At 64.2% G+C, this 56,367-nt stretch carries 53 protein-coding genes and 1 riboswitch (1 of these 54 only partly in view); of the genes, 25 read left to right on the top strand and 28 right to left on the bottom strand.

What is annotated here, in order from left to right:
* From AC3WJM_RS05085 to AC3WJM_RS05075, 3 genes are all read right to left on the bottom strand, one after another.
* Positions 1 to 2,832 carry the 5' portion of an ATP-dependent helicase gene (locus AC3WJM_RS05085; protein WP_492271302.1) on the bottom strand. The gene continues 699 nt to the left of window position 1, outside the view, so 2,832 of the gene's 3,531 nt are visible here — the first part of the coding sequence; its start codon is at positions 2,830 to 2,832; its stop codon lies beyond the left edge, outside the window.
* Positions 2,829 to 6,092 carry an ATP-dependent helicase gene (locus AC3WJM_RS05080; RefSeq protein WP_492271311.1) on the bottom strand — a complete coding sequence of 1,088 codons (3,264 nt, stop codon included), beginning with the start codon at positions 6,090 to 6,092 and terminating at the stop codon, positions 2,829 to 2,831. Before AC3WJM_RS05080 ends, AC3WJM_RS05085 begins: the two co-directional genes overlap by 4 nt.
* Positions 6,093 to 6,190: 98 nt before the next feature.
* Positions 6,191 to 6,607 carry an MGMT family protein gene (locus AC3WJM_RS05075; RefSeq protein ID WP_306964314.1) on the bottom strand — a complete coding sequence of 139 codons (417 nt, stop codon included), beginning with the start codon at positions 6,605 to 6,607 and terminating at the stop codon, positions 6,191 to 6,193.
* A gap of 88 nt (positions 6,608 to 6,695) precedes the next feature.
* Here AC3WJM_RS05075 and AC3WJM_RS05070 point away from each other — a divergent pair, with 88 nt between their 5' ends.
* From AC3WJM_RS05070 to AC3WJM_RS05055, 4 genes are all read left to right on the top strand, one after another.
* On the top strand, positions 6,696 to 7,406 hold the full coding sequence (locus AC3WJM_RS05070) for a 3'-5' exonuclease (RefSeq protein WP_059387510.1): 711 nt from the start codon (positions 6,696 to 6,698) through the stop codon (positions 7,404 to 7,406).
* A gap of 356 nt (positions 7,407 to 7,762) precedes the next feature.
* Positions 7,763 to 8,716 (top strand): ABC transporter substrate-binding protein, encoded by a 954-nt coding sequence (locus AC3WJM_RS05065; RefSeq protein WP_284751584.1) that lies wholly within the window; start codon positions 7,763 to 7,765, stop codon positions 8,714 to 8,716.
* 12 nt (positions 8,717 to 8,728) lie between these two features.
* Entirely contained in the window at positions 8,729 to 9,502 is a 774-nt protein-coding gene (locus AC3WJM_RS05060; protein WP_059387509.1) for an amino acid ABC transporter permease, read from the top strand.
* On the top strand, positions 9,499 to 10,236 hold the full coding sequence (locus AC3WJM_RS05055) for an amino acid ABC transporter ATP-binding protein (protein ID WP_306964309.1): 738 nt from the start codon (positions 9,499 to 9,501) through the stop codon (positions 10,234 to 10,236). The genes AC3WJM_RS05060 and AC3WJM_RS05055 overlap by 4 nt, the downstream gene beginning before the upstream one ends.
* Positions 10,237 to 10,323: 87 nt before the next feature.
* Here AC3WJM_RS05055 and AC3WJM_RS05050 read toward each other — a convergent pair whose 3' ends face one another.
* From AC3WJM_RS05050 to hemE, 10 genes are all read right to left on the bottom strand, one after another.
* Entirely contained in the window at positions 10,324 to 11,634 is a 1,311-nt protein-coding gene (locus tag AC3WJM_RS05050; RefSeq protein ID WP_492271301.1) for a glycoside hydrolase family 3 N-terminal domain-containing protein, read from the bottom strand.
* Positions 11,635 to 11,700: 66 nt separating this feature from the next.
* Positions 11,701 to 13,020 carry a glutamate-1-semialdehyde 2,1-aminomutase gene (gene hemL, locus AC3WJM_RS05045; protein WP_492271300.1) on the bottom strand — a complete coding sequence of 440 codons (1,320 nt, stop codon included), beginning with the start codon at positions 13,018 to 13,020 and terminating at the stop codon, positions 11,701 to 11,703.
* Positions 13,021 to 13,072: 52 nt separating this feature from the next.
* The gene (locus AC3WJM_RS05040; RefSeq protein ID WP_059387508.1) at positions 13,073 to 14,149 is read right to left on the bottom strand and encodes an LLM class flavin-dependent oxidoreductase; all 1,077 of its coding nucleotides are present in this window, start codon (positions 14,147 to 14,149) and stop codon (positions 13,073 to 13,075) included.
* Positions 14,149 to 15,129, bottom strand: coding sequence for a porphobilinogen synthase (gene hemB / locus AC3WJM_RS05035; RefSeq protein ID WP_284751590.1), 981 nt, complete (start codon positions 15,127 to 15,129; stop codon positions 14,149 to 14,151). Before hemB ends, AC3WJM_RS05040 begins: the two co-directional genes overlap by 1 nt.
* Complete coding sequence (locus AC3WJM_RS05030; RefSeq protein WP_492271299.1) at positions 15,126 to 16,016, bottom strand: uroporphyrinogen-III synthase; 891 nt, start codon at positions 16,014 to 16,016, stop codon at positions 15,126 to 15,128. Before AC3WJM_RS05030 ends, hemB begins: the two co-directional genes overlap by 4 nt.
* 19 nt (positions 16,017 to 16,035) lie before the next feature.
* A complete protein-coding gene (gene hemC, locus AC3WJM_RS05025) occupies positions 16,036 to 17,022 on the bottom strand; it encodes a hydroxymethylbilane synthase (protein ID WP_492271298.1) in 987 nt (328 codons plus the stop codon).
* Positions 17,019 to 18,194, bottom strand: coding sequence for a ferrochelatase (locus AC3WJM_RS05020; protein ID WP_284991564.1), 1,176 nt, complete (start codon positions 18,192 to 18,194; stop codon positions 17,019 to 17,021). Before AC3WJM_RS05020 ends, hemC begins: the two co-directional genes overlap by 4 nt.
* A gap of 65 nt (positions 18,195 to 18,259) precedes the next feature.
* The gene (gene hemQ / locus AC3WJM_RS05015) at positions 18,260 to 18,961 is read right to left on the bottom strand and encodes a hydrogen peroxide-dependent heme synthase (RefSeq protein ID WP_492271297.1); all 702 of its coding nucleotides are present in this window, start codon (positions 18,959 to 18,961) and stop codon (positions 18,260 to 18,262) included.
* Between the two features lie 72 nt (positions 18,962 to 19,033).
* Positions 19,034 to 20,548, bottom strand: coding sequence for a protoporphyrinogen oxidase (gene hemG, locus AC3WJM_RS05010; protein WP_492271296.1), 1,515 nt, complete (start codon positions 20,546 to 20,548; stop codon positions 19,034 to 19,036).
* 5 nt (positions 20,549 to 20,553) lie between these two features.
* Positions 20,554 to 21,681: a uroporphyrinogen decarboxylase gene (hemE, locus tag AC3WJM_RS05005; RefSeq protein WP_332601960.1), complete on the bottom strand. Its 1,128-nt coding sequence runs from the start codon at positions 21,679 to 21,681 to the stop codon at positions 20,554 to 20,556.
* A 148-nt stretch (positions 21,682 to 21,829) separates the two neighbouring features.
* Between hemE and AC3WJM_RS05000 the strand changes: the two genes are divergently transcribed.
* Positions 21,830 to 23,155: a glutamyl-tRNA reductase gene (locus AC3WJM_RS05000; protein WP_307055300.1), complete on the top strand. Its 1,326-nt coding sequence runs from the start codon at positions 21,830 to 21,832 to the stop codon at positions 23,153 to 23,155.
* A gap of 16 nt (positions 23,156 to 23,171) precedes the next feature.
* On the opposite strand, the gene AC3WJM_RS04995 is transcribed toward AC3WJM_RS05000, so the two are convergent.
* Positions 23,172 to 24,158 (bottom strand): SDR family NAD(P)-dependent oxidoreductase, encoded by a 987-nt coding sequence (locus AC3WJM_RS04995; protein WP_284991481.1) that lies wholly within the window; start codon positions 24,156 to 24,158, stop codon positions 23,172 to 23,174.
* A gap of 34 nt (positions 24,159 to 24,192) precedes the next feature.
* Positions 24,193 to 25,392 carry a molybdopterin-synthase adenylyltransferase MoeB gene (gene moeB, locus AC3WJM_RS04990; RefSeq protein WP_284991478.1) on the bottom strand — a complete coding sequence of 400 codons (1,200 nt, stop codon included), beginning with the start codon at positions 25,390 to 25,392 and terminating at the stop codon, positions 24,193 to 24,195.
* 104 nt (positions 25,393 to 25,496) lie between these two features.
* Here moeB and AC3WJM_RS04985 point away from each other — a divergent pair, with 104 nt between their 5' ends.
* Genes AC3WJM_RS04985 through AC3WJM_RS04975 form a run of 3 tightly spaced genes read left to right on the top strand, consistent with a single transcriptional unit; the run spans position 25,497 to position 26,749 of the window.
* Positions 25,497 to 26,135 (top strand): TetR/AcrR family transcriptional regulator, encoded by a 639-nt coding sequence (locus AC3WJM_RS04985; protein WP_306964333.1) that lies wholly within the window; start codon positions 25,497 to 25,499, stop codon positions 26,133 to 26,135.
* 50 nt (positions 26,136 to 26,185) lie between these two features.
* A complete protein-coding gene (locus tag AC3WJM_RS04980) occupies positions 26,186 to 26,410 on the top strand; it encodes a DUF3107 domain-containing protein (RefSeq protein ID WP_059387503.1) in 225 nt (74 codons plus the stop codon).
* Between the two features lie 36 nt (positions 26,411 to 26,446).
* The gene (locus AC3WJM_RS04975; RefSeq protein WP_306964293.1) at positions 26,447 to 26,749 is read left to right on the top strand and encodes a hypothetical protein; all 303 of its coding nucleotides are present in this window, start codon (positions 26,447 to 26,449) and stop codon (positions 26,747 to 26,749) included.
* A 31-nt stretch (positions 26,750 to 26,780) separates the two neighbouring features.
* On the opposite strand, the gene AC3WJM_RS04970 is transcribed toward AC3WJM_RS04975, so the two are convergent.
* The 4 genes from AC3WJM_RS04970 to thiO form a co-directional block, all read right to left on the bottom strand.
* Complete coding sequence (locus AC3WJM_RS04970; protein WP_492271295.1) at positions 26,781 to 27,113, bottom strand: 4a-hydroxytetrahydrobiopterin dehydratase; 333 nt, start codon at positions 27,111 to 27,113, stop codon at positions 26,781 to 26,783.
* A 62-nt stretch (positions 27,114 to 27,175) separates the two neighbouring features.
* Positions 27,176 to 27,982 (bottom strand): thiazole synthase, encoded by an 807-nt coding sequence (locus AC3WJM_RS04965; protein WP_284991470.1) that lies wholly within the window; start codon positions 27,980 to 27,982, stop codon positions 27,176 to 27,178.
* A gap of 3 nt (positions 27,983 to 27,985) precedes the next feature.
* Positions 27,986 to 28,222 carry a sulfur carrier protein ThiS gene (thiS, locus tag AC3WJM_RS04960; protein WP_269992862.1) on the bottom strand — a complete coding sequence of 79 codons (237 nt, stop codon included), beginning with the start codon at positions 28,220 to 28,222 and terminating at the stop codon, positions 27,986 to 27,988.
* The gene (thiO, locus tag AC3WJM_RS04955) at positions 28,219 to 29,523 is read right to left on the bottom strand and encodes a glycine oxidase ThiO (protein WP_492271294.1); all 1,305 of its coding nucleotides are present in this window, start codon (positions 29,521 to 29,523) and stop codon (positions 28,219 to 28,221) included. Before thiO ends, thiS begins: the two co-directional genes overlap by 4 nt.
* A riboswitch (TPP riboswitch) is annotated at positions 29,515 to 29,634 on the bottom strand. (Overlaps the previous gene by 9 nt.)
* A gap of 26 nt (positions 29,635 to 29,660) precedes the next feature.
* Between thiO and thiE the strand changes: the two genes are divergently transcribed.
* From thiE to AC3WJM_RS04935, 4 genes are all read left to right on the top strand, one after another.
* A complete protein-coding gene (gene thiE / locus AC3WJM_RS04950) occupies positions 29,661 to 30,350 on the top strand; it encodes a thiamine phosphate synthase (protein WP_492271293.1) in 690 nt (229 codons plus the stop codon).
* A 37-nt stretch (positions 30,351 to 30,387) separates the two neighbouring features.
* Positions 30,388 to 31,902, top strand: coding sequence for an RNB domain-containing ribonuclease (locus tag AC3WJM_RS04945; RefSeq protein ID WP_492271292.1), 1,515 nt, complete (start codon positions 30,388 to 30,390; stop codon positions 31,900 to 31,902).
* A gap of 288 nt (positions 31,903 to 32,190) precedes the next feature.
* On the top strand, positions 32,191 to 33,885 hold the full coding sequence (locus tag AC3WJM_RS04940; RefSeq protein ID WP_307055287.1) for a DEAD/DEAH box helicase: 1,695 nt from the start codon (positions 32,191 to 32,193) through the stop codon (positions 33,883 to 33,885).
* Positions 33,886 to 33,893: 8 nt separating this feature from the next.
* A complete protein-coding gene (locus AC3WJM_RS04935; RefSeq protein ID WP_284991457.1) occupies positions 33,894 to 34,757 on the top strand; it encodes a DNA-methyltransferase in 864 nt (287 codons plus the stop codon).
* On the opposite strand, the gene AC3WJM_RS04930 is transcribed toward AC3WJM_RS04935, so the two are convergent.
* Complete coding sequence (locus AC3WJM_RS04930; protein ID WP_306964279.1) at positions 34,754 to 35,599, bottom strand: PHP domain-containing protein; 846 nt, start codon at positions 35,597 to 35,599, stop codon at positions 34,754 to 34,756. The genes AC3WJM_RS04935 and AC3WJM_RS04930 overlap by 4 nt on opposite strands.
* Before the next feature lie 80 nt (positions 35,600 to 35,679).
* Here AC3WJM_RS04930 and AC3WJM_RS04925 point away from each other — a divergent pair, with 80 nt between their 5' ends.
* The 5 genes from AC3WJM_RS04925 (at position 35,680) to AC3WJM_RS04905 (ending at position 42,995) form a co-directional block, all read left to right on the top strand.
* A complete protein-coding gene (locus AC3WJM_RS04925) occupies positions 35,680 to 37,263 on the top strand; it encodes an aminopeptidase P family protein (protein WP_492271291.1) in 1,584 nt (527 codons plus the stop codon).
* Between the two features lie 468 nt (positions 37,264 to 37,731).
* The gene (locus tag AC3WJM_RS04920; protein WP_059387498.1) at positions 37,732 to 38,670 is read left to right on the top strand and encodes a lysophospholipid acyltransferase family protein; all 939 of its coding nucleotides are present in this window, start codon (positions 37,732 to 37,734) and stop codon (positions 38,668 to 38,670) included.
* The gene (locus AC3WJM_RS04915) at positions 38,667 to 39,449 is read left to right on the top strand and encodes an ABC transporter ATP-binding protein (protein ID WP_059387497.1); all 783 of its coding nucleotides are present in this window, start codon (positions 38,667 to 38,669) and stop codon (positions 39,447 to 39,449) included. The genes AC3WJM_RS04920 and AC3WJM_RS04915 overlap by 4 nt, the downstream gene beginning before the upstream one ends.
* Positions 39,406 to 41,889 carry an FtsX-like permease family protein gene (locus AC3WJM_RS04910; RefSeq protein ID WP_492271290.1) on the top strand — a complete coding sequence of 828 codons (2,484 nt, stop codon included), beginning with the start codon at positions 39,406 to 39,408 and terminating at the stop codon, positions 41,887 to 41,889. Before AC3WJM_RS04915 ends, AC3WJM_RS04910 begins: the two co-directional genes overlap by 44 nt.
* A 101-nt stretch (positions 41,890 to 41,990) precedes the next feature.
* A complete protein-coding gene (locus AC3WJM_RS04905; RefSeq protein WP_172465471.1) occupies positions 41,991 to 42,995 on the top strand; it encodes a HesA/MoeB/ThiF family protein in 1,005 nt (334 codons plus the stop codon).
* Here the strand turns inward: AC3WJM_RS04905 and AC3WJM_RS04900 are convergent, their stop codons facing one another.
* A complete protein-coding gene (locus tag AC3WJM_RS04900; RefSeq protein WP_492271289.1) occupies positions 42,996 to 43,823 on the bottom strand; it encodes a YflT domain-containing protein in 828 nt (275 codons plus the stop codon).
* Positions 43,824 to 43,899: 76 nt separating this feature from the next.
* On the opposite strand from AC3WJM_RS04900, the gene AC3WJM_RS04895 reads away from it, so the two are divergent.
* Genes AC3WJM_RS04895 through AC3WJM_RS04885 form a run of 3 tightly spaced genes read left to right on the top strand, consistent with a single transcriptional unit; the run spans position 43,900 to position 47,016 of the window.
* Entirely contained in the window at positions 43,900 to 45,183 is a 1,284-nt protein-coding gene (locus AC3WJM_RS04895; protein WP_236812034.1) for a magnesium transporter MgtE N-terminal domain-containing protein, read from the top strand.
* A gap of 49 nt (positions 45,184 to 45,232) precedes the next feature.
* Positions 45,233 to 45,877, top strand: coding sequence for a DUF1003 domain-containing protein (locus AC3WJM_RS04890; protein ID WP_307055270.1), 645 nt, complete (start codon positions 45,233 to 45,235; stop codon positions 45,875 to 45,877).
* Between the two features lie 11 nt (positions 45,878 to 45,888).
* Positions 45,889 to 47,016, top strand: coding sequence for an Mrp/NBP35 family ATP-binding protein (locus AC3WJM_RS04885; protein ID WP_492259777.1), 1,128 nt, complete (start codon positions 45,889 to 45,891; stop codon positions 47,014 to 47,016).
* A gap of 5 nt (positions 47,017 to 47,021) precedes the next feature.
* Here the strand turns inward: AC3WJM_RS04885 and AC3WJM_RS04880 are convergent, their stop codons facing one another.
* The 3 genes from AC3WJM_RS04880 to sigE are packed head-to-tail and all read right to left on the bottom strand — an operon-like array spanning position 47,022 to position 48,999.
* Positions 47,022 to 47,405, bottom strand: a complete 384-nt coding sequence (locus AC3WJM_RS04880; protein ID WP_059387493.1) for a twin-arginine translocase TatA/TatE family subunit — start codon at positions 47,403 to 47,405, stop codon at positions 47,022 to 47,024.
* Positions 47,406 to 47,436: 31 nt separating this feature from the next.
* A complete protein-coding gene (locus AC3WJM_RS04875; RefSeq protein WP_492271288.1) occupies positions 47,437 to 48,318 on the bottom strand; it encodes a hypothetical protein in 882 nt (293 codons plus the stop codon).
* 36 nt (positions 48,319 to 48,354) lie between these two features.
* Positions 48,355 to 48,999, bottom strand: a complete 645-nt coding sequence (gene sigE, locus AC3WJM_RS04870) for an RNA polymerase sigma factor SigE (RefSeq protein ID WP_059387491.1) — start codon at positions 48,997 to 48,999, stop codon at positions 48,355 to 48,357.
* A gap of 258 nt (positions 49,000 to 49,257) precedes the next feature.
* On the opposite strand from sigE, the gene AC3WJM_RS04865 reads away from it, so the two are divergent.
* The gene (locus AC3WJM_RS04865; protein ID WP_059387489.1) at positions 49,258 to 49,890 is read left to right on the top strand and encodes an O-methyltransferase; all 633 of its coding nucleotides are present in this window, start codon (positions 49,258 to 49,260) and stop codon (positions 49,888 to 49,890) included.
* Between the two features lie 76 nt (positions 49,891 to 49,966).
* Here AC3WJM_RS04865 and AC3WJM_RS04860 read toward each other — a convergent pair whose 3' ends face one another.
* The 4 genes from AC3WJM_RS04860 to AC3WJM_RS04845 all read right to left on the bottom strand — a co-directional run bounded on the left by AC3WJM_RS04860 (position 49,967) and on the right by AC3WJM_RS04845 (position 52,819).
* The gene (locus tag AC3WJM_RS04860; protein ID WP_009357720.1) at positions 49,967 to 50,134 is read right to left on the bottom strand and encodes a DUF3117 domain-containing protein; all 168 of its coding nucleotides are present in this window, start codon (positions 50,132 to 50,134) and stop codon (positions 49,967 to 49,969) included.
* 231 nt (positions 50,135 to 50,365) lie between these two features.
* On the bottom strand, positions 50,366 to 51,535 hold the full coding sequence (locus AC3WJM_RS04855; protein WP_492271310.1) for a hypothetical protein: 1,170 nt from the start codon (positions 51,533 to 51,535) through the stop codon (positions 50,366 to 50,368).
* A gap of 110 nt (positions 51,536 to 51,645) precedes the next feature.
* Positions 51,646 to 51,981: a DivIVA domain-containing protein gene (locus AC3WJM_RS04850; RefSeq protein WP_059387488.1), complete on the bottom strand. Its 336-nt coding sequence runs from the start codon at positions 51,979 to 51,981 to the stop codon at positions 51,646 to 51,648.
* A gap of 37 nt (positions 51,982 to 52,018) precedes the next feature.
* Positions 52,019 to 52,819 (bottom strand): LOG family protein, encoded by an 801-nt coding sequence (locus tag AC3WJM_RS04845; protein WP_059387487.1) that lies wholly within the window; start codon positions 52,817 to 52,819, stop codon positions 52,019 to 52,021.
* Between the two features lie 234 nt (positions 52,820 to 53,053).
* Here AC3WJM_RS04845 and AC3WJM_RS04840 point away from each other — a divergent pair, with 234 nt between their 5' ends.
* The 4 genes from AC3WJM_RS04840 (at position 53,054) to AC3WJM_RS04825 (ending at position 56,320) form a co-directional block, all read left to right on the top strand.
* Positions 53,054 to 53,809 carry an amino acid ABC transporter ATP-binding protein gene (locus tag AC3WJM_RS04840; protein WP_059387486.1) on the top strand — a complete coding sequence of 252 codons (756 nt, stop codon included), beginning with the start codon at positions 53,054 to 53,056 and terminating at the stop codon, positions 53,807 to 53,809.
* A 50-nt stretch (positions 53,810 to 53,859) separates the two neighbouring features.
* Positions 53,860 to 54,759 (top strand): glutamate ABC transporter substrate-binding protein, encoded by a 900-nt coding sequence (locus tag AC3WJM_RS04835; protein WP_059387485.1) that lies wholly within the window; start codon positions 53,860 to 53,862, stop codon positions 54,757 to 54,759.
* Positions 54,760 to 54,821: 62 nt separating this feature from the next.
* Positions 54,822 to 55,469: an amino acid ABC transporter permease gene (locus AC3WJM_RS04830; protein ID WP_059387484.1), complete on the top strand. Its 648-nt coding sequence runs from the start codon at positions 54,822 to 54,824 to the stop codon at positions 55,467 to 55,469.
* Positions 55,466 to 56,320, top strand: a complete 855-nt coding sequence (locus AC3WJM_RS04825; protein WP_059387483.1) for an amino acid ABC transporter permease — start codon at positions 55,466 to 55,468, stop codon at positions 56,318 to 56,320. The genes AC3WJM_RS04830 and AC3WJM_RS04825 overlap by 4 nt, the downstream gene beginning before the upstream one ends.
* Positions 56,321 to 56,367: the final 47 nt, after the last annotated feature.

Here is a 56,367-nt window from a genome sequence, read left to right as displayed (position 1 = left end):
CGAGGCATCCATGACAAGCGGCGAATCCGCCCGTAATCCTTCGACTGCGTCCCTGACCCGGATTGCCGCCGCCTCCATGGCAGCCCGCCGGCCCGGGACCAAGCGGAGCCGTTCCCCCGTGCGGGGGTCACTCGGGCCCTCAAGCGGATCGTAGGGGAAGACCGCCACCTCCGTTCCGACTGTCAAAGGGCTCTCCGTGGGCAGCGCGTCTTCGCTCAGGGACTGGGGATGAATGGCAGCGGCCGTTGCCCGGCCGGTCTCGCCTCCTGCCCCACCGGCAAGGCAGGCCAGCTCGGCAAGGAAAGGTGACGTCTCCGCAATGCCTGCCCGGGAACCATTCCACGCGGCGCTCGATGCCCACAGGACGAACTTTGCACGGGTATAGGCAACGTAGGCGAGTCGCCGCTCTTCGGCCTCACCGTGGTGCTGGACTTCCGATTTGAAGTCCTTTTCGGCGTCCAGCCAGCCCTTTTGGTCCGGCTGGTCCAGATCCCATTGAGGGAGGTCCGCCCGGTCGCCACGCAGGGGCCATGGCAAGGCAGCGGTACCGCTGCTCCACCGGGAGTCCCTGTTGCTCGGGAAGGCCCCGGCGTTGAGGCCGGGGACAAAGACAACGTCCCATTCCAAGCCTTTGGACGCGTGGACTGTCAGCAACTGCACTGCCTCGTGGTTCACCTCTGCGTCGGCCATGTCCAATCCACCTTCTTCTGATGCGGCCGCTTCAAGCCACCCCAGGAAGGCCAGGAGATCAACCCGCTGCGAAGTCTGCAGGAAACCCGCCGCGGCATCATGGAATGCGTCCAGGTTCCGGCGGGCCTGGTGGATGCTCGTCCCGGGCTTGGCAGCGACCTCAATGTCCAGCAGCATGGCACGTTCCACCTCGCCGATCAGCGTGCTCAGATCGTCTCCGATGAACCCCCGCAGGTTCCGAAGCTCCGCAGACAGCCGGCCAAGACGGTCCAAGGCCGCCGGGCTGAGGGAGCGTCCGTGACCGGAAGTCCACCCTGGGCGGGGCAGGAAGTCCAGCGCCTCCACAAGGCTGGCCGCATCAGTAATGTCGCTCTCCACGACTGTCTCCATCGGGCTTTCGTCCGCGTTGGAGGCATCGTCTGCAGTGCCGCCGTCTCCCGAGCCGCCGTGTGATCGCCGCCTGGCAAGGAACTGGGACCAGTCGCGGAAGGCCATCAGATCAGCAGTTCCGATCCGCCACCGGGCGCCTGCCAGCAAACGCATCAGGGCATCGGAACGGCCGGGATCTGCGAGGACCCGGAGCGCAGCCACGAGATCGACTACTTCAGGGGTGTCGAGGAGCCCTCCGAGGCCGACTATTTCGTACGGGATACCCTGGACCTCGAATTCACGCCGCAAGCACTCCATCTGTGCCCGACGGCGGCAAAGCACTGCCATGGTGGGGGAAACCGGCGTACCGTCTGCCGCGGTTTCAAAGACTGTGCGGCGGTAGCGGCGGACGTCCCGGGCAATCGCTGCGGCTTCGTCTTCGTCGGTGGCAAATCGTCCGAGAACAACGCTGCCGTCCGCCGCTGCCGGGCTCGGCTGCAGTGGAGGTACCGCCACAGTACTCTCTTCGGCCCTCGAGCCGGGGGCTCCCTCACTCGCGGCCGCCTTGTTAAGAGGCGCGGCAATGACGTTGGCGGCGGCCAGGATGTTGCGCCCGTTCCGCCAGGCAGTGGTCAGATACGAGGTGGGTGCCGTGGCAAGGGATGCCGGTCCCAAGCCGTCTTCCACCCGGACGGGAAATTCCTGGACAAAGTGGAACAGCTGGCCGGCCGAAGCACCCCTGAAGCCATAGATGGATTGGTTGGGATCCCCTACCGCCGTCACGGCATGCCCTCCCCCGAACAGGCGGGAGAACAAGACAAGTTGCGCGTGTGAGGTGTCCTGGAATTCATCCAACAACACAACCTTGTAGCGGGCCCGCTCGGTGGCGGCCGCCAGGGGTATGTCCTGGGCAATCTTCGCAGCGAGCGCAACGAGGTCTCCGAAATCGAGGACGCCGCGGTTCCTCTTGGCCTTTTGGTAACGCCCCACCATGTCCGCGACGCTGGCCCTGGTCCGCAACATGGCGCCTAGATCGCCGGCAGCTTGGGTTGGGTTCTTTTTCGCGGCGGACATATAGGGCAATTGGGCGAATTCGGACACCCGGTCCATTAACCAGCCCTGAACTTCGGCGGGTTCGCGCAAGTGTTCGGCGCACTCGCCGGCCAACTGCATCACGGCATTGACCAACGTGGACTTGGCAGCGGTGAAGTGCTCATAGTCGCCGTCGTACGCTTCGACCACTTCGCTCGCAAGCTGCCACGCCTGGGCGCCGCCAAGCAGGACCACATCGCGCTCGATACCCAAGCGCAGGCCGTAGTCGGACACGATACCGCTGGCGTAGGAGTGGTAGGTAGACACTTTGGGTTCAAGCTCGTCGGAGCCTGCAACCCCCTCCGGGAAGCCGTACTCCCCGTTGTCCGAGGATGCGATGCGCTGCAGGGTGGCCAATTTCGCGCGGATGCGGCTGGCCAGCTCCCCTGCGGCTTTACGGGTGAAGGTGACGCCAAGGACCTCTTCGGGGCGAACCCACCCGTTCGCGACGAGCCACACGACACGGTCCGCCATGGTAGCGGTCTTGCCGGATCCAGCGCCGGCGATGACCAGCCGGGGGGTCAACGGTGACGCAATAATGGCGGATTGCTCTTCCGTGGGACGGTTCCGCTCGCCGAGGATATCGGCCAATTCGCCGGGCGAGAATCGAGGTTCCGGCAGTACGGCGGCTTCTTCGGAAGCCTCTCCGGCTTCGATTCCGGCGAGTGTCTGGACGGTCATTCGGTGACCTGCTTTCCCCTGGCGCACAATGGGCAAATATCGGGCAGTCGGCAGCCGTGGCCTCCGTGGCTGCCTTTTGAGGGATCGTGGCGTGCTTCGAAGCTTGCTCCGGCCATGAGCACGGCGGCCTCACTGACGAGGTCCTGCGCCCAGTTATCTCCCGGGTCCAGGGGCTCTTGCGCTTGGACCACGGGCGTCTTCGTCTTGGTTCCCAACTGTGCCAGGACGGCACCGCCCGGAAGCCCCGGAACAGGGAGGTCCTGGAACGCCCCGTGCAACACGGCCGCCTGATACGCACCGAGCTGGGGGTGCGTGGCGAGTTCGGCTTTGCCAGGCTGGCGTTTGCCGGTCTTGAGGTCGACAATCACCAGCCTGCCCTCCGCATCTATTTCCAAACGATCCACTTGTCCCCGAAGCACAGCGTTCCGGCCAGCATCGGGATCCTCGGCACCGTGGCCCAGGCGCACTTCCGGCAGCGGAACCTCGAAGTCCGCTTCGACCGCCGCCAGGCTGCGGCCCTCGCTCCGCATGACAAGGACGTATTGGGCGAGTTTCCGGACCATCTGCTCTGCCCGTTGGAAGTCCAGCCTGCCTTCCCAGTTGTCCTTCATGCCCAGGGTGGGCCAGCGACGCACGAGCTCCGCGACATACTCGGCGCCGGAAGCTTCGGGCAGTTCCTGGGCAATCGCATGGACCAAGGTGCCCAGGCTACGGGCAAAGTCGGTAGCGGCTTCGCCACCTGCCGCTTGGACAAACCAGTCCAAAGGCGATTTGTGCACAGTTTCGACCTTCGAAGGAGAAACGTACACGGTGCCTTCCGCCGGCACTACCGGCGCGTCGCTGCTGAGCGGTGCCAATCCCCACCAGGAATCCGGATGCGCCCCCGGCACTGCAGGCGACGCGGTGGCGAGGTGTGCCAGCACGCGCGCGGCTTCGGCGGCGTCCTCGGCCACGCCCGGTCGGGCAAGCGCGGCGTCGTCCGGCTGAACCCGCTGCCTCAACTCGGCCACCAAGGCGCGCAGGGTCATGGGCCGGCCAACCGGCGTGTACTCACGTTGGTACTGCCCCGGCTCCAAAGGCGCCACATAGTCGAGAAAGGCAGACTGCTGCTCGTCTTCCGAAGAAACCGCGGTGCAGATGAGGACTTCCCGGGCACGCGAAACCGCTGTGGAGAAGCTCCGCAGTTCGTCGTAGCGGATATCCCTCAGCCTGCTGAGGGGCCCGCGCTGCAAGGCGTGTTCAACTCCATGCTCCACGGCATCGGCAAACAAAGTACTGCCGAGGAGCTCACCCCGCAGCCTCGTATTGGGCCAGACTCCCTCCTGCAGCCCCGCCACGATGACCACGGCCCACTCCCGCCCGGCCGCGCTGGCCGGCGTCATGAGCTCCACCGCTTCCTCCAACTGGGCCCTGGCGGCAAGGGTGTCCATGGGGAGTTCCTGGCTGAGGAGATATTCCAGGAACTGTTCGGGACCGGAGCCGGGAAGCTGGTCGACATAGCGCTCGGCGGTGTGGAACAAGGCCATCATGGCGTCGAGGTCCCGGTCCGCGCGGGCGCCGGCAGCGCCGCCGTCGAGCGCCATTTCCGTCCAGCGTGAAGCCAGCCCCGTGGCTTGCCACAACGCCCACAAAACCGTCTCCGCGTTGGCTCCGGGTTCGGCGGCTGCCGAACGTCCTGCCGCGATCATGCGGGCCAAACGCCGGGCCGAACTACCCTCGATGCCCAAAGACCCCAGCGCCCCCGGCTCCAGCAACGCTTCGACCAGCAACGCATCGCTGGACCGTCCACCACCGCCCAAGAGCTCCTCCCGGCGCAAGGATTGGCGCAGGCGGCGCAACTCGATAGCGGTAGCTCCGCCGATCCTCGACGTGAGAAGCGAGACGGCAGACTCAGGCGTCAGATTGGCGGCGTCCAAAACCACCCCGTACACCTCGAGCAGGGGACGGACAGCCACTTCGTCGCGGACAGCGGAATCCGCAACGGGGACACGGACGGGGATTCCCTGACCGCTCAGGTACCGCTGCAGTTGCGCCAATTGCCCGCCGTTGCGCACGATCACTGCGATGTCGCCGAACTCGTAGTTCCCGCGCAGCTGGGCTTCGAGGATGCGTTGTGCCACGTAGCGCAATTCATGGACTGTGGAGGGCAGGACATGTGCTTCGACCCGGCCCGCGGCTTGATTGGCTCCGGAACGTGCCACCTCCGCCGATGCGGGAAGTGGGTCCAGGCGCCGGGCCAGCTGCCCTCCCGCGCGCTGCGAAATACGCGCAGCCACGCCCGTCCACGCTTTTGCGACACCGGGCAGGTGCCGGTGGGTGTGCCATAGAGGAAGCTCCCGAACGACACCTTCAAGGCCGCCGAGAAGCCGCGGGAGTTCGGCGACGAGGTCCGGACGGGCACCGCGGAATCCCTGGACCACGGTGTCCGGGGAGGACGCCACCAAAACGTCCTTTCCTTCGGCGATGTCCGCGAGCAGTTCAAACACTGCGGGATTTGCCTCTTGGACGTCGTCCACGAGTATCAACTGCAGCCGCTCGCGCTCAGCCGCCAGGAATCCGGGCGAGTCCTGGAAGATCTGGCGCGCGGCGGTGATGATTCCGGCCGGGTCGAAGGCTTCCGGCATGCGCAGGTCCAGGACGTCGCGGTACTCCGAATAGAGGTCTGCGGCGGCTATCCAGTCCGGCCTGCCGCATTCGTAGGCGAGCGACGTAAGATCGTCCGCCGTGCGGCCGGATTCGATGATCCGGTCGAAGAGCTGCCGGATCTCCTGCCGGAAGCCACGCGTGGGCAGCGCGGCGGACAAGTCCTGCGGCCAAGGAAGTTCAAAACCCGGCCGGGCGTGCCCCTCCAGCAGTTCCTTGATGATGAGGTCCTGTTCCGGCCCCGAGAGCAACTTGGGCGGCCGCTGCAGCGACAGCACGCCCTCGGCTTTGGCTCGCCGGATCAGGTCGAAAGCGTATGACGCCCAAGTGCGCGCCGGCGTCGTACTCAAGCTGCGGTCCAAGCGCCCCGTAAAGGTGTCCCGCAACGCCGACGCCGCATGCCGGCCGGGTGCGAGAATCAGGATCCGTTCCGGATCCACGCCGTCACGCTGAACCCGCCGGACGGCGGTTTCCACCAGCACAGTGGACTTCCCGGTGCCGGGCGCCCCTGGTATCAGGACCGGCCCGGATCCGTGCGGGAGCCCGACGACGGCGGCCTGGTCGGCGGACAACTCCGGCGCTGCGTAGTGGACCTCGCGCGGCGGAAGCAGGCGCAAGCGGGCAGGCGCTTGCCGCGATGGTGCTTGTCGCGATTGTGCCTGCCGTGGCGCCGGCGTTGCTTCCTGCGTTGTTGCTTGAGGTGTCGGTGTTGGACTCACACGGTCATTTCATCATCGGGTACCGACAATTTATGGAGCTGACGCTCGAGTTGCTCAGAGATCGCATCGATACTGTCGAAGTCACGGTCCGTCGGGGCCCACCGGGCGAGGGTCAGGTCAACGCGCCAGCGGCCTTCGCCGATCCGCAGATACTCCGCGTAGGCGCCGTGCAGCGGCGTTCCCTCGTCCAAGTAGTGGTGCAGCGCTTCCGACTCAAGGCCTGGGGGCGCCTCGCCACTGGCACGCAGTACGCGCCACCAAGCCACGGTGCTTCCGTGGTGGCTCATGACCGATCCGATCTGCCGGGGACCGCCCGAGCCCAGAAGCTCGGCAACATCCCCATAGGACACGGCAACGCCGGGCGGCATGAGATCCACGACGGCCAGCACCGCCGTCACAAACTCCATCCGCATGCCCCCAGCCTATCGGCATGGGCCGCCGGATCGGCGCAGAAGGAGTGTCGCTCCGGTTCTTGTCGGAGGGCGCCGGTAGCGTTGAAGCATGAGCTCCTGGAATACCCTCCCCCGCGCCGCGTTCGACCTTGAGACCACGGGACGGAACTCCCGTTCCGCGAGGATCGTCACCGCTTCGATCACCGTAGTGGACGACGACGGCGGCGTCATCAAGGAACTCGAATGGTTGGCGGATCCTGGTATCGAGATTCCCTTGGAGGCCAGCGAGATCCACGGCATCACCACGGAAAAGGCGAGGGCCGAGGGCCGACCGGCAGCAGAAGTGACGCGCGAAGTTGCCGCCGCACTCCAGGAACTGTTCGACGACGGCGTGCCGGTCATTGCGTTCAACGCGAGCTATGACTTCACGGTCTTGGCCGCCGAATCCGCCCGCTACGGCGTGCCGCAACTGAGCCGTTTCCCCGTGCTTGACCCCTACGTCATGAACAAGCAGGTCGACCGGTACCGCAAGGGCAAGCGGACCCTGACCGCTTTGTGCGAGGAATACGGGGTGAACCTCGATAACGCCCATACCTCCGCTGCGGACGCCCTCGCCACCTTGCGCGTCCTTGATGCCATGGCCGGCAAGTTCCCGAAGCTGCAAATGCCCGCTTCCAAGCTGCATCACCTCCAGGTTGATTGGGCAGCCGCACAGGCCGCCGATTTCCAGAGCTACCTGCGCAAGACCAAACCAACGGCAGTCATCGAAGGCAATTGGCCGGTTCTTCCCCCGGAAGATGCCAGCCGCGGAGACTTCTAAGGCTTCCGGACTTTCAAAACGCCCGTCCACGTACCGGACGCTTTTCCGGCGTCCGCATGATGGGACGCACGTCACATCGCTATTGCTGCCTGAAAGCCAGCTGGACGTCATTCACGAATTCCCCTCGATACCCGAGTGACGCGGCACCTCAAGGGCACTTTCCATACTTCGCTGAATTTAATTCGGAGTTTCCGGGAATAGCACGCCTTATCGTCGTCAATTTATGGCTGAATGAGTGGATGACATAATTAAGTTTGGCGGGTCGAGTTCTGATATTGCGGCCCAAACCTGCTTTGGCTGCGTTCCCCGCCCGTCTCGATACGAACGCGTGTTCCCCGATGAAAGTGATTTGCTTGATGAAAATCAAAGCCCTGAAGTGGTTCTCTGCTGTCCCTGTGGCTGCAGTTCTCGCCGTCTCCCTGGCCGCCTGCGGTGGCGGAGCGGGCAGCACCAGCAGCGCCTCGCCGACCGACGCCCTCCAAGGCAGCGACCAGAAGACGCTGGACAAGTACACCACCAAGGACGTCACTCCGGTGGACAAGATCGACAAGTCCAAGCTGGGCCTGATCACCGACGGCACCCTGCGCGTCGGCACGCTCTCGGACGCCCCGCCGAACATCTTCATCGATCCCTCAGGCAAGTTCACCGGCTATGACAACGAACTCCTGCGCGCCGTCGGCGCCAAGCTGGGCCTCAAGGTCGAGTTCGCCTCCACTGACTTCTCGGCGCTGCTCTCCCAGGTCAAGAACAAGCAGTTCGACGTCGGATCCTCCTCGATCTCCACCACGGACAAGCGCCGCGAGACCGTCGGCTTCACCAATGGTTACGACTTCGGCTACATGGCCGTCGTGACCAAGACCGACTCCAAGGTCAAGGGCTTCGCGGACCTCAAGTCCGACGTGCGCATCGGCGTCGTCCAGGGCACCGTCCAGGACGACTACGTCACCAACACGCTCAAGCTTGAGCCCGTCCGTTTCCCGGACTACAACACGGTTTACGCCAACGTAAAGAGCGGCCAGGTTGACGCTTGGGTCGCCCCGTCGCAGCAGGCAACCGGCCAGGTCAAGGACGGCGACAACACGAAGATCGCCGAAAAGGTCGTCAACACCCAGAACTTCACTGCCTGGGCCGTGAACAAGGACAACCAGCCCCTGATCGACGCCCTCAACTCCGGCCTTGACGCCGTGATCGCAGACGGTACCTGGACCAAGCTGACGGCCGAGTGGTACAAGGACCGCCCGACCCAGGCTGAGCAGACCCCTCAGGGCTGGAAGCCGGGCAGCAAGGCCGTCCAGATCCCGGCCAAGTAACCCAGGCGTTCCATGGATCTCCAGGAAATCCTCAAGCAACTCGGTGAGACCTTCCTCGATTGGAAGGCGATAGGCGAAGTCATCCCCAAGATGTTCGCCGTCGGCTTGCCGAATACCATTGTCTTGGCCGTCACCTCGGGCGTGATCGGAACTGTGCTCGGCATGGCGCTCGCCTTGATGGGGATCTCCCGGAACCCCGTGGCCCGGTGGATAGCCCGCATATACACCGACGTCCTTCGTGGGCTGCCGCCCGTCCTCACCATCCTCGTGATCGGCCTCGGCTTCGGCCCCATCATCCGTCAGCTGAGCGGCTCCACGAGCCCGTATCCGTTGGCCGTCGCGGCGCTGTCCCTGATGTCGGCGGCGTACATCGGCGAGATCTTCCGTTCCGGTATCCAGAGTGTTGACAAGGGGCAGCTCGAGGCAACACGCGCCCTGGGGTTCGGCTACGGCCCTGCCATGCGGCTTGTGGTGGTTCCCCAGGGCGTCCGGCGGGTCCTGCCGGCGCTGGTCAACCAATTCATTGCGTTGATCAAGGAGTCGTCGTTGGTCTTCCTCCTTGGCTTGCTCGCCTCAGAGCGCGAGATCTTCCAGATTGGCAAGGATGCGGCCTCCACGAGCGGAAATCTGTCGCCCTATGTAGCGGCAGCAATCTTCTACCTGGCGCTGACCATTCCATTGACGCACTTCGTGAACTGGATTGACCGCCGTCTCAGGACAGGCCGGCCGGAAAAGAAGGAACCGGACGAGGCAGCCGCCGTCGTCGGGAAGGGAGCCCAGGCATGAGCGAATTCGCTTCAGGAACACTGACGGCCAAGAACATCCACTTGTCCTTCGGGTCGAACCATGTCCTGCGCGGCATCGACCTGCACGTCGAGAAGGGCACCACGGCTTCCGTGATCGGCCCTTCCGGCTCAGGGAAATCCACGCTCCTGCGCGTTATGAACCGGCTCATCGAACCCGAGCAGGGCGACATTCTGCTCGATGGCCGTTCGGTACTCAAGGACAACCCGGATGAACTGCGCCGGCGGATCGGCATGGTCTTCCAGCAGTTCAACTTGTTCCCGCACAAGACAGTGGCGGAGAACGTGTCCTTGGCCTTGCGGAAGCTCCGTGGCATGTCCAAGGAGCAGGCGCGGGAAGACGCCCTGGCCCAACTGGACCTCGTAGGGCTCAAGCACAAAGCCGACGTCCGGCCAGCCAACCTCTCCGGCGGGCAACAGCAGCGAGTGGCCATTGCCCGCGCGCTTGCCATGAAGCCCGAGGTGATGTTCTTCGACGAGGCAACATCGGCCCTGGACCCTGAACTGGTCAAGGGCGTGCTCGCGCTCATGACCGATTTGGCCAAGGGCGGCATGACCATGGTGGTGGTAACCCATGAGATGGGCTTCTCAAGGAACGTCTCCGACACCGTGACGTTCATGGACGCAGGCGTCGTCGTAGAGACCGGTTCGCCGGAACAACTCTTCACCGAGCCGCGGACCGAGCGCCTGAAGGGCTTCCTTTCGGACGTGCTCTAGGCCTTAGCAACGGGGAACCCCCGGCTTTCAGACGAAACACCCCTCGTGGTGAGCCGTCCGGTAGCCGGGGATTTTTCGTGGCCGGAGCTACTTCCCGGCCTTCACCTGAAGGACAGTCAAGGCCGCGGCATCCACTGAGTCGCGGAATCCAGGATCGGTCTGCGCCCGTTGCAGCACCTGGGCATACATCGCCGGAACTGAAGCAGTGTCCGCGCACAGAACCATGGTGCCGCCCGCCCCGATGAAATTCGTTGCCCTGTCCCCCATGCTCCAGGGAGACAGCTGCACGGCATTGCACAGATCATCGGACACGATGACGCCGGTGAACGCTGCGTCCGTCCGCAACATGGTGCGCATGATCACCGATGAAAACGGCGCCACATGGTCGGGATCGATCTTGTCGTAGTAGGCGTTCGAAATCATGACCCACCGGAGTCCCCGGTCGATCGCTGCCTTGAACGGCATCAGGTAGGGATCCGTCCGGGTGGTTTCGGTGTCGTGGACGTTCGCGCTGACGTCGGTGTTCAGGCTGACGCGCCCCATTCCCGGAAAATGCTTGACCACCGGCGCCACCCCTGCGTCCCGCAATCCGTCCGCCATCGCGTTCCCATGCTCGGACACCGCCGCCGGATTGAAGCCGTATTCGCGCTTGAACGCCCCAATGGGCTTATTCGAGGGTGCAAATTCGGGGCTGGGCACCGTATCCAGTACGGGTGCCAAATCAACATTCACTCCGGCCTGCAAAAGTTGGGACCCCCAGTTCCGGGCGTCGGCGCGAAGTTGTTCCGGGCTCGAATTCCCTTGGTCCAAGGCTGCGGGAATAGGCAGGAACCCGGGTCCCCGGAGGACTTGAACAGAGCCGCCTTCCTGGTCCGTCGCGACGGACAGCGGCAAGCCACGGCTTGAGGCCGGCGAAATGCCCGCCCTCAGCTTTGCCACAACTGATGCCGTCGCCGCGACCCCTGCCTGGCTTCGTCCGGCCAGATAGATATTGCCCACGTGGTTGTTCAGGAGGTCGGCCACCGCGCTCGAATCGCTTCCGTCGGCCTTGGCCGCCACCATGAACAACTGCCCTACCCTTTGTTCCAGGGTCAGGCCCGCGAGCCGCTGTTCCGGCGTCGGGTGTGGAGGCGGCGGCAAGCCAGTGGGCCCGGCGGGAGTAGCAGAAGCAGGCGGCGATCCCGCGGGCGGCGAGCTGGAAAAACCAGGCGTCGGGACGGCCTGTGGGGCAGTTGGCGTGGCGGGCGGGTCCCCGGCCGCCACCAAACCGCCGTCAGCGGTATCGGCATGCGCAATTCCGGCGAATGCCCCGGCCATCAGGGCGAAAAAGATGAACAGTGGAATTCTGGACGGCTTGAGCAGATGAATCATCGCCTTGTCGATTCGATCGTTGCCCACAGCCTGCTCCCCGGCCGGCAGTGGGCGCAAGGAACAGGCTGCAAAGCATCGGAAAAGCGCCGTAGGTCAGGCTGCGGCCTCCGCGGCCGCCTTGGCCGCAGCGGGAAGGGCGTCGAAAATCCGGTTCATCGCGGCATCGTCGTGGGCAGCGGAAAGGAACCACGCCTCGAAGACCGACGGCGGCAGGTAGACACCGGAGTCCAGCATGGAGTGGAAGAACGGTGCGTAGCGGAAGACGTCCTGGGCCTGGGCGTCGGCGTAGTTGTGGACTCCGTTGGCCGACGTACCGAAGGCCACCGAGAAAAGGTTCCCTGCGCGCTGGATCGAGTGGTCCACGCCTGCGGTGTCCAGCGCCAATGAGAGTGCCGCCGAGAGTTCCAGCGAGCGGGCATCCACGAAGCTGTAGACCTCCGGCGTCGCGAGCGTCAGGGTGGCGACGCCGGCGGCCATTGCCACAGGGTTCCCGGACAAGGTTCCTGCCTGGTACACCGGGCCAAGGGGCGCAAGGTAATCCATGACGTCGGCACGTCCGCCGAGCGCCGCCGTCGGCATCCCGCCGCCGATGACTTTGCCGAAGGTCAGCAGGTCCGGCGTCCAGCCTTCCTGGCGGCCTGTGAGGCCCCAGTAGCCCGCGTAGCCGGTGCGGAAGCCGGTGAGCACTTCGTCCAGGATCAACAGCGCGCCGTGTTCGCGGGTGATGCGGGACAGGCCTGCGTTGAAGCCGTCGTTCGGCGTGACCACGCCCATGTTGGCGGGAGCGGCTTCGGTGATGACGGCAGCGATGTTGTTGCCGTGCGCAGCAAAAGCGGCTTCCACCGCACCGAGGTCGTTGTACGGCAGGACGAAGGTTTCAGCGGCGGCAGCTTCGGTGACACCGGCTGAACCGGGCAGAGCCATGGTCGCAAGGCCCGAGCCAGCCGCGGCGAGCAGCCCATCGAGGTGACCGTGGTAGCAGCCGGCGAACTTGACGATCAGGTTGCGGCCAGTGAACCCACGGGCCAAGCGAACGGCGGTCATGGTGGCCTCGGTGCCCGTGGACACCATGCGGATGCGTTCGACGGCGGAGACGCGTTCCTTGACGATCGCGGCGAGGTTTGCCTCATCGGGTGTCGAGGCACCAAAGGACAAACCGCGGTCGACGGCGGCATGGACGGCGTCGAGGACTGCCGGATGTGCGTGACCCAGGAGCGCCGGACCCCATGAGCAGACGAGATCGACGTATTCGCGGCCATCTGCGTCGGTGAGGTAGGGACCCTTCGCCGAAACCATGAACTTCGGGGTGCCGCCGACGGAGCCGAAGGCGCGCACCGGAGAATTGACGCCGCCGGGCATCAGGGATCGGGCGCGGTCGAACAGCTGGTCGGAGACAGGGGTGTTTGAAGTCATGGTGTCCATTCTTTCAGGGATTCGGGACGGTTCAGGCACCGGAAAAGTGGGCTCAGGCGTCGGCAAGCTGCTCGGCCACCAGTGGGGCCACCACAGTGCCGAAGAGTTCGATGCAACGCATCATGGATTCGTGGGGCAGGGTTCCGTTGCTGTATTTGAGGTCGAAACGGTCAACGCCGAGGTTCCGCTTCAGCAGGACGATCTTCCGGGCGACCGTTTCCGGGGAACCGACATACAGGGCTCCTTCGGGTCCGCACATGGCGTCGAACTCGCCCCGGCTTGCCGGTCCCCAGCCGCGTTCCGCGCCGATGCGGTTTCGCTGGGCCAGCCAATGCGGGAAGAGTTCCTCCCGGGCTTGCTCGTCGGTTGGGGCAACGTAGCCAGGCGAGTGCGTGGCAATTTGCTGCATGGGGTGCCCGTATTTTTCCATTGCCTCGCGGTAGAGCTCCACGAGCGGGGCAAAGCGGCGCGGTTCCCCGCCGATGATGGCGAAAATGATGGGGTAGCCGTATTGCGCGCAGCGCAACACTGATTCTGGAGTACCGCCCACACCGATCCACGTTGGCAGCAAGTGGTGTTCCAGCGGCGGAAAGACGCTCATTCCGTTCACGTTCGGCCGGGTGCGGCCTTCCCAATGCACCGGCTTCTGCGCCCGGACCTTGTCGAAGAGTTCCAGCTTCTCCTCGAACAGGACTTCGTAGTCGGCCAGATCCAGGCCGAACAGCGGGAACGATTCCACGAACGAGCCGCGGCCCAGCATCACCTCCGCACGACCATTGGAGAGCGCGTCAACGGTGGAGAAGCGCTGGAAGACCCTGATGGGGTCGTCGGAGCTGAGCACGGTGACGGCCGAACCGAGCTTGATCTGCGATGTCCGGGCTGCCGCGGCCGCGAGGAAAACTTCGGGCGCCGAGACGGCGAAGTCGCGCCGGTGGTGCTCCCCCACCCCAAAGGCGTGAAGCCCGACGGCGTCCGCCAGCTCCGCTTCCGCCAGCAGCTCCCGCAAGACCTGGGCATGCTGTTTCGGGTTGCCGTCGGCGTCCACCCCGGCGTCACCGAAAGTATTCAGCCCGAGGAGGATCTCCGCGGCTCCGACAGGGGCCGTGGGAGTGGAAGCGGTATCGGTCATCAGGACTCCTTAAGCCAGCCGGCAAGTTCGGAGGCCCAGTACGTCAGCACCATGTCGGCGCCGGCCCGCTTGATGCCGAGCACGGATTCTGTGATGGCGCCGCGGCGATCGATCCAGCCGTTCGCGGCGGCCGCTTCGATCATGGCGTATTCACCGGAGATTTGGTAGGCCGCCACGGGTACCGGGCTCATGGCTGCGACGTCGGCGAGGATGTCCAGGTAGCTCATGGCCGGCTTGACCATCACCATGTCAGCGCCTTCTTCGAGGTCGAGTTCCACCTCGATGATGGCTTCCCGGCGGTTGGCGGCATCCATCTGGTAGGTCCGGCGGTCACCCTTGAGCTGCGAGTCCACGGCTTCGCGGAAGGGGCCGTAGAAAGCGGAGGCGTACTTCGCCGCGTAGGCCAGGAGCGCGGTGTTCTGATGTCCGGCCTCTTCGAGGGCCTGGCGAATCACGGCGATCTGGCCATCCATCATCCCGGACGGCCCTAGGACGTGGGCACCGGCGTCGGCCTGCGCTACTGCCATTTGGGCGTAGATTTCGAGGGTGGCGTCGTTGTCCACGTAGCCGTTGGCGTCCAGGACACCGCAGTGGCCGTGATCGGTGAATTCGTCGAGGCATACATCGCCCATGACCACCAGGTCATCGCCGACTTCTGCGCGGACGTCGCGGATGGCCTTGTTCAGCACGCCGTCGGGATCCAGGGAAGCTGTGCCGCGGGCATCGCGGACTGCCGGAACACCGAACAGCATGATTCCGCTGACACCCAATTCCACGGCTTCGGCAGCGGCACGTTTGAGCGAGTCCGTGGTGTGCTGCACGACGCCGGGCATGGAACTGATCGGAGCCGGTTCGCTGAGTCCTTCGCGAATGAAGGCGGGCAGGATGAGGTCGGCGGGAGCCAGCCGGTGTTCGGCAGTCATCCGGCGCATGGCGGGGGTGGTGCGGAGCCGGCGGGGCCGGTGGTTTGGAAAGCTCAACTTTCGTTCCCTTCGGTGTCGAATACGGTGCGTAGGGCGGCCACGATGCCGGCGGGTGTGGGTTCCTTGGCGGTTGCCGCGACCGGGATGCCGAGGGCGGCCGCCTCTGCCGCCGTCGAGCGCCCGATCGCAATGAAGCGGCAATCCCGCAGCGGCGCCAATGAGGCGTGGATGCGGCGGGCAGCGCTGGGTGAAGCGGCGACGACGGCGTGGAGCCGTCCGCCGGAAAGCTCGGCCTTCGCGGCTTCCGGGGTGAGCTCCGGCGCCCCGGCCCCGCCCGCGTGCCAGCTGTTCGCTGCTGCCAAGGCGGCAGTCAGCCGGCGTTCGGGGGCCGCAGGGTAGTCCACGGTGTGGTAGGCCGTCACTGCCTGGACCGAGGCCCCCTTGGCTTCGATACCGTCCAACAACATCGCGGCGGCAATGTCCGCTTGGGGCAACAGAACGTTGGCCGGGCCTGTCGGCCAGGCGGAGACGAGTCCTGCGGCCGACTGGACGTCCTCCGGCGCGAGGTCCACCGGAATGCCTTCCGCCTCGAGGACCCGCCTGCTCGACGGACCGATCGTCGCGATCCGGACGGACTCCGGAATCAGCTCCTTCAGCTCCAAGCGCCGCTCTGCTGCCTTTTCCTTCAGGGCACGCACAGTGGTGATGCTGCTGACCACCAGCCAGCTGTACGCTCCCGCACGGAGCGCGTCCAAGGCGACCTCAAGGGAATGCTGGTCGCGGGCACGCTCGAAGTCGATCAACGGCAACAGGAGCGGCTCCGCGCCGGCTTCGCGCAGGGCGCTGACCAGCGGGGCGGCACGATCCGGGCTGCGCGTCACAAGAATCCGGGCGCCTTCAAGGACCCGGGCCTCTCCCGACTTCACCGCGCTGTGCCGTCCCATGGTCTCCTGTTGGCTCCGGTTATCGGGAAGCTGCAAGATCTGTGATGTCCGCGGCACCCGCGGCAAGCAGGAGCTCGGCGACTTCGATTCCCAGCAACGTGGCGCCCACCTCAGTGAGCCCGTCCGTGGCTTTTTTCTCACGCACCGACTTACTCCCGTCCACAGCGCAGACGACCGCTTCCAGGTAGAGCATGCTGCCCTTGCGGTAAGCGTAGGCGCCCACGGGCGCAGCACAGCCGGCTTCGAGGCGGGCCAGGACGGCCCGCTCCGCAGTGACGGCAAGCCGGGTGTCTTCGTCGTTGAGCGCGGCCAGGGCCTGGGCGAGTGCCCCCTGGGAACCTTCACCGGAGCCGGACTGCCCGGGTGCGTCGGCCGTGCGGCACTCGATCGCGAGTGAACCCTGTCCGGGGGCAGGAAGCATGATGTCGGTCTCAAAGAACTCTGTCACGACGTCGAGCCTGCTGATCCGTTCCAGTCCCGCGGCGGCGAGGACGACGGCGTCGAGGTCGCCGGGTGCGTCGTCTGCATTCCCGGCGAGCCCCGGAACACGGCCCAGCCGGGTGTCCACGTTGCCGCGGATGTCCACGACGTCGAGATCCGGGCGGGCGGCGCGCAACTGGGCAGCGCGGCGCGGCGATCCGGTGCCGACCCTTGCGCCTGCTGGAAGATCCACCAGTTTGAGCCCGTCACGGGCGCACAAGGCGTCCCTGACGTCGACGCGCTTGGGCGTTGCGGCGATGGTGAGTCCGAGTGCCGCACCCGTGGGGAGATCCTTCAAGGAGTGAACAGCAACGTCGCACGCGTTCTCGAACAGCGCGTCGCGAAGCGCGGCGACGAACACTCCGGTGCCGCCCATCTGGGACAGGGAACCCGTCCGGAGATCGCCTTCGGTCTTGATGCGCACCAGTTCAACGGGAAAGCCACCGACGGCGGCCAGCTGGTCCGCGGCCTGCTGGCTCTGGGTGAGCGCGAGTTTGCTCGCGCGGGTACCGATCCGAACGGTCATTTCGCGCTTTCTCCTGCGGGGTAGGCATCGTGTCCGGTGCCGACTGTGGTGTCCGCACCCGCAATCGTGGGCTTCTCTCCGCGGAAGTTGGCGCAGCAGCCCGGACGGCAGATGTCGTACCACGGGCCCAGCCCGGTCATGGCGGGGCGATCGGCGATGTTGTTGGCCACCGTCCGCTCGCAAATGAGGTCCACCAGGCCGGAAACGAACTTGCGGTGGGTTCCAGGCGTGGGAACCCGTGTTGCGGCGAGCCCGAGGTTCTTGCACGTTTCCAGGGCCTCGGTGTCGAGGTCCCAGGCCACTTCCATGTGGTCGGAGACGAAGCCAAGGGGTACGATCACGACGCCCTTGATCCCTTGGCCGGCCAGTTCCTCGATGGCATCGTTGATGTCCGGCTCAAGCCACGGAACGTGCGGGGCGCCCGAGCGGGACTGGTACACCAAGGACCACGGCGCGGTGAGCCCGGATTCGGATTCAACCCGCCGGACAACTTCGGCGCCGGCAGCCAGGTGCTGTGCCACGTAGGCCGAGTCCTGCTCGAAGTCGCGGGGCTCGCCGTCCGAACGTCCGGCGGCCTCGGCGTCACGGGTCGGAATGGAGTGCGTCGCGAACAGGATGTGCACCGGCGCGCCCTGGAGGCCGTCCGCTGCCAGTTTCTCCTGGACCTCAGCAAGTCCTGCAGCCGTTCCTTCCACGAAGGGCTCGACGAAACCTGGGTGGTCGAAGTACTGGCGTACCTTGTCCACTTCGAGTTTGCCGTCGAGGCCGGTCTCGGTCAGCGCGATGCCGATGTCCTCGCGGTACTGGCGGCAGCTGGAGTAACAGGAGTAGGCGCTCGTGGTGACCATCAGCAGCTTGCGGTGGCCGGCGTCGTAGGCTTCCTGGAGCGTTTGCGGGATGTAGGGGTCCCAGTTGCGGTTGCCCCACAGCACGGGCAGGCTGATGCCGCGCGATGCCAACTCCGCTTCGAGGGCGGCCTTGAGGTTCCTGTTTTGCTGGTTGATGGGGCTGATGCCACCAAAAGCGCGGTAGTGGTGGGACACCTCTTCGAGGCGCTCATCCGGGATGCCGCGGCCACGGGTCACATTGCGAAGGAAGGGAATGACGTCGTCCTGGCCTTCCGGCCCGCCGAAGGAGGCGAGGAGGACGGCGTCGTACTCTTTGGGAGCCATGCGTCCGGCCTCGGTGACGTCATTGACCTCGGTGAGGCTGGCCGGGCCCGCGGAGTGGCGGCCGCTCACGCGAGGACCTCGGCGATCTCCGCGGCGGTGATGCGGCGGCCGGTGTAGAACGGGATTTCCTCGCGGACGTGGTTGCGGGCGTCGGTGGCCCGCAGGTGGCGCATGAGGTCCACCAGGTCAACGAGTTCGGGTGCTTCCAGGCCGAGGATCCACTCCCAGTCGCCCAAGGCGAAGGAGGACACGGTGTTGGAGATGACCTGGGGGAAGTCGCGGCCCAGCATGCCGTGATCGCGCAGCATCTTTCCACGCTCTTCGGCCGGCAGGATGTACCACTCGTAGGAGCGGACGAAGGGGTAGACGCAGAGCCAGGTGCTGGGCTCGACGCCGCGGGCGTAGGCCGGAACGTGGTTCTTGGCGAATTCGGCTTCGCGGTGGACGCCCATGGCGGACCAGACGATCTCGGTGCCTGCGAAGAGCGTGCTGCGGCGGATGTCGCGGACGGCCTGCTGCAGGGCCTCAGGCTTGGCGCCGTGGAGCCACACCATGATGTCGGCGTCGGAGCGCATGGCGGAGACGTCGTAGCTTCCGCGGAGGACCACGCCGTCCTCGGCGAGCTTGGCAGCCAGCTGCTCGAAATCCTGCACAGCGTCGGCGCTGCGCAGGACATCGCCCGACCGCTTGAACACGGTCCACAGCGTAAAGAACTGCTCTTCGGATTCGGCAGTTTTAGTGACAGATTCGGCAGAAGTGTGGCTCATGGTACAAGTCTGCCCCGTCGATGCCGCTAAGTCGAAATGCATCACTTCTACAAGACGTAGAAGTGATGCATTTCACAAAACTGCGTCGATTTGCGCGGAGGTGTCCGCAACCACGGCGGCCAGGCCGTTTCCGGCGAGCCAGCCTCCCACCACGGTCAAGCCGTCGGCTCCGGAGCAGATGCGGCGCACCTCGGCAACGCGCTGTTTGTGACCGACGGCGGCGAACGGCAAGGCCCCTGCCCAACGGACGACGTCCCAATCGAGCACGTCTTCGCGGACAATCGGCACGGTCAGCAAGGTCGAGGCGTCGCGGAGCGCAGCGTCGAGCAGAGCATCGTCATTGAGTGAGGCGACGGATTGCGCGGACGCCGATCCAGGGGCGTCCGCCCCTTCGGCGCGCCCATAGGACAGGCGCAGCACGTGCGTACCGGGTCCGGCTTCTTCCGCCAGCCAATCCCATTTTGCCGTGGCATGCGTGAGCGCTTTCGCCTCGATCCCGGCGGTCTGCGGGGCGACGAGAATGCCGGTGCCGCGGGGACGACGGTCCAGTTCAGGCACGTCCACCACCAAGGTCACAAGGCTCACCAAGGGACCCGCGGCGGGGCGCAGCGCGGACAGCTCCGGAAGCGCCCCCTCCAGCAACCCGACGGCGGCCGGACCGTCGAGCGCCACCACCAGCCGCACGGCGTCGTACGTTGTGCCCGCAGCGCTGGCCTGCCAACCGCTTTCAGTGCGGCTGATCGCATCCACGCGGGCGCCGGAAACGAGGGCGACGCCCTGCGAACGCAGCTCCGCCACGAGGGCGGAGACCAAGGTGTTCATTCCGCCTTTCAAGCCGCCGACGGCGGATCCGGCCTTCGCCGGTCCGGTCCCGTTTTGCTTTGAAGCAGTTTGTCCTGAACCGGCTGCGCGCTGGCTGGCCACGGCCGCGGCCAACGATCCGTGCTTCCGCAATGCCGCGCGCAGGCCGGGGGCCACCATGTCGACATCGAGCAGTCCCGGATCGGCGGAGTGCACTCCGCCGACGACGGGTGCGACGAGCCGTTCGAGCACCCGCTTGCCCATCCGCGCCCGCACCAAGGTTGCGACGCTGGTGACGTCGGCAGAGCTGCCCACCGATGTGGGCAAGTAGCGGTCAAGCGAGGCCCGCAAGGAGCCTGCGAAGCCCAAGGAGCGGCGGACCTCGGGGTCCCAGGGATTCGCGGGAATTCCGAGCACCCCGGTCTTGGGCAGTTCCTGCGGGCCATCCGGCAACTGCACCCAGGCACCCCCAGGATGCGGCGCCACGATGTTGCCACCGAGCCCAAGATCGCGGGCGAGATCGGCCACGGCCGTGGAGCGCATGGCGAATGACTCGGCTCCGCTGTCCAGCCCAAGGCCGCCAACAGTGTGGCTTCCCACGCAACCGCCCCACGCGTCGCTCGCTTCGAGCACGGTGACACCGAATCCGGCCTTGGCCAGTCCCCGGGCAGCGAGCAGGCCGGAAATGCCGCCGCCCACCACCACGGCGGCGAGGCCGGCTGCTGAATGCCCGGGAAGTGCGTGTTCGGACCGTGTTTGCTCGGACTGCGCGTGCCCGCGGCTCATGTTCGCTATCCTGCCGGGATCGAGTGGATGAGTTCCACTACCCGGGTCAGGACCGCGGGGTCCGTCTCCGGGGGCACGCCGTGGCCGAGGTTCAGGACGTGGCCCGGGGCCGCGGAACCTGCTGCGATCACCTCGCGGACATGGGCTTCCAGGACCTCCCACGGCGCGGAGAGCAGCGCGGGGTCGATGTTGCCCTGCAAGGGCACGGTGCCGCCGAGCCGTCGGTTTGCCTCGTCAAGGGGCAGCCGGTAGTCCACGCCGACGACGTCCACGCCGACATCGCGCATCGCGACGAGCAACTCGGACGTGCCCGTACCGAAATGGACCAGCGGCGCGCCGAGGTGGCGGACGTGGTCAAGGGCGCGCGTCGAGGCGGGAGCAACGTACTTGGCGTAGTCGGCCAGGCCAAGGGAGCCTGCCCAGGAGTCGAACAGTTGCCCTGCGGAGGCGCCGGCTTCCAGTTGCGCCCGCAGGAACATGCCGGAGGCGTCGGCTGCCCAATTGGCCAGGGCGGTCCAGGTTTCCGGATCGGCGTGCATCATGGTGCGCGGACCGAGGTGGTCGCGGGAAGGCTTGCCTTCCACCATGTATGCGGCGAGCGTGAACGGCGCGCCGGCAAAGCCGATCAGGGGCGTGGTGCCGAGCTCAGCGACCGTCAGGCGCACGGCCTCGCGGATCGGTTCGAGGGCTTCCCAGGTCAGCTGCGGCAGGGCGGCCACGTCGGCAGCGGTGCGGACGGGCTTGTCCAGGACAGGACCGATGCCGGGGACGATGTCCACGCCCACGCCCGCCAGCTTGAGGGGGATGACGATGTCGGAGAAGAAGATTGCCGCGTCGACGTCGTGGCGGCGAACCGGCTGCAAAGTGATCTCGGAGGCGAGTTCGGGACGCAGGCAGGAGTCCAGCATCGCCACGCCTTCACGGACTTTGAGGTATTCCGGCAACGAGCGGCCTGCCTGTCGCATGAACCACACCGGACGGCGGGACGGCTTGCCTCCGCGGTACGCCTGGATCAGCGGGGAGTCTGCGGTGCGGCCATCCATCAGCGGGTGGCTTGCATCAAGGCTTGAGGCGGCGGTGCCGGAAGTGCCGTTGGCCGGCACAGAATGAGGCAGTGCGGAGCTGGAAGTCATGCCTTCGATTGTGCCGAAGATCGGGGCCAAAAGATAACGACAGCCTGTCCCCCACCATCCGTGGTGACGGGCATCACTCCCGGCAGTGCGGAGAACCACTGACCCGCGTTGTTCTACATGGCGCCGAAAAAGCTATGATTGCTTTGCTGTGGTTCTTTTCTCATTGGTGGCTACACACGCCGACATCGATCTTGAGACCGTCGCTCAGTTGAGCAACGGTTCATCCGAGGTTGCCTCGTCCGCCTTGGCCGATTCCCAACTTGTCTCCGGCGCCGTGGTCCTGGCCACCTGCAACCGCTACGAAATCTACGGCGAAACTCCGCACGCAGAGAATCTCGAAGCGGCCCGCTCGGCGCTCGTCTCGCAGATCAGCGGCCTGAGCGGACTCAACGAGCAACTCGTCTCGCGCGCCTTCAGCACCCGCACCGGCCCTGAGGTCAGCAGGCACCTCTTCGCCGTCAGCGCCGGACTGGACTCCGCCGTCGTCGGCGAACGCGAAATCGCCGGCCAGGTGCGTCGCGCCCTCATCACTGCCCAGCACGAAGGAACCGCGAGTTCCGGACTGGTCCGCTTGTTCCAGGCCGCTTCCAAGACGGCCAAGGACGTCGGAGCCCAGACCGCACTCGGTTCGCGGGGCCTGTCCATCGTTTCAGTTGCGCTGGACCTCGCCACCGACCTCTCCGAGAATGCCGACTGGAGCACCAAGAAGGTAGTTGTCTTCGGGACCGGGGCCTACGCCGGAGCCACGATGTCGCTGCTTCGCGATCGCGGCTGCACCGACGTCTCGGTCTACTCGTCTTCCGGCCGTGCCGAGGCCTTCGTGGCAACCCGCGGCGGAACCGCGCTCGACGCCGAAACCCTCCCTGCCGCCGTCGCTGCCGCCGATGTCATGATCGGTTGCAGCGGATCGGACACCCGCGTTGAGGCCGAAGAGCTCGCCAAGGTCCGCGCTTTGTCCACCCAGACCCTCATCGCGATCGACCTCGCCCTCACCCACGACTTCGACCCCGCAGTGGGCGAGCTCGACGGCGTCGAGCTCCTGACGCTTGAATCGGTGCGGCTCGCGGCGCCCCAGGAACAAGCGGAGTCGCTGGCACAAGCGAGCACCATTGTTTCCGGCGCGGCAGAAGCCTTCGAGCAGGAGCGCGAAGCCCGGTCCGTCGATTCGGCCATTGTGGCGCTGCGCCGACACACCATGAACGTGCTCGACGCCGAGATGGAGAAAGTCCGGGCCCGGCACGGCTGCACCGCCGCGGCCGAAGAGGTCGAGTTCGCGCTCCGCCGCATGGTCAAGCAATTGCTCCACATCCCCACGGTCCGCGCACGCGAACTCGCCGCAAACGGCCAGCAAGACGAGTACGTGGCCGCGCTCGAGGCCTTGTATGGCATCCAGGTGGAGCAGCCGGCTGCGTCACCCGCAGCAGAGTGCCCCGTGGACCACCGCCAAGCACCTCAGCAGGCTGAAAGCGCCTAGCTTCCGCGACCCCGCCCTAGGCGAACGCGTTGACGCCCGTCATTTCGGCAGACACGGCCCACAGCTTCGTTGCGGCTTCCGGGTCCACTGCGTGCGCATCCACTCCCTGGTACCGGGCGAGCGGCGAAGCCGGGTCCGTGGGCTTGGCAATGTCGCAGTCTTCGCAATACACCCCGCCCATGCCTGCCAGGGCCGGCGACGTGGCTGCCCAGGTGGACGTGGCGGCTCCCTGCTCCGGAGTCTTGAAACCCTCCCTGACGTTGCCCGCGTCGTCCATCCAGCCCGCCGCGACCATCTCTTCGCGGGGCAGGTAGCGCTGGAGCTCGGTCATGATGCCGCCGGGGTGGACCGCGAAGGCCCGCACCCCGGAGGAGCGCCCCAGACGGTCAAGCTCGACGGCGAACAGTGCGTTGGCCGTCTTCGCCTGGCCGTAAGCCTTCCATTTGTCGTAGCCGTTCTCGAAGTTGAGGTCCTCGAAACGGATGGGCGAGAGTTTGTGCCCCGTGGAGGACAAGGACACGACGCGGGCCGAGCCGGCAGCTGCCAACGCGGGCCACAACGTGTTGAGAAGCGTGAAATGGCCCAAGTGGTTGGTGGCGAATTGCGATTCCCAGCCCGGACCCACACGTTGTTCCGGGCTGGCCATGATCGCCGCGTTGTTGATCAGGATGTCCAGCGTTGGGTTCGATTCCAGGAAGCGTGCCGCAAAATCCTTCACTGCTTGCTGATCGGAGAGATCCAGGCCCTCCACGGTCACTTTCGCCAGGCCGGCCGCGTCGAGGACCTCCTTGGCATGTTCGGGACGCCGGGCGGGAACCGTGACCCGGGCGCCAGCGGAGGACAACGCCCTCACCGTCTCCAGGCCGAGCCCGGAATAGCCGCCCGTGACAATTGCCGTCTTACCGTGAAGGTCCAACCCCGCCACAACGTCAGATGCCGTGGAGCCATGGCCGAAGCCCGATCCGATGGGATATTGCGGTGTGGTCATGGATTCCTCGCTCATATCGGGACCTTTCGTGTTCACGGGCGTTGTGGGGTCAGTAAACCGGCTTGTTTGGCTCGACGTCGTGCACCCACGCCAGGATCCCGCCGTCGAGGTGGCTCACGCGTGTGTAGCCGGCACGCTGTGCAGCCGCGAGCACAGCCGCGGAACGGGTACCTCCCTTGCAGTGGAAGACGATCTCTTTGTCCTGCGGGAGTTCCGTCCAGGCCTCTCCCGCCAGGATGCGTCCCTGCGGGATGAGCACCGAACCGTCGATGCTCACAATCTCGTGTTCACCGATCTCGCGGACATCCACCAGTTCGAAGTCGCGTTCCCCCGCTGCGCGGGCTTCGAGCATTCCGGAAAGTTCAGTGGCCGTGACGGTCGGAACCGAGTCGCTTGCGGGCGCAGGGGTGATGCCACAGAAAGCCTCATAATCGGTCAATTCGGTGATCGGCTCGGCCTCCGGGTCTTTCGAAACCTTGATTTCGCGCCAGCTGCCGCCGAGCGCGTCGAAGAGCGCCACGCGCCCCAGCATGGAGCGCCCGACGCCGGTGATCAGCTTGACTGCCTCGGTCACCATGAGCGAGCCGACAGCGGCGCACAGCATGCCGAACACGCCGCCTTCGCCGCAGGACGGGACCGAGCCGGCGGGAGGGGCCTCCGGGTAGAGATCGCGGTAGCTGGGTCCGTGCTTCTCCCAGAACACACTGACCTGGCCGTCGAAGCGGAAAATGGATCCCCAGACGTACGGTTTGCCGAGAATCGCGGCAGCATCGTTGACCAGGTACCGGGTGGCGAAGTTGTCCGCGCCGTCCAGGATGAGGTCGTAGCCCGAGAAAATCTCCAAAGCGTTGGAGGAGTCCAAGCGCACGTTGTGCAGCTGCACGCTGACGAGCGGGTTGAGTTCCTTGATGGCGTCACGCGCCGATTCGATTTTCGGCCGTCCCACATCGCCCACGCGGTGGATGATCTGACGTTGCAGGTTGCTGAGGTCGACGTCGTCGTCGTCCACGATTCCGAGCGTCCCCACCCCGGCGGCGGCGAGGTAGAGCAACGCCGGAGAGCCCAGTCCGCCGGCTCCGATCACGAGGACTTTGGCATTCTTGAGCCGACGCTGACCGGCCGCTCCGATTTCGGGAATAATGAGGTGGCGCGAGTAGCGTTCCACCTCTTCGGTGGTCAGTCCCGCGGCCGGTTCCACGAGTGGCGGCAGCGAAGACGGCAACGTTTGGGCAGCAAAAGTAGTGGCCATACTTCAAAGTATCCCCGCAGGTGCCGCCCGGTCATATTACTGCGCAGTATTGTGGTCATAACTGCAAGGGGAAAGGCGGCAGACAAGTGGCCGAGAGTGCACGTATCAAACAAGAGGCGCAGGTCAGGCAAGATCGGACCGGTACGCCCCGTTCGGCCAGGTTGCCACGCGATGAGCGCCGGGCCCAGCTCTTGAATGCCGCCTTGGAAGTTTTCGTTGCCAACGGCTTCCACGGTGCGGCGATGGACGAAATCGCCGAGACCGCCCATGTCAGCAAGCCGGTGCTGTACCAACACTTCCCGTCGAAACGGGAGCTCTACATGGCCCTCCTCGACAGCCACCTGGCCACGCTCACGGACCAGATGCTCACGGCGCTGAATTCGACGTCGGACAACAAGGAGCGCGTCCAGGCCGTCATGCGCGCCTACTACCGTTTCATCGCGGGCGATGACCAAGCCCACCGGCTCGTCTTCGAATCCGATCTCATCAATGACCCGGACGTCAGCTCCCGGCTGGAGACTTTCAACCGCACCTTCGCCGACGCCGTCGCCAAGGTCATCGCCGAAGACACCAAGCTGCCCCCGCTGGAGGCCCAGCTGCTGGGCCGGGGCCTGGCGGGAATGGCGCAGGTCAGCGCGCGGTATTGGCTCGAAACCGACGGCGATTTGGACCTCGATGTCGCCAGCGACCTGATCTACCGTTTAGCTTGGCGCGGAATCAGTCGCTTCCCGAAAGAGTCCTAGACTACAAATAGAGGACTGAGTATTTTTTTGATTGGCTGGGAGGCCCCGCTGTGGAAGTAAAGATCGGCATTCAGAATGTTGGCCGTGAGATCGCGCTTGAGTCCGCTCTCGACGCCGAGGCTGTTGCCAAGATCGTGAGCGAGGCCATTGCCAACGGCACGGACCTGCGCCTGACCGACGAAAAGGGCCGCCAGGTCATCGTTCCCGGCAATGTCCTCGGATACGTGGAGATCGGCGCCGAAGAAGTACGCCGGGTCGGCTTCGGCGCCCTCTAAGCAACAGGCAAGAACACCAGCGAGCCAGGAGTCCGCATGCTCTCACTTGTCATCGTGGCGCTAGCCACCATCGCTTCAGGCTTCATTGTCTGGGGAACTGACAAACACCGTGGAACGTACGGAATCACCCTGCCCGCCGGCGTTTCGGTCGCCGTCGCCATGCTGAGTTGGATGATCTTCATCCAACTTGGCTTTGGCTACCAGCCTGGCGTGACGTGGATCCCGTGGGTCCTGCCCATCATTCTGGGGACCGTGGCGGCCGCCGTGGCGTCCCACTTCCTGGGCCGCCATCGGAAGCGGCACGACACCGCCCAGCTGACCGCGGCGCTGAGGCTCTAACCAGCGCTGCGGCTCTAGCTGCAGATCCGGCTCATGGCGTGGCTTCCGGTTTGGCAACTGCCCCGGCTTCCGCGGCCGCTTCGCTGACGCTCTTAGCCGCCCGGACGTCGCGCTGCGCTACCTCGCTCCCGGCATCGTGGGACGTGTAGCGGATGAACACCCGGTGGTAGCGCCAGTCCAGGTCCGGGTGGTGGTTCTGCTGTTCGGCAATGCGCCCGACGGCGGCAATCAACTCGAGTGCGGCAGCCGACGTCGGGCACTTGTAGGCGGTGACGAGGGCGCCCTGGCGATACCGCCAGTCCGGCAGCTCCGCCAGGGCGTCGTCAATAGCGGACCTGGAAAGAATGTCGTCCTTGCCGGCCATTCGGGGCTCCTTCACAGACGCGGAATCTTCGCAGGAATCCCCGGAGCGGCCAGCGTCGGCCGCTAGAGGAACTCGGCCCGGCCTTCCATGGCCGAGGAGGCCAGGGCGTGTTCCCTGCGCGGGATGCGGCCCGCCTGCTTCGCCAGCCTACCGGCGATGACCGCGTGTTTGAAGGCCTCGCCCATCTGCACCGGATTCTGCGCGCGGGTCACCGCGGTGGCCAGCAGCACGGCGTCGCAGCCGAGCTCCATGGCCAGTGCGGCGTCGGACGCGGTGCCGATGCCGGCGTCGAGCACTACCGGCACCGAAGCGCGGGACACAATCAGCTCGATGTTGTGGGGATTCAGGATGCCCAGGCCGGTGCCGATAGGCGCGCCCAACGGCATCACCGCAGTTGCCCCGAGGTTCTCCAGGCGAAGCGCAAGTACGGGGTCGTCGTTGGTGTAGGCGAAGACCTTGAAGCCGCGGTCCACCAGCTTCTCCGTCGCATCCACCAACTCCACGGCGTCAGGCAGCAGCGTCTGTTCGTCGGCGATGACCTCGAGCTTCACCCAATCCGTTTCCAATGCCTCCCGGGCTAGCTCGGCTGTCATGACGGCATCCTTGGCGGTAAAACAGCCGGCGGTGTTGGGCAGGACACGGATGCCGTGGTCTACGAGCAATTGGAACAGCGAACCGGTTTCCGTCGGTGAGTACCGCCGCATGGCGACGGTAGTGAGTTCGGTGCCGGAAGCCAGCAAGGCTGCCCCGAGGCCGTCGAGGCTCGGAGCTCCGCCGGTTCCCATGATGAGGCGCGAGCCGAACTCAACACCGTCGATCACCAGGGCATCGGTTCGGGTGCCTGCTTCGTGAGTGCTTGCTGTGGTCATGGTTCAGCCTCCCTGTACTGCGGTAACGATTTCGAGTTCATCGCCCTCTGCGAGCGCGGTAGCAGCCCACTGGCTGCGCGGCACCACTTCGGAATTGCGTGCGACGGCGACGCCGATCTTGCGTCCGTCGGCCGCTTGGCCGCTGGAATCCACAACGCGTCCGGTGATGTGGCTGACAAGGGTGGTGACGGAAGCGTCGTCGCTCAGCGTGTGGTCTGCGCCGTTCAATTTGATGTTCATGCGTGGTCCTTCAGAAGGGGATTTAAGGTATCGGCCGATGGGCCGTCTGCGGAAGCCCTTGCTGCTGAGTGCGGGCGGGAGAAGCGGTCCGGGCGGAATTTGTTCCACCGGGGATCGGCGGTGCCATCCATGAGTCCAACGCAGATTTTCGCCGCTGCCGGAGTGAGGAGCACGCCATGGCGGAAGAAGCCGCTGGCCACGATGAGGCCGGGCACGGTTCCTTCCCGACCTTCGACGCGGCCCAGCAGCGGTGCGTTGTCCGGGGTGCCCGGACGGGCCCGGGCAGTTGCTTCGAGGAGTTCCAGCTCGGCAACGGCCGGAACCAATACCTGGGCGTCGCGGAGCAATTGGTAGACGCCGCCGGCTGACACCGGGTTGGCCGCTCCCCCGGACGACGACAATCCGTCCTCACGTTGCGTCGCGCCGATCACCACGGTCCCGTCATCGCGGGGAACGATGTAGACGGGCACTCCGCGCACCATTCCACGGACCGTGGCGGTGACCAGCGGTTGCAGGTGGGCCGGGACGCGCAGCCGCAGTATGTCGCCGTAGACGGGACGCAACGGGAGCGACAATCCATCCGGCAGTCCTTTTACGCGGGCGGCATCGAGTCCGTTGGCTACCACCGTTTCCGTGGCAAGCACTTCGATGCCTGAGCCGAGCACGGCCCCGACGGCGCGCCCGTCCTCCCACAGGAGGCCCGCCGCAGTGTCCCGGACCGCGAAACCGTCCTCGGCCCCCGGAATCCAACTGGAGCTACCGGGCTCGTGGTCTGCCAAAGCGCCTAGAATCGCGGCCGAAAGCCGGCGAGGATCCACTTGGTGGTCGCCCGGGATGTCGAAGGCACAGGAAATCTGCGGGCTCAAGAGCGGCTCACGCTCCCGTGCTTCGCGCAACGGCACGGATTCCACCACCAGGCCATGGGCCAGCTGGACGTCCCGAAGATCGGCGAGCGCCCGGCGGTCCGCTGCGTCCGCACCCACGGCGAGGGTCGGCGTCGTCCGGTAACCCGTGCTGCGTCCGGTTCGTGAGCCGGTCACATTGTGTTCGAAGTCCGGCCACAACGCCGACGATTCGAGCATGAGCTCCAGGAGGTCCTCTTCCTGGTAGTGCAGTTCACTGACTGGTGCCAACATCCCCGCCGCCGCGAAAGTAGCGCCGCTGGCCGGCGCGGGATCGATCAGGGCAACCGAGCGGCCCGACCTTCGGGCTTCCCATGCAATGCCCAGGCCAATGACGCCGCCCCCGATCACCGCCACGTCTGCACGCAGGGGCCCGTGCTGGGTGTTTACTTCGTCCATGGAGTCCTTCCCTACGCCGGTACTAGCCGGATCAGGTCAAGCGGTCGGCGCTGAAGCCCTCTCAGCCGCGCGGCGATTGTGACTGCCGCCGCGGCTCCCGCGGTACCAGCCCAGTTTAGAGGAACTACTCTGTTTCCATGACCCCGCACGATGTCCACACCACCGCCCGCCTGTACCTCTGCACCGACGCCCGCACGCAACAGGGTGATTTTGAGCAGTTTGTCGATGCCGCATTCGAAGGCGGCGTGGACATCATCCAGCTGCGCGACAAGACCATTGAAGCGGCCGAGGAACTGGAACTCCTGGAGATCCTGCAATCCGTGGCGCAGCGTCACGGGCGCCTCTGGGCAGTCAACGACCGCGCGGACGTAGCGTCCCTCGCCGGCGCACCGGTGTTCCATATCGGCCAAAAGGACATTTCGCTGCACTCGGCCCGGAAGCTGCTCCACGACCCCACCATCATCGGCCTCTCCACGCACACGCCGGAGCAGATTGACGCAGCCGTCGCCGCGTCGCCTGGCCGGAGCGGCTTGGACTACTTCTGCGTCGGGCCTGTGTGGGCCACGCCCACCAAGCCTGGACGCTCCGCCGTCGGGCTCGATCTGGTGAAGTACGCTGCCGATGCGGTGAAGCAGGCAGACGAAGAGACCGTCGGCGGCGTAGTGCTTCCTTGGTTTGCGATCGGCGGCATCGATCTCAGCAACGTGGAAGACGTAGTGAGGGCCGGCGCCAGCCGCATTGTTGTGGTCCGCGCCATCACCGAGGCCGGGGATCCGACGGCGGCAGCCCAGGCACTCCTGGCCGCACTGGACGCAGCGGCGGCCTAGCGAGACGCCGGGAGATTTTGGAGTTACCCTGACTTTCGTGTCACATCAGCGCATAGCCCCGAACGTCTCTGAAACGTCGAACCAGCTCGCGGAAGCACTGGCGGCGCTTCGGACCGAACTCGAGCTGCCCGCGGGTTATCCCGCTGAAGCACTGCGCGACGCGGAGGCCGCGGTTTCAGGACACAGGCTGCCGGCGCAGGACCTCACGGGCGTTCCGTTCATCACGATCGACCCGGCCTCTTCCACGGATCTCGACCAGGCCCTCTTCATTGAGCGGTCCGGGAATAGTTACAGGGTTCTCTACGCCATCTCCGATGTGCCCTCCTTTGTGCCACCGGGAGGAGCGCTCGACGCCGAGACCCGCCACCGGGGACAGACGTACTATGCGCCGGACGGCCGCATACCGCTGCACCCCGAGATCATCAGCGAGCACGCCGGAAGCCTGCTGGCGGGCCAGGACTGCGGAGCGTTCGTGTGGGACTTCGAACTCGATGCCGAAGCAGAGTTCCGCACCGTCTCAGTTCGCCGGGCAAGCGTACGCAGCCGCGCCAAGCTCAACTACAAGGGCGTCCAGTCCGCGATCGATTCCGGGACGGCTGATCCCGTCCTGCAGTTACTCAAGGAGGTCGGGCTCAAACGGGTGGAACTCGAACGCCGCCGCGGCGGAGCGAGCCTGAACATGCCTGAACAAGAAATCGTCCAACTGCCCGACGGCGGGGGGTACAGGATCGTCGCAGCTCCCTCGCTGCCCGTCGAGGACTGGAACGCCCAGATTTCGCTCATGACCGGGATGGCGGCGGCCCAGCTGATGCTAGACGGCAAGGTTGGAATCCTGCGCACCATGCCCGCTCCCGATGAGCGCTCGCTGCTCCATTTCAAACGGCAGGCCGGGGCGCTCGGCAGGCCTTGGACCGAGGGGACCAGCTACGGCGAGTACCTGCGGACCCTCGACGGCAAAGACCCCCGGCAATTGGCCATTCTCCATTCCGCGGGGCTGCTTTTCCGGGGCGCCGGCTACACGCCTTTCGACGGCGAAGTACCGGGCAGCGTCATGCAGTCAGCCATCGGCGCACCATATGCCCACACCACTGCGCCGTTGCGCCGGCTGGTCGATCGTTTTGTCCTGGTCATCTGCGAAGCACTGAGCAATGGAACGGAGATCCCTGCATGGGCCCGGGATGCTTTGCCGAGCCTGCCGGAGATCATGGCGTCATCCGACCAGCTTGCCGCCAAAATGGAGCGCCTCGCCTTGGACACGGTGGAGGCCGCACTCCTGGTGAACCACGTCGGACAGGAATTCGACGCCGTGGTGATTTCCGGATCGAAGCCTGCCAAGAACAACGGAAACGGGAACGGGAACAGCACCAACGGCCACAACGGGAATGGGAATGGGAACGGCAACTCCCACGGCCCCTCCGGCATCGTCCAGATCGCCGAGCCGGCGGTCACCGCTCGTTGCGATGGCGAAATGGAGTCCGGTACGAAGGTCCGCGTGAAACTGCTTGACGCGGACATTGCCACCCGCCAAATCACCTTCGAACTGCTCCAGTAGCGCAATCAGTTCACAGGACCGCGGCCGCGATCCGGGGTTTATTGCACCCAGACGCTAGACTGTGTGAGTAGTAATGGATGCCCGGTCGTTGATTCAGTTAATTTTTTGACATCAACAAGCCCGCCCCTACGCGATCTTGAGATACACCAGCTGGTCCCCAGTGCCAGTATTTAGATAGCCCGCGATCGGCTTCCACTGGATTTGCTTGCGCCCGTCCGTGCTCCGGAACGGCCCTGCCACAACCGTTGAGCACGCAGCGCAGCCCAAATGAATAAGGAAAACTCCACTGTGAGTGAATTGCACACCCATGAAGTTCTGACAGACGGAACCGAAACGATCGAACCCGAGGAAACCATTTCCTCGGACGAAACACCCCACGAGATCGCAGAAAAGTCCTTCGCCGACTACAACGTCCGCGCCGACATCGTCGAGTCCCTCGCCGACGCCGGAATCACCCATCCCTTCCCCATTCAGGCCATGACCCTCCCGGTGGCCTTGGGCGGTCACGACATCATCGGCCAGGCTAAGACCGGTACCGGAAAGACCCTCGGCTTCGGCATTCCTGCGCTGCAGCGCGTCGTCGGACCGGGCGACGCCGGTCACGACAAGCTCGCTGTCCCGGGTGCACCCCAGGCCCTCGTGATTGTTCCGACCCGCGAACTCGCGGTCCAGGTGGCCAACGACCTCCAGACGGCATCCCGGAAGCGCAACGCCCGTATCGCCACCATCTATGGCGGCCGCGCTTACGAGCCCCAGATCGAAGCCCTGCAGAAGGGCGTCGAGGTTGTCGTCGGCACGCCCGGCCGTTTGATCGACCTCTACAAGCAGAAGCACCTGAACCTCAAGAACGTTCGCATGGTCATCCTCGACGAAGCGGACGAGATGCTTGACCTCGGCTTCCTTCCGGACGTCGAGACTTTGATTGCCGGCACTCCCGCCGTCCGCCAGACGCTTCTCTTCTCGGCCACCATGCCCGGACCGGTCATTGCCATGGCCCGCCGCTACATGACGCAGCCCACGCACATCCGTGCCGCAGACCCGAATGACGAAGGCCTGACCAAGCGCGACATCCGCCAGCTCATCTACCGTGCCCACAGCATGGACAAGATCGAGGTTGTCGCCCGCATCCTGCAGTCCCGCGGCCGCGGCCGGACCATCATCTTCACCAAGACCAAGCGCACCGCCGCCAAGGTAGCCGAGGAACTCGTCGATCGCGGCTTCGCTGCCGCGGCCATCCACGGCGACCTCGGCCAGGGTGCCCGCGAGCAGGCCCTGCGCGCCTTCCGCAACAACAAGGTCGACGTCCTGGTTGCCACGGACGTCGCCGCCCGTGGCATCGACGTGGACGACGTCACGCACGTCATCAACTACCAGTGTGTCGAAGACGAAAAGATCTATTTGCACCGCGTTGGCCGCACCGGCCGTGCCGGCAACAAGGGCACCGCGGTAACGTTCGTCGATTGGGACGACGTCCCCCGCTGGGCCCTCATCAACAAGGCCCTGGGCCTGAGCTCTCCCGAGCCCGTGGAGACATATTCTTCGTCCCCGCACCTGTTCGCCGACCTGGATATTCCGGAAGGCACCAAGGGCCGCCTGCCCCGCAACCAGCGCACCCTTGCGGGCGTCGACGCCGAGGTCCTGGAGGACCTGGGCGAGACCGGCAAGAAGAACTCCCGTTCCGGCGGCGATTCCGGTCGTGGACGCTCCGGCCGTGACAGTGGCCGGGACGGTGCACGCCGCGGTCCCAAGTCCGCTGAGACTCCGGCCCGCGACGGCGACGGTGAGGGCGGCCGCAACCGCACGCGCCGCCGTCGTACGTCTGAAGGCGAAGCAGCCCCCGCTCAGGCAACGGCCCAGTCTGCCGAGCCGCAGTCCGGCGAGGGCTCGGACAAGCCCGCCCGCGCACGCCGTTCCCGCACCCGCCGCCGCAACGGCGAAGTGGTCTCGGCTTCCGGTGCCTCCGGCGAGAGCACCGAGGCTTAACGGCCTCAATGACTGACACTGTTTGGGCGCCGGACGGCAGCAACTTGGTGGTTCACGCGGACAACGCGGATTTCCTCCCGACGCTGCCGGACGGCGCCTTCACACTGATTTACGTGGACCCGCCCTTCAATACGGGCCGGGTCCAGAGCCGCCAGGAAACGCGCATGGTCCGCAACGCCGACGGCGACGGCGACCGCGTCGGCTTCAAGGGACGCTCGTATGACACCATCAAGGGCGCCCTGCACCGCTACGACGACGCGTTCAGCGACTACTGGTCCTTCCTGGAACCCCGGCTTGTGGAGGCCTGGCGCCTACTCGCCGACGACGGCACTTTGTACCTGCATCTGGACTACCGCGAAGTCCACTATGCCAAGGTCATGCTGGACTCGATCTTCGGCCGGGAGTGCTTCCTGAACGAGATCATCTGGGCCTACGACTACGGCGCACGCGCCAAGAACCGCTGGCCCACCAAGCACGACAACATCCTCGTGTACGTCAAGAACCCCGCGAAGTACCACTTCGACAACGCCGAGGTCGACCGCGAGCCGTACATGGCGCCGGGCCTCGTGACTCCGGCCAAACGCGAACTGGGGAAGCTTCCCACGGACGTTTGGTGGCACACCATCGTTTCCCCGACCGGCAAGGAAAAGACCGGCTACCCGACGCAAAAGCCGGAAGGCCTGGTCCGGCGGATCGTCACGGCATCGAGCCGGCCAGGAGACTGGTGCCTCGACTTCTTCGCGGGTTCCGGCACGCTTGGTTCAGTCGCGGCGAAACTCGACCGCAGGTTCGTGTGCGTGGACCAGAACGCCCCGGCCATCGATGTGATGCGCAAGCGCCTGGACGGCAAGGCCACCTTCTACCCCGTCTAGCGGACTACCGAACTACCCGTGCCTAGCTCCTCGATGCGGGCCAGGACGTCGGGGGACGTCAGGTTCTCCCCGAGCAGGTTGGGTTTGCCGGTTCCGTGGTAGTCGGACGATCCGGTCATGAACAAACCGTGTTCGGCAGCCAGTCGCCGCAGGAACACGCGGCCTTCCTCAGGATTGTCGCGGTGCTCCACTTCCAGCCCCAAGAGGCCGGCGTCGATCATTTCCCGGTAGGTCCGTTCCCCGACCACCCGGCCGCGGGCCGAGGCCACCGGATGCGCGAAGACGGGGACACCGCCCGCCGCGCGGACGAGCTCGACGGCGAGCGCCGGGTCCGGTGCGTAGTGCTGCACGAAATAGCGCGAGTGCGAGGTCAGGATGGCAGTGAACGCTTCGGAGCGGCTCGCCACCGCACCGGCGGCGACGAGGGCGTCGGCAATGTGGGGCCGGCCCACGGTGGCGCCCGGAGCCACATGATGGATGACATCGTCCCAGCTCAGGGGGTAGTCCTCTGCCAGGAGCGTGACCATGCGTTTGGCACGGGTGAGCCTCGCGTCCTTCGCCTTGGTGATCTCCTCAAGCAAGCCGGGGTGCGCGGGATCGTGGAGGTAGCTGAGCAGATGGACGCTGATCCCCTCCCGGGTGCGGCACGAGATCTCTATCCCCGGCACAAAGGCCACCCCGAATTCCAGTGCCGCGACGGAGGCCTGCTCCCATCCGTCGGTGGAGTCGTGGTCGGTCAGGGCCACCACGTCCAGACCCGCAGCAGACGCTGAAGCGATCACTCCCGCGGGAGCCTCGGTCCCGTCGGAAACATTGGAGTGCGCGTGCAGGTCGATCTTCACTTTCCAAGCGTATTTGATTGGGGACGGCTTGGACCGTTTCGGCGTTGGCCTAGTGTCGGCCTTGATGGGACGATGGGACGGTGAACGATGCAGAAAACACCCAAAACGGTGAACCCACAGCCTCCCAGCCACTGGAGGAGCGCGTCAACAACCGCTCCCAGCGGCCCACATCCGATGCCTTCAAGGCGTTCATGGCCAGCAATTGGGCGCCCGCGCCGCAGGTAACCCCTGCACGTGACGCCGTCGCAGACCACGCCGCCACACGTCGTCGGGCCATCTCCGGCAAGTTCGCGGGCTTGCGTCTCGTCGTACCAGCCGGCCCGCTCAAGGTCCGCTCGAACGATTGCGACTACCGCTTCCGCCCCCACTCCGGCTTCGCCCACCTCACGGGCTTGGGCCTGGACCACGAGCCCGATGCCGTGCTGGTCCTGGAACCTGTCGAGGAAGGAACCGGCGACGACGGCGGCAACCACCTCGCGACGCTCTACTTCCGTCCGCTGGCCGGCCGGGACACGGAACAGTTCTACGCCGACTCGCGTTCCGGTGAGTTCTGGATCGGCGCGCGTCCGACGCTCGAAGAATTCGAAGCGCGCCTCGGACTCAGGACGGCGCACCTCGACGAACTCGAGATGGCCATCACCAAGAACGTGGGTGCCCCGGAAATCGGAGGCATCTCCATCCGCTTGGTCCGCAAAGTCGACGAGAACATTGATGCCCTCGTGGACACAGCCCGCTACAACACCGCCAAGGATCCGGAAAACCTGGACCTCGGCGAACTCGATGCCCTCGACGAACTGCTCAGCGAGGCGCTCTCCGAGTTGCGTTTACTCAAGGATGCTTGGGAAATCGAGCAGATGAAGATCGCCGTGGCCGCGACCGTGGAGGGTTTCACCGACGTCGTCCGCGCCCTCCCCCGCGCCATGACCCACCACCGCGGCGAACGCGTCATCGAAGGCGCTTTCTTCGCGCGTGCCCGTGAGGAAGGGAACGAGCTCGGCTACGACACCATCGCGGCCGCCGGAAACAACGCCACGGTGCTGCACTGGACCCGGAACACGGGCAAGGTCAACGCCGGAGAACTCGTGTTGCTGGATGCCGGCGTGGAGGCAGATTCGCTCTACACCGCCGACGTCACGCGTACCATTCCGGCTAACGGAAAGTTCTCGGACGTCCAGCGCAAGGTCTATGAAGCCGTCCTTGACGCCGCCGACGCCGGATTCGCCGCGGCCCAGCCGGGCGTGAAGTTCCGCGACATCCACACCGCCGCCACGACGGTCCTCGCCGAGCGCCTTGCCGAGTGGGGCCTGCTGCCGGTCTCCGTGGAGGAAGCCATCAGCACCGAAGGCCAGCAGCACCGCCGCTGGATGCCGCACGGTACCAGCCACCACCTTGGCCTGGACGTCCACGACTGTGCCCAGGCCAAGCGTGATCTCTACTTGGACGGCGTACTCACCGAGGGCATGGTGTTCACCATCGAACCCGGGCTCTACTTCAAGGCAGAGGACCTCGCCATTCCCGAGGAATACCGTGGAATCGGCGTCCGGATCGAGGACGACATCCTGATGACGGCAGACGGTCCCGTCAATCTCAGCGCCGCCCTCCCCCGCAAGGCCGACGACGTCGAATCCTGGATGGCGGGCATCTACCAGGACGCCGAAGCTTAACCACCGAGGCAAAACGCACGAGGAGGGCTACCGGATTTTGATGATCCGGTAGCCCTCCTCTTTCGTTAAAACACGTAGACGCCGGCTTCCGTCCACTTAATTTCGGGTTTTTTACACTGAGATTTGCCGTTTTGACCACTGAGATTGACGAAATCCACACGGAGACGCCCCGAGGCACTTGTACCCTCCTCCTAGGCGCAGCACCGATAGACGATCCCCCCGTTTGGTGCCGTTGCCATACCACAAAGTGGTATTTCTCTATCTTCGAATCGGTCAAAAGGAGGAGGTGAACACAATGGAGATGGTCTCAGAAGATGTGCTGGAGGCGGGAGCCACCCTGGCCTGTAGCAGCGGGTGCATGTGCACCTGATTTAGCGCTCGGTTCGTTGGTGGCGACGCTTGTGCTTCGCCACCAACGAGCCAAGTGAGATAGCAAGGATACGAACAACACTGAATTTGGGGGGCAGCGTGCGCTTGCCACTGTTCAATATTTTCGACTTTCCAAAGCACAAGAATTTCTATGAGGCTATTCATGCTGCGGGGCCAGTTGGCGCGTGGAACCTTATGAAGGTGCTCGACGCCCTCGATCGACCCATCTACCGGGCAAACCAACCAGACGTAGATAATTTCGACGTCTTGAAGGCCCGGGCCCTGGATTTCATGAATGCAGTCCCTGGGCTTGATGGCTTCGACAAGGAATTGCACGCCAGGAGCTTTGCTGGGTACGGACCGAAGCTGCAGTTTGAATCGACCTTCATCAATCTGTGGATGAAGGACACTGAGACGCTGTTTCGGGACGTTGTGGCTGTCGATGGGCCCCGCCACCTTCACGAGGCGGCGTCCAGTGGCCGAGGGGTAATCGCTCTCCCGCTCCATCTCGGACCCTCATATGCTGCCATTCCCATGCTCGCTTATGAAATGCCGACGACGACGCTCTACAACCGGATGAATTTTGACGAGATCCGCGCAGCGTCCTTTCCTGATTTAGACTTCCGTGGGATCCGGCTCGGGAGCACATCGGCGATGCGCTCTGGCCTGACCGCCCTGCGTGAGGGCAGGATCTTCTCCATGTTCCCTGAACTGGACCCTCGTGGAGTGGATGAGCACCATGCCCGAATTCCCTTCTTAGGGACAACCATCATGGTTCCCACCGGTCCGGTTGTCCTGAGCCATGTTTCCGGCGCCCCTATGGTCCCACTCACGCTCAGGGCCGTCGGCGACGGCCGCTTTCGACTCAAATACCACCCTGCGATACCACCGCCGGTATCTCCCGGTGAACGCCGCCGCTCCCTGCTGGCCGTTTGGGATGTCATTGAGTCAGAGCTTCTCGCCGGCGACGTCGGAGAATGGGAAATGTGGTTCGAATTTGACCGGATGCTCCCCCAGGTCTGGGCTATCGAGTCATGACCGTCGCCCCTCTTCCCGCCATTTCCCTTAAAGGCGTTCGTCGCCACTATGACGACGGTGCCGGAAACGAGAAAGCTGCACTAGACATTGATGAACTCGAGATCCAGCCGGGTGAACTTGTTGCCGTCATTGGCCCATCTGGATCCGGTAAGTCAACCCTGCTCCAATTGGTCGGTGGAATCGATTCGCCGACTGCAGGGTGTATAGACGTAGCAGGACTCCGGGTCTCCGAGATGGATGAAAAACAGAAGACAATCTTCCGGCGGGAGAATATTGGATTCATTTTCCAGGCATTTCATCTTGTTCCAAGCATGACGGTGGTGGAGAACGTCGGGTTGTCATCGATTGTTTCCGGTCAAAGAGGCTTTCGTTGGCGATCAGATGCTCTGGTGCTGCTCGATCAGCTCGGGTTGTTTGAATATGCCGAGAGGTTTCCCGATCAATTGTCAGGCGGGCAACGTCAGCGGGTCGCCGTAGCTCGAGCGGTATTCGGGGCTCCTAGCGTCGTCCTAGCCGATGAGCCGACAGGAAGCCTCGACTCCGGGAATAGGGATATTGTTCTCCGTCTGATTCGCGACGCGATCGGAGACGGTCGTCGCACGACCGGGCTGATGGTCACCCATGATCCATATGCTGCGAGTTACGCCGACCGGATCATCGCCCTGCGGGACGGGAAGATCGTTGATCAGCTTGACCTGACCCTCAATGAACCAGATCGGGAGGGGGATTCTCACCATGATGAGCGCGTTCGCTCGTGGTTTGCGGCAACTTCGCTTTGATTTTCCCCGATATGGAGTCGCAGCGGTTGCATTGGTCTTCGGCGTTGCGCTCATTTTCGGCACCCTGCTCACATCGAAGAGCATCAACGACCAGCTGTCGCAAGGAGCCGGCTCGCTGTCAGGCATAGGCGACGTCGCGGTCGTGCCTGCTATTCCCGGAACCACAGTCCCGGAGAGCGCAGTCAAGGCCGTGGCGGATCTCCCTGGCGTTGCGACGCCGATCCCGACTCTGGCACGGAATTCGAGCGTCCGGCCTGCGGGAACCGTTGGAACAGGCCGCCCGCTGACGGTTACGGGTTACCCCACGACGTTCAACACTGAGCTTCAACTCATGAGGCTTGAGCTTCGGGGCGGGCTCCCTACCGTAAACAACCCTGAGGCACTGGTTCCGTCTGATGTGGCTTCGCGCTTAGGGGTGGACATAGGCGATTCCCTGGTGGTCGCGTCGAGCGACGCTACCACGCAGCTGCGCGTCGTAGGGGTGTTCAATGGCAAGGTTCTTGGTCCGTTGGCGTACGACAACATTTTTGTCGATTTGTCCTACGCCCAGACGATATTCAACGAGCAGGGCCAAGTATCAAGGGTTGACATCCAGCTGTCGGCCGGGAACTCCGCTGAACGCTGGCAGAGCGAGTATTCGTCCAGCCTGCCTCCTCAGTTCAAAGTACAAGACACTTCTGCCTTCAATTCGACCCTCGGTCCCCTCATCGCGGTTGTTTCACTCATCTTGATGATCGCCTCCGGCACCGTACTGGGCATCTCGATCCTCCTATCGGCGACGGCCTTCCAGTCAGTCGTGAATGCCCGCCGGCTGACTTATGGTGTCATGCGCGCTGTCGGCGCGCGCGGTTCCTGGCTGGCGGCCGCCGTCCTTTATGAGGCACTGATGCTCGCGTTCGCGTGCTCGATGGTCGGGCTTGGGCTCGGGTTTGGTGTCAGCTGGATCCTCAACCAAGGGCTATCGTCGATGGGGAACATACCTCCAGCCACCGTGGCGGTCGAACTTTGGCAAGTTCTGCTTGCCATCCTGAGCGGGGTCGCCGCGGGCTGCGCCGGGGCGGCCCGGGCCATCATGAACGTGCTGCGCCAGGCCCCTCTTACGGCTATCTCGCCTGAAGGCGCAGAGCGCAGGTCTTCAAACAGATTCCGCGTCGCCCTCAGCATCATGCTCCTCATATTCGGAGCAGGCAGCTACTGGTTCGACTCGCTCGTCGTCAAGCTCGTTGGCTTCGTCCTATCGCTGGCCGCCGCGGGCTTCCTCGCTCCGTCAATTCTCATCGCATGCACCAGGCTACAGATCTTCGCAGGATGGACAGGGAAGGCTGCGGCTCAGCGCCTGCGCAGACACGCATCGCTCGACTCCACGACGGCCATCATGGGGATTGTCGTCTGCCTGGGTGCGGCCCTTGTCATCGGGGTCGGCTCCGTACGGAGCGCCATGATGGACCAGATTGGCCGTCAATTCGGGGCCGACATTCAAATATCGTCCACGACGCCCATCGTTGAGAAATTAGACGAACGTCTGGCGTCAATTCAAATGATCAACCGGGTTTCGGACACAGTTTGGGATCACGCGGCATTGCAGTTCCAAGGCACCACGAGCCAGGTTGCAATCCTTGCTGTCGATCCAAAGAGCTACTTCGCCACTGCTCAGCTTCCATGGCGCCACGGAAGTGACGGATCTGCACCAGCCGCCCTGGAAAAGGGAGGCGCGGTCATCATTCCTGAAGCTCTCGCCGCCAGCCGCGATATTTCCTTGGGCGACTACGTCAGATTAAGTCGGGCAGGCAAGACCCTCTCGCTTCGCATCGTCGGGACGTATGCGTCCTTGGCAACAGGGAATCAGGTGGTGATGAGTCGCGACGCGGCAGCCGAGCTCGGAATTACCGGATCCAACGGCTGGAATGTAGAAGCGAGGCCGGGTGTCGACGTCACAGCGCTCCGGGACACGATCGCTGATTCAGTTGCCGACATCCCTGGCGTCTCGGTGATCACGGCCGCAAAAATGAAAGAGCGCGCAGAATCAGAGCTCGGCTCCTACGCCGGAGCCGCCTTCGGCATCGTTGTGCTTGCGCTCAGTCTCGGCGCAGTCGGCGCGGCCGGCCTGTTCTCAGTCGGCGTCGCTCGTCGGGAGAAAGAGTTCGGGATGTTGCGCGCGATTGGTGCCACCCGGGGCGACATAACGAGGCTCGTTGCGGTTGACGCGATCTTGATCGGAATTGCGGCGCTTGCTTCGGGACTTCTCGTTGGTCAGTTGGCTGGGTGGGTACTAACCCGGCTTGTCGCCGGGGCACTCGGAGTGACGCTGAGCACGACTGTTTCCGTCCTGGCATTCAGTGGAATCGCAATTGTCACCTTGACTGCATTGTGCTTGGCGGCGATAGGACCGAGCCGCAGGGCGGCTCGAATAGAGCCCGCAGCGGCCCTGAGGGCCGAGTGATGGCCGATAGAGGAGGAGCGAAGATGGGCTGCCGCCCGTTGAGACTGCGGGACAGCGTGCTCGTATTCAACCGCGATTGTCGAATGCAGTTCATTTGCACCATGGAACTCAGGGTCCTTGAATTCGACGTATCCCCGTTTGTGATCGAGTTGATCCCCTTGCTTGACGGGTCGAATTCCATCGAAAGGATCGAATCGATCCTCGAGGGAAGTGCCGGGTTCAGTTGCAAATCGCTTGAAAACGTCCTGGCCATCATGGAAACTGAGCGCCTCTTTGATACGTACCCGCAGCCGGAGCACCCGAGCGCAAACAAGTTCGAACGTCAAGAGAGGCTGTTCCAGGAGTTCGCATCCACGTTTTCCCTTACTAACTCGCCAACTCAACTGCAGGAGAAACTCCGCACTTCAAAAGTGGTGGTCGTTGGAGTCGGCGGAACCGGGACCTGGCTACTGCAATCCCTCGTCGCGGCAGGCATCGGCAGAATTGAGATTTTCGATCCGGACATTGTAGAACTCACAAATTTGAACCGGCAGATCCTATTTCAGCCTGGCGACCTGGGCTTGGCTAAGGTGGACGTCGCCGCCGAACGGTTCACGTCGATCGACGAGAACCTTCAGGTCACGGCGAACCGTCGCCGAGTGGTAGCCGCAGCAGATCTCGAATCGGCGTTAAGGGATGCCAGCCTGGTGGTCGGATGCGCCGATGAGCCGGACGTCGTCGTCCTCTCAGATATCATCGCTGAAGCCGCGACGGAAGCGCGCGTTCCCCACATCGTTGGTGGGGCGTATGGCGGGAACCTGGGCGTGCCCGGCACCAGCATCATCCCCGGTCAGACAGTGTGCTGGCAGTGCATCCGTTCACAGACCATGAATGATCACAACCGCGCCGACTTCCTCCCGCTCAAAGGACGAACGAGGAGCGGGGGGAGCATCGCAGCTATTTCGGGCTTGGTGGCGAATCTGGCGGCGTGGGAGGCTATGAAGATCCTGCTCGGGTTGCCGCTTGCCTTGTCTGGGCAGGTACGGGAACTCGACCTATTCACCTTGGACTGGCGCGTCCGGAAGCTCGCACGCCTTCCAGATTGCAGCTGTGAGGCCCCGCAATAACTACTGCTTCGCCTGATCCTCACCATTTCCGGTCTGCTCGCCGTTTCCTGGTTCGTTCACCCGCACGCCGTATTGCGGACGGCCGTCGGGAAGGTCCGGGTAGCGCACGCCGGCGGTCGGCCGCGCGGCCGCAGCCGGGGCCGCGGCGTCCGCAGCAGGCTGGGCGGGCTCGCCGGCGGTTGCCTGTCCGGCTTCCGGTCCACGCTGGCCATACGGATCCTGCCAAGACGCCGGGCGCTCCGGGGCCGGACCCTGCGGTGCACCGGGATGCGCCGGCGGGTTCCGGTAGTCCTGCGGCGTGTAGGCCTGCGGCGGCCGCCCGAAGGCTGCCTCGGAAGGATTCATCGGCAACTGGTGAAGGAGACGGCGGGCTTCGTGGGATGCCTCCAAGGCGACAATGACGTCATAGTTCGTCGCCACTACCTGGCTGGTGGAGGTGAAGTCCCGCTTCCCGCGCTGTGCTGCGTAGGTGACGATCCCAAAGAGCATGAAGAATGCAGCACCCATGAGGACCGACGTCACAATCGAGAAGGGGCCACCGGCCGGGGTGAAGAACGAAAGCATGACGCCCACGAACAGGCCGAACCACATACCGCTCAGGGCTCCGGACAAGGCGACCCTGGGGTAACTGAGCCGTCCCGTAACCCGCTCCACCATTTTGAGGTCGTTTCCGACAATGGAGACATGCTGGACGGGGAACTGCTGGTCGGCAAGATAATCCACCGCCTTCTGGGCATCGAGATAGGAAGTGTAAGAGCCCACGGTGTCGCCTTTAGGGACGCTGCGGGATTCCTCCGTGGCCTTAGGGGCACCGAAAATGTTCGCCATACCCCCATTCTGTCCCATACACATGTGAACCGGCTGAAATTCAGCTAAAAGAGAGCAGACTCGGTAGCCTGTAAGGGTGAGCACAAATCCTTCACGCATCTTTGTTGCGCGCTTGCTCGGCCTCGACGTTTTCGACCCCCTCGGCGATCGCCTGGGCCGGCTGCGCGACGTCGTGGTGCTCTCGCGCGGCTTGCGCGGGGCCCCGCACGCAGTGGGTATCGTCGTCGAAGTTCCGGGCAAGAAGCGCGTCTTCGTTCCCATGACCAGGCTGACGTCCATGGACCAGAGCCAGATCATCTGTACCGGACTGGTCAACCTGCGGCGCTTCCAGCAACGCGGTGCCGAGCAACTGGTGGTCGGCGAGCTCTTTGACCGCAAGGTGACCCTCAAGGACGGCAGCGGCGACGCCATCATCGAAGACATCGCCATGGACCAGCAGCGCAACGGTGACTGGCTCGTCTCCAAGCTTTTCATTCGACGCGGCACGTCTACCTCCAGGCTCCGGGGGTTGCGCCGCGGCCATACCCTCCTGGTGGACTGGGCGGACACGCTGCAGGGCTCCGAGAACGATCCCCAAGGTGCAAGCCACTTCGTCGCCACGCACGAGGACCTCAAGCCGGCCGACTTCGCCGACGCACTCCAGGAGATGTCGGACAAACGACGGATCGAAGTGGCCAGCGAGCTGCAGGACGAACGCCTCGCCGATGTGCTCCAGGAGTTGCCGGAAGAAGACCAGGTCACGCTGTTGTCCGCTTTGGACAACGAACGCGCAGCCGACGTCCTGGAAGAAATGGACCCGGACGACGCCGCAGACCTGTTGGCTGACCTGCCTTCCGCGAAGGCCGAGGAACTACTGCTCCTGATGGAGCCCGACGAGGCTGACGATGTCCGCAGGCTCCTGCAGTATGACGAGGACACCGCCGGCGGCCTCATGACCCCGGTTCCCGTCATCCTTCCACCGGAAGCCACGGTGGCCGAGGCACTTGCCCATGTGCGCAGCGAGGAGCTCTCCCCCGCCCTGGCCTCGGCCATCTTCATTTGCCGCCCGCCGTTGGAGACACCGACGGGACGATTCCTCGGCGTCGTGCATATCCAGCAATTGCTCCGCAGCGCCCCGCCCGAACAGCTGGGCAGCATCGTGGACAAGAACCTGGAGCCGGTTTCCGATCACGCCAGCGTCAGCGAGGTCAGCCACACCATGGCCTCCTACAACCTCAACTCCCTCCCGGTCGTGAATAGCGCCGGCCGCCTCGTAGGGGCGGTGACTGTTGATGACCTCCTAGACCATTTGCTCCCGGACGACTGGCGAACCCACGAAGACGGAGCCCCGATCAGGAAACTAGGAGGCCGAATTGGCTGAGAAGCCCACCAGCGGAGGATTGGACACCCCGCTCGAGCTGCGTTCCCGCATGCTGCCGAATTTCGGCAGCGATCCCGATGCCTTCGGCCGGTTTGCCGAACGCTTCGCCCGTTACATGGGTACGGCGAATTTCCTGTTCTACATGACGATCTTCGTGATCGTCTGGATCGCGTTCAACGTTATTGGCTTGTTCGGCTTCCAGTGGGATCCCTACCCGTTCATCCTCCTCAATCTCTTCTTCTCCACACAGGCCTCCTACGCCGCGCCCCTGATCCTGTTGGCCCAGAACCGCCAGGACGACAGAGACCGCGTGACAATCGAGCAGGACCGGGCCCGTGACGAGCGCAATCTGGCTGACACCGAATACTTGACCCGTGAGGTCGCGGCTCTCCGCATCGCCCTGCGCGAGGTCGCTACCAGGGATTACGTGCGCGCCGAACTCCGCTCGCTGCTGTCGGATCTGCTCGAAGCGCAGGAAGAGTTGGGGCCGAACAATTCCGGCGGCTCCAACAACGGCGAGAAAGCCAAGGACAAAATCAAGGACAAGCGCAACAAACAGCGCAATCCTCCCACCCAGCAGATCCCCAAGATCCATCCGGCGCATTCCAGCGCCAGCCAATCCGAACCCGACCTCTCGGCCGTCGGCACGTCGCCAACGCGGAACCCGGGTCCCCCCGCCCAGCCCGAAAGCTGAACACCCACCCCATGAGCACACCATCCGTCGAGGCCCTCAACGCTGCCTTGGCAACCGTCATCGATCCCGAACTCCGCCGGCCCATCACGGAATTGGGGATGCTGGATTCGGTAGAGGCCAGTCCGGACGGAACCGTCCGGGTTGCGGTGCTGCTGACCATCGCCGGCTGCCCGCTGCGGGAAACCATAACGGCCGACGCCACCGCGGCCCTGACGCGGGTTCCCGGCGTGACCGCCGTCGATGTCGAGCTCAAGGTCATGACACAAGCGCAACGCGATGCCCTCAAGGAACAGTTGCGAGGCGCAGGCGGGCAACGCGGAATACCTTTCAACGAGCCGGGCTCCCTGACGAAGGTCTTCGCCGTGGCCAGCGGCAAGGGCGGTGTAGGCAAGTCCTCCGTGACGGTCAACCTTGCGTGCGCCCTTGCAGCGCAGGGGCTGCGCGTGGGAATCGTCGACGCCGATGTCCACGGCTTCTCCGTTCCGGCGCTCATGGGAATCACGCAGCAGCCCACCCGGGTGGACGACATGATCCTCCCGCCCGTGGCCTTCGGCGTGAAGGTGATCTCCATTGGCATGTTCGTTTCCGGGAACAAAGCGGTGGCCTGGCGGGGGCCCATGCTGCACCGCGCCCTGGAGCAATTCCTCACGGATGTCTATTTCGGCGATCTGGATGCCTTGTTCCTGGACCTTCCACCGGGCACGGGCGACATCGCGATCTCGGTGGCACAGTTGCTTCCCAACGCCGAAATCCTCGTGGTGACCACCCCGCAGGCCGCGGCAGCCGACGTTGCCGAGCGGGCCGGAACCATCGCAACGCAGACGGGCCAGAAGCTTGCCGGCGTCGTGGAGAACATGTCCTTCCTGGAGATGCCCGACGGCGGCAGGATGGAATTGTTCGGAAGCGGCGGCGGGCGGGTGCTGGCTGAGCGGCTGAGCGCCGCCGTCGGGTCCGACGTTCCGCTTTTGGGACAGATCCCCTTGGACATCCGTCTGCGCGAAGGCGGCGACGCTGGCCGCCCCGTGGTGTTGACGGCTCCGGAGACGGCTGCTGCACAGGCACTTCAGGCCATCGCGGGAAAGCTCAATGCCAAGCCCCGCGGCCTGGCCGGAATGTCCCTCGGGATCCAGCCGAAATAGCCTTCTTAGGTGGCTTCAGCGTCGAAGGGCGCTTTTTCACCGACGGAAAGCCGTTCGACAACCCGTTCGGGAGCTTTCGTCGGAGTGTCCACGGCTGCCACAGCGACAGGCGCACCGTCGCTGACGGGCTTCGTGTCGTCGTCGAGCAGCGCTTCCTTGATGATCCGGCGCGGATCGTACTGGCGCGGGTCATACTTCTTCCAGTCGACTTCATCTATGTCGATGCCGACTTCTTCCTTGATCTGCTCACGCGCGCCGGACGCCATGCGCCGCAGCTCCTTGACCAGATTCGTCAGCTTCCGCGTGTATTCAGGCAAACGGCTGGGGCCGATCACGATGACGCCGATGATCAGCAGGATGAGAAACTCCGAGCCATTGATTCCAAACACGTATCGAAGATTACCCTGTCCGTTGGTCCGCTCAGAAACCTGCGAGGCCCGCCAGGGTATGGAGTCCCCGTTGCAGCCGATCGTTCCAGGTCTCTGTGCTGTTTTCGGCGGGCCGGGAAACCACCAGCGAGTCGCCCGCTTTCACGAGCTCCGGAACGGCTCCGGCGGCCTGGCTGGCAGGCATGTCGGAGGAATAACGCAGCACTGCCACCGGCGAGGAGTAGACGGCCTGCCACGGGGCCCCCTGGGTAATGGACAATTGGGTCCCCGAAGCGCCGCTGCCCTCCAAGTGCTGCTCCACCAGCGTGGCGTGGTGGTCACCGTCACTGAGGTGCAGCTCAACGGCGGGGTGCCCGTCCTGCATCAGGGCCCGGGCGGAAACCACGTGGTAACCCATGCTTGCCATTTCGGGACATGCCCAGCCGTCCCTCCGCAGTTCGGACAATTGCTGCTCGCTCAGGTTCACCGTCCCGGCAACGCCGACGGGCAGGCTCAACTGCGAACCCGTCACGGGGAGTTGCTCTGCGGCGTTTCCGGGCACGGTGGAACTGACCAGGGTCCGGACTTCCTGCTCGCCACGGTCGGACGCCTGGGGCGCAACTTCGCCGCCAAGCGCGTAGGCCGCAACCGCCAGGATTCCTGCGCTGACGGCGAGCCCGCCGGCCGCGGCGCTGGCGAGCCGGATCCCGTGCCATACGCTTCGCTGGGGCGCCGGGCGCTCGTCGACATCGGATTGCGCCAACCGCTGGGTGTGCTCGATCAGCCTGTTGGTGAAGTCCTGGCTCGCCTCGGGAACGGCGGCACGGCGAAGCCGTTCGAGGTACTGGCGTTCCCGCAGGACAGCGGCGTGGCATTCAGAGCATTGCTGCAGGTGGCCGGGGGCTCGGCTGTGCCGGATTTTTCCCCGAGTCAAACCACCGCGTCGTCCTTTCAGCAGACCCATCGGCGACTAAAGGAGGCCGGCGATGCGCGGCATCTTAAGGCGCGGCTTGCGGGCCTGGACCGGACGCGGATCCCGGTGCGCCAGTTTTTCGCGGAGCATTGTCCGGCCGCGGTGGATGCGGGACCTGACGGTTCCCAGCTTCACGCCGAGCGCCTCGGCAACTTCGTCGTAGGAGAGGCCTTCAAGATCGCAAAGCACGACGGCGGCGCGAAAGTCCGGGGGCAGTTCTTCCAGGGCGCGCTGGACGTCGAGATCGAGGTTGTTCAACTCGAAGCTCTGCTCGGGACCGGGTTCATGTCCAGGCAGCCGGGATTCGGCGTCTTCGGCCAGGGCATCGAATCGAATACGGCTTTTCCGACGGGCCTGGTCGAGGAAGAGGTTGGTGGTGATCCGGTGCAGCCAGCCGTCGAGTGTGCCTGGCTTGAAGTTTTCGAGCGAACGGAAGACCCTGACGAAGACTTCCTGGGTGAGGTCCTCGGCGTCGAACTTGTTTCCGGTGAGCCGGTAGGCAAGGCGGAAGACCTTGGCGGAGTGGTTCTCCACCACTTCTTCCCAGCTTGGCCTGACCCATTCTTCGGCTGGCGGGGCCGTGTCGGTGGAACCCAGGACTGCTGCCGTTGCCTGGACTGGCGCAGCACTTGATGCCCGCATCGTCCGCTCCCCTCAAACTGTTTGTCATCCTGCCGGTCACTCAGGAGTTCGTTGCCGGCCCTCACTTGGATGGCTGGATATACATCATCCCAGTGTTGCCTGAGATTTTGCTGATCGCAGGCAGGCTTTTCCCGCAGAGCGAACATCATCCGGAGGAAGCCGGAGAGACACAGAATTGCGGGCCGCAGGCATCCGGGCTGGGCGGCCCGTAGCCAGTAGTCTGGAAGGAATACCCCTCTGCCTGGAAAGCGAACCCCCATGAGTGCCGACAAGTCAACCAGCTGGTCCTACGCAGAAGATCTGCCTGCCGAGGACGACGTGTTGCTTCGCGCCCGTGAACGCTCCTTCGAGCTGGGCGTTACTCCCGTCAGCCCCGGCGTTGGCGCCGTCCTGACAGTCCTGGCCGCAGCGTCGAAGGCACAGACGGTTGTGGAGGTCGGCTCCGGGGCAGGGGTCTCCGGCGTGTGCCTGCTGCGCGGCCTCAGCCCGCAGGCCGTCCTGACCACTATCGACGTCGACGTCGAGCACCTCAAGGCCGCCCGCGAGGCCTTCCTGGAATCCGGCAGTCCGGCGAACCGCACCCGGACGATCTCCGGCCGTGCGGCCGACGTTTTGCCGCGCCTCACCGACTCCGCATACGACCTCGTGTTCATCGACGCCGACAAACCGAACTTTCCCGGTTACGTTCAGCAAGCCATCCGATTGCTCAAGTCGGGCGGAACATTGGTCATCAATGACGCGCTGGACAAGGACAAAGTTTCCAACCCGGCCGCCAGGGACAGCACCACCGTGGTGTTGCGCCAGATCGGCAAGGCCATCCGCGACGACGAACGGCTCTCGTCAGCGATGCTTCCCACGGGAGACGGATTGCTGGTAGCGGTCAAGAAGTAGCTGGCCCTCGTTCGCCTTCAGGCTTAAACATGAAAGCAGGGCGCCGGCTCTTCTGCCGGGGCCCTGCCCAGTGAATCTATTCGGTAACGCCTACGAGGCATTCCTTGAGGTTCGCCGCCTCTGCTGCGTTGAGCTCGACCACCAGCCGTCCTCCGCCTTCGAGCGGCACACGCATGATCAGGCTGCGGCCCTCTTTGGTTACTTCCATAGGGCCGTCGCCAGTACGTGGTTTCATAGCCGCCATTAGGAAAATCCCCTCCAGTTGTCCCAAATCCCGCCAACCCGGCCGGGTTGGCTCCGCGTGGAATATACGGCGTCGACAGTCATGGCAGTTCAGTCGTCGTCGCCGGGCACCCGAGGGTGCCTTTGTCCTTGCTTGTGTCCATTATCTCGTAATTACCCGCCCGTAGCTAATTGATGGACTTTTCCCGCCGGGCCGTGATCGCGCTTGAACTGGCGAAACGACGGGGAGGCATCACGGAGGATAGTCGCCGCCGCCCGGCAACTGCGCCCACGCCCACAGCCAGACGATCCATACGATCTGGAGGAGGAAGAACATGACCACCACGGTGCCGCGGTAAGCCTTCGAGCGGGACAACCAGGCCGTGCTGAGCGCCAAGGGGAACAAGGGCAAGAGCATCCGGAACGTGCTCGTCTGGGGGTGCAGGAAGACCAGAAGATACCCCACGTAGCACGTGCACCAAAGCCTCAGTTCGGTGCCGAGGGCCCGGACAGGTTTGCTCAACATCAGCAGGGCAAAGAGCGCGACGAAGACGAACGGCGCGAGAATGCCGAGTACCGGCCCGAAGAGCATTTGGCCGGTCTCGAACCATGGCTTGAACGGAACAAGGTCGTCCCCTCGCCAAACAGTTTCGGTCTTGGTGTAGGCCAGCGGGTCCCCCGTGACCGCCCAGGCGATGGCCGGCCACGCGAGGGCCCCCGCCGCGCTGACCCCCACTAGCGCGGCCAGCGATCCAAGCTCCCGGAGCGTCGGGATCGACCCGGCGGCGGGCACGTCGGCGGGCACGTCGCCTGGCACTGACGGGCGGCGCCCGAACCTCTTCCACAAGTGGTGGACCAGGAGTAGGCCCACCATGGCCGCGAAGGGCACTCCAGTGGGCCGCGACAGGCACATGAGCAAGACCACGGGCATCGCCGAAAGGTACTTGCGACGCACCAGCAGCAGGAGCGAACCCGCCAGGAGCAGGGTATTGAGGGATTCCGCGTAGGGGACCTGCAGGATGGCCGAGACGGGGAACATCGAGAAGAAGGTCAGTGCCCACAGCGCCGTGGTCTGCCCGGCGAATTCCCGGAACAGTTTGTAGGCCACCAGGGCCGCCCCAAGCCCGGCCACCATCGCGACGACCGTCAGGGCGGGCAGCGTCGCCAGTCCGGTGAGTGCACCGAGCGCCCTGGCAAGGTACGGAAAGAGTGGATAGAACGCCCAGGAATTTTCCGCGACGCCGCCGTTCGCATTGACCGGCAAAACAGAGGGGTACCCGTTGTTCGCCGCTTCGGCGTACCAGCGCCCATCCCAGATGGTGATGAAGTTCCAGTAGTCAGGTGCCGGCGGAAACCACGGATTGACGCCTTGCTGCAACGCTGCGGCCATGAAGATGCAAGCGCTGACAAGCCTCGAGGCCATGTAGACGAGGGAGACCTGGACCCACCACGGCCAGCCCGCGGCGTGGGCTCCGGCGCGGCGCAATCTTCGGACCAGGAATCCCGTCGGGGACCGCGATTCGAGTGACGGGGTCACTCTTTTGGGTCTTCCTGGTTCCCGGCTGCCTCCAGGGCCAGTTTCAGCCGTTCGATTTCCCTCTCCTGCGAGGTCAGCTGATCCCGGAGCTCATCGAGGACCTCATCCACCTGGTCCATCCGGTAGCCCCGCAGCCCAAGGGCGAAGCGCACGCGGTCGACGTCGGATGCCTTGGCTCCTGCCGGCAACAGGACCGGCGGCAGGTTCGGGACGGGTTCATCCAAACCGGCGCCGGAGTCGCGGGAGGATCTCGCCATTCCGGCGCCGAGGAACAACACGGCACCGATAATGACAATCGCGAGAAAGACCAGAAAAAAGCTCACAGCAACCATCGTGCCAGACTCAGCTGAGAGTGCAGTGACGGCAAGGCTACTCCGGGCGCTGGTCCCCGTTGGTCGAGGGTGGCCGCGGGATTCCGTGCAGGACGCGGTGAACGGCGTCCGCAGGATCGTCCACAAGCTGGATGAGGTCCAGGTCCTTCGCGGAGACCATGCCTTCGGCCACCAGGGTCCCCTTGATCCATTCGATCATCGGGCTCCAGAAGTCGACCCCCAGAAGGACGATGGGGAACGATGTCACCTTGCGGGTCTGCACCAGGACCATGGCTTCGAACAGTTCGTCCAGGGTTCCCAGGCCGCCCGGCAGGACAATGAACCCTTGCGCGTACTTGACGAACATGGTCTTGCGGGCAAAGAAGTACCTGAAGTTGATGCCAAGGTCCACCCAGCGGTTGAGGCCTTGTTCGAAGGGCAGCTCGATTCCCAGTCCCACGGAAACGCCGTTGCCTTCAACGGCGCCCCGGTTGGCGGCTTCCATGGATCCCGGGCCACCACCGGTGATGACGGCGACGCCGGCTTCCGCGAGGTGGCGGCCCACCTGCACGCCCATATCGTAATAGCCGGTGCCCGGCTTGGTGCGGGCGGAACCAAAGACACTGACGGCGGGGCCGAGCTCGGCGAGCGCACCGAATCCTTCAACGAATTCACTCTGGATCCGCAGGACCCGCCACGGGTCGGTGTGAATGAAGTGGTCGGCTCCCCGGGTGTCCAGGAGTCGCTGGTCCGACATGGGCATGGCGGCCTGTTTGCGCCGAAGCTCCAAGGGTCCTTTGTGCTTGGCTGGCGGCTCTGCGGCTACGGCCGGAGCTGACGCTGCCGATCCGTTGCTCATCGCCTTGCCATTGGCGTCTGGACTAGGAACTTGGGGCTGGCTGGTACTCATTGACCTAGGCTAGCGCGGATGGCGGCTGCAGCCGTTCCGGCGTGGCCTGTTGTTTGCGGTATTGGGTTTCCTACCCATCATTTGCTGTCAGATAGCTGCAAAGCAGGTATCTGTTGAATCACGATCCACGGAAGTTAGTGTGAGCTGGCTCAACTTGAATCATTTCTTCGCTAGATTCGTCACATGACTATTCAAGCCGCCAGCGATGCCCTCGTCTCCCTGAATGGCGTCAATAAGCACTTTGGTCAACTACATGTCCTGAAGGACATCAACCTCCAAGTGAAAAAGGGTGAGGTTGTGGTTGTCATCGGGCCTTCGGGCTCGGGCAAGTCCACGCTGTGCCGGGCCATCAACCGCTTGGAGACCATCGATACGGGCGAGATTTCGATCGATGGCAAGAAGCTGCCTGAGGAAGGCAAGGAACTTGCCCTTCTCAGGGCCGACGTCGGCATGGTCTTCCAATCGTTCAACCTGTTCGCCCACAAGACGATTCTCGAAAACGTCACGCTGGGACCGATCAAGGTGAAGAAACAGGACAAAGCAACCGCGGACAAGGACGCCATGGCGTTGTTGGAGCGGGTCGGCGTCGGGCAACAGGCACCCAAGATGCCTGCACAGCTCTCCGGTGGCCAACAGCAGCGTGTGGCAATTGCCCGGGCTCTCGCGATGAAGCCGAAGGTCATGCTTTTCGACGAGCCGACCTCGGCACTTGATCCGGAAATGATCAACGAGGTCCTGGATGTCATGGTCCAGTTGGCCAAGGAAGGCATGACCATGATCGTGGTCACCCACGAGATGGGCTTTGCGCGCAAAGCTGCCGACCGCGTTGTCTTCATGGCCGACGGCCAGATTGTTGAAGACGCCAAGCCGGAGGAATTCTTCACCAACCCCCAAAGCAACCGTGCCAAGGATTTCCTCTCCAAACTCCTGACTCACTGACACTCACCGCACCCAGGCCGCGGGGGTGGCCGCACAATGAAAGGAATATCATGAAGTCTTTTATCACCCGGAGGAAATCCCTCCTGGTCGCTGCAAGCGCGGCGCTCGCCCTTTCGCTGAGCGCATGCGGTGGCGGCGGCGGTTCCACCACCGCGCCAAGCAGCGAGTCCGCACCGTTCACGGTGGCCCAGAACGTGTCCATCACGGGCAGCCCCACGTTCGACAAGATCAAGTCGAACGGAAAGATCACGATCGGCGTCAAGCAGGATCAGCCTGGCCTGGGCTTCAAGGATGCCGCGACCGGCGAGTACAGCGGTTTTGACATCCAGGTTGCCCAGTGGATCGCCGCATCCCTCGGTTTCTCCAAGGACAAGATCGAGTACAAGCCCATTCCTTCGGCCAACCGCGAGTCCGCCATTACCAACGGCGACATTGACTACTACGTCGGGACCTACTCCATCACGGACAAGCGCAAGCAGTTGGTCGACTTCGCCGGACCCTACTTCGTGACGGGTCAAGGCCTGCTGGTCAAGAAGAGCAACACGACCATCAACAGCGAGAAGGACCTGAGCGGGAAGAACGTCTGTTCGGCCACGGGTTCAACCCCCATCCAGAACATCAAGGCAAACTTCCCCGGCACCAAGACCACTGAGTTCGACACGTATTCACAGTGTGTCGAGGCGCTCAAGAGCGGCCAGGTCGATGCTGTGACTACCGACCAGGCAATCCTGATCGGTTACGCCTCCCAGGACACCGACAACCTCAAGGTGGTAGGCCAGCCGTTCACCACTGAGAAGTACGGTGTTGGCTTGAAGAAGGGCGATACAGCCTTCCGCAAGTTCGTGAACAAGATGTTCACTGACGGCGGCTCTGTGTGGCAGAAGATCTACGACTCCACACTGGGCCAGTCCGGCACCAAGGTCACCCAACCCGCAGTGGACAACTACTAAACCCATGTTGAGGGGGGGGCCCTTGGCCGCCCCCTCGAATATCGGCTGAAAGCGACCATTCTGTGAATACGCTGCTGAATAATTCGGACCTGTTCATCACAGGGTTCCGGAACACCCTTGTACTTTTCGTCGTTGCCGGGATCTTCGCCCTGATCCTGGGCACCATCGTGGCGACCTTGAGGGTATCCCCCATCCCTGCGATGCGCGCCGCAGCCACTTTGTACATCAACGTTGTGCGCAACACCCCATTGACGTTGGTCCTGTTCTTTTTTGCCTTGGGCTATCCGAAGCTCGGTCTCGTGGAAATTGATTTCATGACCGCAGCAACCGTCGGCCTCAGCCTGTACACCGCTACTTATGTGGCGGAAGCCGTGCGCTCCGGCATCAACACCGTGCCTGTCGGCCAGGCCGAGGCTGCCCGTGCCATCGGCCTTCCGTTCACCCAAACCCTGACCCTGGTGATCCTCCCCCAGGCATTCCGTGCCGTCATCCCGCCCATGTTCAGCGTGTTCATCGCATTGCTCAAGAACACAACGGTGGCAGCCGGCTTCTCGGTCGCCGAAGCGGGAGCCATCAGATCGAATCTTTCCGAGCGCGGCGAGCCTGCCATGGCCGGGCTGCTCTGGGTCGCACTGATCTTCGTTCTGCTCGTTTTCATCCTTTCCTTCGTCCAGCGGAAGCTTGAAAAGAAATGGAAGGTGGCCCGATGAGCTCGGTCCTTTTTGACGCTCCGGGCCCGAAGGCCCGCGCACGCTACCGGATTCTCGGCGTCGTGACCGCCCTGGTCATTCTCGCCATCGTCGGATTCATCGTCCTTCGTTTCGCCCAAAGCGGCCAGTTCGACGAGAAGAAGTGGCATTTGTTCACCTTCCCGCTGGTCCAGCAGACCATCATCCAATCAGTGGGCGCCACGCTTTCAGCGTTTGCCACGGCAGCCGTGCTCAGCTTGGTGCTGGGTGTCTTCCTGGCCTTCGGGAGGCTCTCCGACCGCAAGTGGATCAGCTTGCCTTGCTATGGGTTCACGGAGCTCTTCCGTGCCATTCCGTTGCTGATCCTCATGATGATCTTCTACTACGGGCTCCCTCCGCTCGGCGTCCAGGGGATCACGCCTTTCACGGCAGTCGTTGCGGGCCTGGTGCTCTACAACGGATCGGTGCTCGCGGAAGTCTTCCGGGCCGGCATCGAATCGCTCCCCCGTGGCCAGAGCGAGGCCGGCTATGCCATCGGCTTGCCGAAGAGCGCGGTCATGACAAACATCCTGCTGCCGCAGGCGGTCCGCTCGATGCTCCCGGTGATCATTTCCCAACTCGTGGTCATCCTCAAGGACACCGCGCTGGGCTTCATTGTGACCTACAACGAGATCCTCTTCCAGGCCAAGTACTTCGGAAGCCAGGCCCAGTACGGTTCGCCCATCATTCCTTCCGCGATCATTGCCGGTGTCCTGTACGTCGGGATGTGCCTGATCCTGGCCGGAATCGCCAAGTGGCTTGAAGGCCGGATGCGCCGCAACGTCAAAGTGGTGAAGGTGGCCAAGTCGGAGATTGTGGCAATCGAGGGCTAGTCGCAAGAACGTCGCAGACGTGGGTGTGGGGGGGGGGGGGGGGGGGG

Source organism: Arthrobacter sp. FW306-1B-G06A, from assembly GCF_058781765.1.
This window is presented reverse-complemented; position numbering and strand designations above follow the sequence as displayed.

Excerpts from the sequence above, each read along its gene's own strand:
- AC3WJM_RS05075 (WP_306964314.1), bottom strand. The coding sequence starts at position 6,607 with ATGCGGATGGAGTTTGTGACGGCGGTGCTGGCCGTCGTGGATCTCATG.
- AC3WJM_RS05070 (WP_059387510.1), top strand. The coding sequence starts at position 6,696 with ATGAGCTCCTGGAATACCCTCCCCCGCGCCGCGTTCGACCTTGAGACC.
- AC3WJM_RS05065 (WP_284751584.1), top strand. The coding sequence starts at position 7,763 with ATGAAAATCAAAGCCCTGAAGTGGTTCTCTGCTGTCCCTGTGGCTGCA.
- AC3WJM_RS05060 (WP_059387509.1), top strand. The coding sequence starts at position 8,729 with ATGGATCTCCAGGAAATCCTCAAGCAACTCGGTGAGACCTTCCTCGAT.
- AC3WJM_RS05055 (WP_306964309.1), top strand. The coding sequence starts at position 9,499 with ATGAGCGAATTCGCTTCAGGAACACTGACGGCCAAGAACATCCACTTG.
- hemL (WP_492271300.1), bottom strand. The coding sequence starts at position 13,020 with ATGACTTCAAACACCCCTGTCTCCGACCAGCTGTTCGACCGCGCCCGA.
- AC3WJM_RS05040 (WP_059387508.1), bottom strand. The coding sequence starts at position 14,149 with ATGACCGATACCGCTTCCACTCCCACGGCCCCTGTCGGAGCCGCGGAG.
- AC3WJM_RS05030 (WP_492271299.1), bottom strand. The coding sequence starts at position 16,016 with ATGGGACGGCACAGCGCGGTGAAGTCGGGAGAGGCCCGGGTCCTTGAA.
- hemC (WP_492271298.1), bottom strand. The coding sequence starts at position 17,022 with ATGACCGTTCGGATCGGTACCCGCGCGAGCAAACTCGCGCTCACCCAG.
- AC3WJM_RS05020 (WP_284991564.1), bottom strand. The coding sequence starts at position 18,194 with ATGGCTCCCAAAGAGTACGACGCCGTCCTCCTCGCCTCCTTCGGCGGG.
- hemQ (WP_492271297.1), bottom strand. The coding sequence starts at position 18,961 with ATGAGCCACACTTCTGCCGAATCTGTCACTAAAACTGCCGAATCCGAA.
- hemG (WP_492271296.1), bottom strand. The coding sequence starts at position 20,548 with ATGAGCCGCGGGCACGCGCAGTCCGAGCAAACACGGTCCGAACACGCA.
- hemE (WP_332601960.1), bottom strand. The coding sequence starts at position 21,681 with ATGACTTCCAGCTCCGCACTGCCTCATTCTGTGCCGGCCAACGGCACT.
- AC3WJM_RS04995 (WP_284991481.1), bottom strand. The coding sequence starts at position 24,158 with ATGAGCGAGGAATCCATGACCACACCGCAATATCCCATCGGATCGGGC.
- moeB (WP_284991478.1), bottom strand. The coding sequence starts at position 25,392 with ATGGCCACTACTTTTGCTGCCCAAACGTTGCCGTCTTCGCTGCCGCCA.
- AC3WJM_RS04975 (WP_306964293.1), top strand. The coding sequence starts at position 26,447 with ATGCTCTCACTTGTCATCGTGGCGCTAGCCACCATCGCTTCAGGCTTC.
- AC3WJM_RS04970 (WP_492271295.1), bottom strand. The coding sequence starts at position 27,113 with ATGGCCGGCAAGGACGACATTCTTTCCAGGTCCGCTATTGACGACGCC.
- AC3WJM_RS04965 (WP_284991470.1), bottom strand. The coding sequence starts at position 27,982 with ATGACCACAGCAAGCACTCACGAAGCAGGCACCCGAACCGATGCCCTG.
- thiS (WP_269992862.1), bottom strand. The coding sequence starts at position 28,222 with ATGAACATCAAATTGAACGGCGCAGACCACACGCTGAGCGACGACGCT.
- thiO (WP_492271294.1), bottom strand. The coding sequence starts at position 29,523 with ATGGACGAAGTAAACACCCAGCACGGGCCCCTGCGTGCAGACGTGGCG.
- thiE (WP_492271293.1), top strand. The coding sequence starts at position 29,661 with ATGACCCCGCACGATGTCCACACCACCGCCCGCCTGTACCTCTGCACC.
- AC3WJM_RS04935 (WP_284991457.1), top strand. The coding sequence starts at position 33,894 with ATGACTGACACTGTTTGGGCGCCGGACGGCAGCAACTTGGTGGTTCAC.
- AC3WJM_RS04915 (WP_059387497.1), top strand. The coding sequence starts at position 38,667 with ATGACCGTCGCCCCTCTTCCCGCCATTTCCCTTAAAGGCGTTCGTCGC.
- AC3WJM_RS04910 (WP_492271290.1), top strand. The coding sequence starts at position 39,406 with ATGATGAGCGCGTTCGCTCGTGGTTTGCGGCAACTTCGCTTTGATTTT.
- AC3WJM_RS04905 (WP_172465471.1), top strand. The coding sequence starts at position 41,991 with ATGGAACTCAGGGTCCTTGAATTCGACGTATCCCCGTTTGTGATCGAG.
- AC3WJM_RS04900 (WP_492271289.1), bottom strand. The coding sequence starts at position 43,823 with ATGGCGAACATTTTCGGTGCCCCTAAGGCCACGGAGGAATCCCGCAGC.
- AC3WJM_RS04890 (WP_307055270.1), top strand. The coding sequence starts at position 45,233 with ATGCTGCCGAATTTCGGCAGCGATCCCGATGCCTTCGGCCGGTTTGCC.
- AC3WJM_RS04885 (WP_492259777.1), top strand. The coding sequence starts at position 45,889 with ATGAGCACACCATCCGTCGAGGCCCTCAACGCTGCCTTGGCAACCGTC.
- sigE (WP_059387491.1), bottom strand. The coding sequence starts at position 48,999 with ATGCGGGCATCAAGTGCTGCGCCAGTCCAGGCAACGGCAGCAGTCCTG.
- AC3WJM_RS04865 (WP_059387489.1), top strand. The coding sequence starts at position 49,258 with ATGAGTGCCGACAAGTCAACCAGCTGGTCCTACGCAGAAGATCTGCCT.
- AC3WJM_RS04860 (WP_009357720.1), bottom strand. The coding sequence starts at position 50,134 with ATGGCGGCTATGAAACCACGTACTGGCGACGGCCCTATGGAAGTAACC.
- AC3WJM_RS04855 (WP_492271310.1), bottom strand. The coding sequence starts at position 51,535 with ATGGCCTCGAGGCTTGTCAGCGCTTGCATCTTCATGGCCGCAGCGTTG.
- AC3WJM_RS04850 (WP_059387488.1), bottom strand. The coding sequence starts at position 51,981 with ATGGTTGCTGTGAGCTTTTTTCTGGTCTTTCTCGCGATTGTCATTATC.
- AC3WJM_RS04845 (WP_059387487.1), bottom strand. The coding sequence starts at position 52,819 with ATGAGCAACGGATCGGCAGCGTCAGCTCCGGCCGTAGCCGCAGAGCCG.
- AC3WJM_RS04840 (WP_059387486.1), top strand. The coding sequence starts at position 53,054 with ATGACTATTCAAGCCGCCAGCGATGCCCTCGTCTCCCTGAATGGCGTC.
- AC3WJM_RS04835 (WP_059387485.1), top strand. The coding sequence starts at position 53,860 with ATGAAGTCTTTTATCACCCGGAGGAAATCCCTCCTGGTCGCTGCAAGC.
- AC3WJM_RS04825 (WP_059387483.1), top strand. The coding sequence starts at position 55,466 with ATGAGCTCGGTCCTTTTTGACGCTCCGGGCCCGAAGGCCCGCGCACGC.